The 57,671-nt window shown below is 38.4% G+C and carries 46 protein-coding genes and 1 pseudogene (2 of these 47 cut by a window edge); 37 read left to right on the top strand and 10 right to left on the bottom strand.

Annotated elements, in window-relative coordinates; translation table 11 throughout:
* The 5 genes from IGL42_RS00255 to IGL42_RS00275 form a co-directional block, all read left to right on the top strand.
* Window positions 1-322: the 3' end of a metal ABC transporter permease gene (locus IGL42_RS00255; protein WP_002383493.1), read on the top strand. It extends 518 nt beyond the left edge of the window; the window shows 322 of its 840 coding nt (coding positions 519-840); the start codon falls outside the window, past its left edge; its stop codon occupies window positions 320-322.
* A gap of 143 nt (window positions 323-465) precedes the next feature.
* Window positions 466-1,287, top strand: coding sequence for a pur operon repressor (purR, locus tag IGL42_RS00260; RefSeq protein ID WP_002381336.1), 822 nt, complete (start codon window positions 466-468; stop codon window positions 1,285-1,287).
* 201 nt (window positions 1,288-1,488) lie between these two features.
* A complete protein-coding gene (gene glmU / locus IGL42_RS00265) occupies window positions 1,489-2,874 on the top strand; it encodes a bifunctional UDP-N-acetylglucosamine diphosphorylase/glucosamine-1-phosphate N-acetyltransferase GlmU (RefSeq protein WP_016618502.1) in 1,386 nt (461 codons plus the stop codon).
* Between the two features lie 441 nt (window positions 2,875-3,315).
* Complete coding sequence (locus IGL42_RS00270; protein WP_104842577.1) at window positions 3,316-7,293, top strand: 5'-nucleotidase C-terminal domain-containing protein; 3,978 nt, start codon at window positions 3,316-3,318, stop codon at window positions 7,291-7,293.
* 135 nt (window positions 7,294-7,428) lie between these two features.
* The gene (locus IGL42_RS00275; RefSeq protein WP_002356069.1) at window positions 7,429-9,108 is read left to right on the top strand and encodes a peptide ABC transporter substrate-binding protein; all 1,680 of its coding nucleotides are present in this window, start codon (window positions 7,429-7,431) and stop codon (window positions 9,106-9,108) included.
* Window positions 9,109-9,154: 46 nt separating this feature from the next.
* On the opposite strand, the gene IGL42_RS00280 is transcribed toward IGL42_RS00275, so the two are convergent.
* A complete protein-coding gene (locus IGL42_RS00280; RefSeq protein WP_002356070.1) occupies window positions 9,155-9,379 on the bottom strand; it encodes a DUF896 domain-containing protein in 225 nt (74 codons plus the stop codon).
* Between the two features lie 14 nt (window positions 9,380-9,393).
* The gene (locus tag IGL42_RS00285) at window positions 9,394-10,380 is read right to left on the bottom strand and encodes an LLM class flavin-dependent oxidoreductase (protein ID WP_002356071.1); all 987 of its coding nucleotides are present in this window, start codon (window positions 10,378-10,380) and stop codon (window positions 9,394-9,396) included.
* Between the two features lie 218 nt (window positions 10,381-10,598).
* Here IGL42_RS00285 and ruvA point away from each other — a divergent pair, with 218 nt between their 5' ends.
* The 5 genes from ruvA (at window position 10,599) to IGL42_RS00310 (ending at window position 17,061) form a co-directional block, all read left to right on the top strand.
* The gene (ruvA, locus tag IGL42_RS00290; protein ID WP_002361491.1) at window positions 10,599-11,213 is read left to right on the top strand and encodes a Holliday junction branch migration protein RuvA; all 615 of its coding nucleotides are present in this window, start codon (window positions 10,599-10,601) and stop codon (window positions 11,211-11,213) included.
* A gap of 12 nt (window positions 11,214-11,225) precedes the next feature.
* On the top strand, window positions 11,226-12,242 hold the full coding sequence (gene ruvB / locus IGL42_RS00295) for a Holliday junction branch migration DNA helicase RuvB (RefSeq protein WP_002381340.1): 1,017 nt from the start codon (window positions 11,226-11,228) through the stop codon (window positions 12,240-12,242).
* Window positions 12,243-12,383: 141 nt separating this feature from the next.
* Entirely contained in the window at window positions 12,384-13,082 is a 699-nt protein-coding gene (locus tag IGL42_RS00300; RefSeq protein ID WP_002364575.1) for an N-acetylmannosamine-6-phosphate 2-epimerase, read from the top strand.
* A 178-nt stretch (window positions 13,083-13,260) separates the two neighbouring features.
* The gene (ygjK, locus tag IGL42_RS00305) at window positions 13,261-15,600 is read left to right on the top strand and encodes an alpha-glucosidase (RefSeq protein WP_002401632.1); all 2,340 of its coding nucleotides are present in this window, start codon (window positions 13,261-13,263) and stop codon (window positions 15,598-15,600) included.
* Between the two features lie 543 nt (window positions 15,601-16,143).
* Entirely contained in the window at window positions 16,144-17,061 is a 918-nt protein-coding gene (locus IGL42_RS00310) for a helix-turn-helix domain-containing protein (protein WP_010710962.1), read from the top strand.
* Between the two features lie 42 nt (window positions 17,062-17,103).
* Here the strand turns inward: IGL42_RS00310 and IGL42_RS00315 are convergent, their stop codons facing one another.
* Window positions 17,104-17,757, bottom strand: coding sequence for a Crp/Fnr family transcriptional regulator (locus tag IGL42_RS00315; RefSeq protein ID WP_002356081.1), 654 nt, complete (start codon window positions 17,755-17,757; stop codon window positions 17,104-17,106).
* Between the two features lie 273 nt (window positions 17,758-18,030).
* On the opposite strand from IGL42_RS00315, the gene IGL42_RS00320 reads away from it, so the two are divergent.
* The 8 genes from IGL42_RS00320 to IGL42_RS00355 all read left to right on the top strand — a co-directional run bounded on the left by IGL42_RS00320 (window position 18,031) and on the right by IGL42_RS00355 (window position 22,925).
* The gene (locus IGL42_RS00320) at window positions 18,031-18,924 is read left to right on the top strand and encodes an SDR family oxidoreductase (RefSeq protein ID WP_002396759.1); all 894 of its coding nucleotides are present in this window, start codon (window positions 18,031-18,033) and stop codon (window positions 18,922-18,924) included.
* Window positions 18,925-18,936: 12 nt separating this feature from the next.
* Window positions 18,937-19,509: an alkaline shock response membrane anchor protein AmaP gene (amaP, locus tag IGL42_RS00325; protein WP_002381343.1), complete on the top strand. Its 573-nt coding sequence runs from the start codon at window positions 18,937-18,939 to the stop codon at window positions 19,507-19,509.
* Window positions 19,510-19,521: 12 nt separating this feature from the next.
* Window positions 19,522-19,713, top strand: coding sequence for a DUF2273 domain-containing protein (locus IGL42_RS00330; RefSeq protein WP_002356087.1), 192 nt, complete (start codon window positions 19,522-19,524; stop codon window positions 19,711-19,713).
* 12 nt (window positions 19,714-19,725) lie between these two features.
* The gene (locus tag IGL42_RS00335) at window positions 19,726-20,238 is read left to right on the top strand and encodes an Asp23/Gls24 family envelope stress response protein (protein WP_002396760.1); all 513 of its coding nucleotides are present in this window, start codon (window positions 19,726-19,728) and stop codon (window positions 20,236-20,238) included.
* A 58-nt stretch (window positions 20,239-20,296) separates the two neighbouring features.
* On the top strand, window positions 20,297-20,857 hold the full coding sequence (locus IGL42_RS00340) for an Asp23/Gls24 family envelope stress response protein (protein ID WP_002356090.1): 561 nt from the start codon (window positions 20,297-20,299) through the stop codon (window positions 20,855-20,857).
* A gap of 23 nt (window positions 20,858-20,880) precedes the next feature.
* Entirely contained in the window at window positions 20,881-21,123 is a 243-nt protein-coding gene (locus tag IGL42_RS00345; RefSeq protein WP_002356092.1) for a GlsB/YeaQ/YmgE family stress response membrane protein, read from the top strand.
* 366 nt (window positions 21,124-21,489) lie between these two features.
* Window positions 21,490-22,725 (top strand): MFS transporter, encoded by a 1,236-nt coding sequence (locus IGL42_RS00350; RefSeq protein ID WP_002356101.1) that lies wholly within the window; start codon window positions 21,490-21,492, stop codon window positions 22,723-22,725.
* Between the two features lie 20 nt (window positions 22,726-22,745).
* Complete coding sequence (locus IGL42_RS00355; protein WP_002381345.1) at window positions 22,746-22,925, top strand: hypothetical protein; 180 nt, start codon at window positions 22,746-22,748, stop codon at window positions 22,923-22,925.
* 155 nt (window positions 22,926-23,080) lie between these two features.
* On the opposite strand, the gene IGL42_RS00360 is transcribed toward IGL42_RS00355, so the two are convergent.
* Window positions 23,081-24,565 carry a helix-turn-helix domain-containing protein gene (locus IGL42_RS00360; RefSeq protein WP_002359246.1) on the bottom strand — a complete coding sequence of 495 codons (1,485 nt, stop codon included), beginning with the start codon at window positions 24,563-24,565 and terminating at the stop codon, window positions 23,081-23,083.
* Window positions 24,559-26,046, bottom strand: a complete 1,488-nt coding sequence (locus tag IGL42_RS00365; protein ID WP_002381348.1) for a helix-turn-helix domain-containing protein — start codon at window positions 26,044-26,046, stop codon at window positions 24,559-24,561. Before IGL42_RS00365 ends, IGL42_RS00360 begins: the two co-directional genes overlap by 7 nt.
* A gap of 710 nt (window positions 26,047-26,756) precedes the next feature.
* Here IGL42_RS00365 and fss1 point away from each other — a divergent pair.
* The 7 genes and pseudogenes from fss1 to IGL42_RS00400 all read left to right on the top strand — a co-directional run bounded on the left by fss1 (window position 26,757) and on the right by IGL42_RS00400 (window position 41,268).
* Window positions 26,757-32,855: pseudogene (fss1, locus tag IGL42_RS00370) on the top strand (fibrinogen-binding MSCRAMM adhesin Fss1).
* Window positions 32,856-33,130: 275 nt separating this feature from the next.
* Window positions 33,131-34,045 (top strand): diacylglycerol/lipid kinase family protein, encoded by a 915-nt coding sequence (locus tag IGL42_RS00375; protein ID WP_010710964.1) that lies wholly within the window; start codon window positions 33,131-33,133, stop codon window positions 34,043-34,045.
* A gap of 81 nt (window positions 34,046-34,126) precedes the next feature.
* On the top strand, window positions 34,127-35,632 hold the full coding sequence (locus IGL42_RS00380; protein ID WP_002356114.1) for a helix-turn-helix domain-containing protein: 1,506 nt from the start codon (window positions 34,127-34,129) through the stop codon (window positions 35,630-35,632).
* Between the two features lie 344 nt (window positions 35,633-35,976).
* The gene (locus IGL42_RS00385) at window positions 35,977-36,216 is read left to right on the top strand and encodes a hypothetical protein (protein WP_002356115.1); all 240 of its coding nucleotides are present in this window, start codon (window positions 35,977-35,979) and stop codon (window positions 36,214-36,216) included.
* Entirely contained in the window at window positions 36,213-39,389 is a 3,177-nt protein-coding gene (locus tag IGL42_RS00390; RefSeq protein ID WP_164546524.1) for a glycosyl hydrolase family 28-related protein, read from the top strand. The genes IGL42_RS00385 and IGL42_RS00390 overlap by 4 nt, the downstream gene beginning before the upstream one ends.
* 176 nt (window positions 39,390-39,565) lie before the next feature.
* A complete protein-coding gene (locus IGL42_RS00395; protein WP_002389593.1) occupies window positions 39,566-40,327 on the top strand; it encodes a formate/nitrite transporter family protein in 762 nt (253 codons plus the stop codon).
* 155 nt (window positions 40,328-40,482) lie between these two features.
* On the top strand, window positions 40,483-41,268 hold the full coding sequence (locus IGL42_RS00400) for a lipoprotein (protein WP_002356118.1): 786 nt from the start codon (window positions 40,483-40,485) through the stop codon (window positions 41,266-41,268).
* A 58-nt stretch (window positions 41,269-41,326) separates the two neighbouring features.
* Here IGL42_RS00400 and IGL42_RS00405 read toward each other — a convergent pair whose 3' ends face one another.
* The gene (locus tag IGL42_RS00405) at window positions 41,327-41,947 is read right to left on the bottom strand and encodes a helix-turn-helix transcriptional regulator (RefSeq protein ID WP_002383467.1); all 621 of its coding nucleotides are present in this window, start codon (window positions 41,945-41,947) and stop codon (window positions 41,327-41,329) included.
* 316 nt (window positions 41,948-42,263) lie between these two features.
* Between IGL42_RS00405 and IGL42_RS00410 the strand changes: the two genes are divergently transcribed.
* Genes IGL42_RS00410 through serS form a run of 4 tightly spaced genes read left to right on the top strand, consistent with a single transcriptional unit; the run spans window position 42,264 to window position 46,258 of the window.
* A complete protein-coding gene (locus IGL42_RS00410) occupies window positions 42,264-43,370 on the top strand; it encodes a PTS sugar transporter subunit IIC (protein ID WP_002383466.1) in 1,107 nt (368 codons plus the stop codon).
* The gene (sdaAB, locus tag IGL42_RS00415) at window positions 43,357-44,052 is read left to right on the top strand and encodes an L-serine ammonia-lyase, iron-sulfur-dependent subunit beta (RefSeq protein WP_002387470.1); all 696 of its coding nucleotides are present in this window, start codon (window positions 43,357-43,359) and stop codon (window positions 44,050-44,052) included. Before IGL42_RS00410 ends, sdaAB begins: the two co-directional genes overlap by 14 nt.
* A 14-nt stretch (window positions 44,053-44,066) precedes the next feature.
* Window positions 44,067-44,960, top strand: a complete 894-nt coding sequence (gene sdaAA, locus IGL42_RS00420; RefSeq protein WP_002356122.1) for an L-serine ammonia-lyase, iron-sulfur-dependent, subunit alpha — start codon at window positions 44,067-44,069, stop codon at window positions 44,958-44,960.
* Between the two features lie 26 nt (window positions 44,961-44,986).
* Complete coding sequence (gene serS, locus IGL42_RS00425; protein WP_002356123.1) at window positions 44,987-46,258, top strand: serine--tRNA ligase; 1,272 nt, start codon at window positions 44,987-44,989, stop codon at window positions 46,256-46,258.
* 36 nt (window positions 46,259-46,294) lie between these two features.
* Here serS and IGL42_RS00430 read toward each other — a convergent pair whose 3' ends face one another.
* Window positions 46,295-47,245 (bottom strand): alpha/beta hydrolase, encoded by a 951-nt coding sequence (locus IGL42_RS00430; RefSeq protein ID WP_025191914.1) that lies wholly within the window; start codon window positions 47,243-47,245, stop codon window positions 46,295-46,297.
* A 130-nt stretch (window positions 47,246-47,375) separates the two neighbouring features.
* Complete coding sequence (locus IGL42_RS00435; protein WP_002356125.1) at window positions 47,376-47,855, bottom strand: arginine repressor; 480 nt, start codon at window positions 47,853-47,855, stop codon at window positions 47,376-47,378.
* A 218-nt stretch (window positions 47,856-48,073) separates the two neighbouring features.
* Here IGL42_RS00435 and IGL42_RS00440 point away from each other — a divergent pair, with 218 nt between their 5' ends.
* The 6 genes from IGL42_RS00440 to IGL42_RS00465 all read left to right on the top strand — a co-directional run bounded on the left by IGL42_RS00440 (window position 48,074) and on the right by IGL42_RS00465 (window position 54,411).
* Entirely contained in the window at window positions 48,074-48,586 is a 513-nt protein-coding gene (locus IGL42_RS00440; protein WP_016615126.1) for an arginine repressor, read from the top strand.
* Between the two features lie 296 nt (window positions 48,587-48,882).
* Window positions 48,883-50,109, top strand: coding sequence for an arginine deiminase (gene arcA / locus IGL42_RS00445; protein WP_002356129.1), 1,227 nt, complete (start codon window positions 48,883-48,885; stop codon window positions 50,107-50,109).
* Window positions 50,110-50,134: 25 nt separating this feature from the next.
* A complete protein-coding gene (gene argF, locus IGL42_RS00450) occupies window positions 50,135-51,157 on the top strand; it encodes an ornithine carbamoyltransferase (protein ID WP_160747730.1) in 1,023 nt (340 codons plus the stop codon).
* 105 nt (window positions 51,158-51,262) lie between these two features.
* The gene (gene arcC, locus IGL42_RS00455; protein ID WP_010710969.1) at window positions 51,263-52,195 is read left to right on the top strand and encodes a carbamate kinase; all 933 of its coding nucleotides are present in this window, start codon (window positions 51,263-51,265) and stop codon (window positions 52,193-52,195) included.
* Window positions 52,196-52,219: 24 nt separating this feature from the next.
* Window positions 52,220-52,912: a Crp/Fnr family transcriptional regulator gene (locus IGL42_RS00460; protein WP_002363490.1), complete on the top strand. Its 693-nt coding sequence runs from the start codon at window positions 52,220-52,222 to the stop codon at window positions 52,910-52,912.
* 47 nt (window positions 52,913-52,959) lie between these two features.
* Entirely contained in the window at window positions 52,960-54,411 is a 1,452-nt protein-coding gene (locus tag IGL42_RS00465) for a YfcC family protein (protein WP_002356134.1), read from the top strand.
* A gap of 90 nt (window positions 54,412-54,501) precedes the next feature.
* Here IGL42_RS00465 and IGL42_RS00470 read toward each other — a convergent pair whose 3' ends face one another.
* Both IGL42_RS00470 and IGL42_RS00475 read right to left on the bottom strand, forming a co-directional pair.
* Window positions 54,502-55,182, bottom strand: coding sequence for a type 1 glutamine amidotransferase domain-containing protein (locus tag IGL42_RS00470; protein ID WP_002367611.1), 681 nt, complete (start codon window positions 55,180-55,182; stop codon window positions 54,502-54,504).
* A complete protein-coding gene (locus IGL42_RS00475) occupies window positions 55,179-55,514 on the bottom strand; it encodes an ArsR/SmtB family transcription factor (protein WP_002359261.1) in 336 nt (111 codons plus the stop codon). The genes IGL42_RS00470 and IGL42_RS00475 overlap by 4 nt, the downstream gene beginning before the upstream one ends.
* 187 nt (window positions 55,515-55,701) lie before the next feature.
* On the opposite strand from IGL42_RS00475, the gene IGL42_RS00480 reads away from it, so the two are divergent.
* Both IGL42_RS00480 and IGL42_RS00485 read left to right on the top strand, forming a co-directional pair.
* Window positions 55,702-56,718, top strand: a complete 1,017-nt coding sequence (locus IGL42_RS00480; RefSeq protein WP_010710970.1) for an NADP-dependent oxidoreductase — start codon at window positions 55,702-55,704, stop codon at window positions 56,716-56,718.
* A gap of 210 nt (window positions 56,719-56,928) precedes the next feature.
* On the top strand, window positions 56,929-57,671 hold the 5' portion of the coding sequence (locus IGL42_RS00485; protein WP_010710971.1) for an EndoS/ChiA family endoglycosidase. The gene runs 1,765 nt beyond the window's last position; only the first 743 of its 2,508 coding nucleotides appear in the window; it begins with the start codon at window positions 56,929-56,931; its stop codon lies off the right edge, out of view.

Here is a 57,671-nt window from a genome sequence, read left to right on the forward strand (position 1 = left end):
GATGTCGATGCTTTTTAATGTAATTACTGGTGTGGCGATTGCTGTGATGATTCCGATCGCGGGAGCCTTGTTAATTTCAGCAATTATGGTCTTACCAGCTGCGATAGGTATGCGAATTGGTAAAGGCTTCAACACGGTGATCATCATCAGTGTGTTTATGGGCTTGATTGGCATGCTAACAGGGCTGACTAGCTCGTATTATTTGGAAACACCACCGAGTGCAAGCATTACCCTAATTTTTATTGGTTTATTCTTATTAGTCAATATTTATCGCCGAGTGGTTGTTATGGTCCAACGAAAACAAAAAATGCAAAGAAACTAAGGAGAAAAACGAAAGTTTTTCTCCTTTATTTCTTTTTTTTAAAAGAAATGGCGAACTATTTTCAGTTATTTGAAAAAAATCCTCGAATTTTTCGGTTAAACCCCTTATAATAAGGAACGATAGAATGAAAAGGAGTGACGAATTTGAAAATTCGGAGAAGTGAACGATTAATCGATATGACCCAATATCTTTTAGATCATCCCCATACATTGGTTTCTTTGACATATTTTGCTGACCGATACCAATCTGCCAAGTCTTCCATTAGTGAAGATTTAGCAATTGTTAAAAAAACATTTAAAGAACGTGGAACAGGTATTTTAGAAACGATTCCAGGCGCTGCAGGCGGTGTCCGCTTTATCCCTGAAATTCCTTATGAGGAAGCGGAGCAGTTGATTATGGATTTGTGTGATCGTTTGTCAGAACAAGATCGCTTATTACCTGGGGGTTATGTTTATCTTTCAGATTTACTTGGGGAACCGAATTTATTAAGACAAGTGGGCCGGATTATTGCTTCTAAATATTTAGGCAAACAAATTGATGCGGTAATGACCGTTGCGACCAAAGGAGTGCCAATTGCGCAAGCTGTGTCTTATTACTTAAATGTTCCGTTTGTGATTGTTCGTCGCGATTCTAAGATTACTGAAGGTTCAACGGTGAGCGTGAACTATGTATCAGGGTCTTCAGAACGTATCGAAAAAATGGAACTTTCAAAACGCAGCTTAAAACGCGGATCAAAAGTTTTAGTCGTGGATGACTTCATGAAAGGCGGCGGCACCGTCAATGGTATGAAGAGTATGATTGAAGAATTTGAAGCAGAACTTGTGGGCATTACCGTTTTTGCTGAGTCAAAATTCAATGGCCGTCGTGCAATCGATGACTATACTTCGCTATTGTACGTGGAAGATGTGGATACACAAACAAAAACGATTAGCGTAGTCCCAGGAAACTATTTCACAGAGAAATAATTTGAAAAAGAACCTGAAAATGGTCCATTCCATTTTCAGGTTCTTTTTTTCTGTTTTATTCCTTTAAAAAAAGATGAGAAAATAAATTGGTCTACCTTTTAAATGCCTTATTTTGTTGAAAAAGACAAAAGAGTAAGATAAACTAGAAAAGGTATAATGAAGACGATTTAGAAGAAAATCAAACAATTTAGTTAATTTGAGGTGGCAAACGTGGAAAATAGATACGCAATTATTTTAGCAGCTGGTAAAGGAACACGCATGAAATCTAAACTTTATAAAGTATTGCATCCAGTTGCTGGTAAACCAATGGTCGAACATATTTTAGATCAAGTAGAACAAACAGAACCAACAGAAATCGTGACGATCGTTGGACACGGGGCGGAAATGATTAAAAGCCATTTAGGTGAACGTAGTCAATATGCCTTACAAGCTGAACAATTGGGAACTGGGCATGCAGTCATGCAAGCACAAGAGTTATTAGGTGGTAAACAAGGAACAACATTAGTTATTACAGGGGATACGCCGTTATTAACTGCGGAAACCTTGAAAAACTTATTCGATTATCATCAAGGTAAGAATGCAAGTGCGACTATTTTAACAGCGCATGCGGAAGACCCAACAGGCTATGGTCGAATTATTCGTGACCATGTGGGCATTGTTGAACGAATCGTGGAACAAAAAGATGCCAGTGAAGAAGAAGCACGTGTTCAAGAAATTAATACAGGAACCTTCTGTTTTGATAATGAATCATTGTTTGAAGCGTTAGCGAAAACAGATACAAACAATACACAAGGGGAATACTATTTAACAGATATCATTGAAATTTTGAAAAAAGAAGGCAAAGCTGTCGCTGCTTACCAAATGGCAGACTTTGACGAAGCAATGGGTGTAAATGATCGTGTTGCTTTATCCACTGCTAATAAAATTATGCATCGTCGTTTAAATGAGATGCATATGCGAAATGGTGTTACATTTATTGATCCAGATACAACATATATTGATGAAGGCGTGGTAATTGGTTCAGACACAGTCATTGAAGCGGGAGTCACTATCAAAGGAAAAACAGTGATTGGCGAAGATTGCTTGATTGGCGCACATTCAGAAATCGTTGATAGTCATATCGGCAATCAAGTGGTTGTTAAACAGTCTGTGATTGAAGAAAGTGTGGTTCACGAGGGGGCCGATGTGGGTCCGTATGCACATTTACGTCCTAAAGCAGATGTGGGGGCAAACGTACACATTGGTAACTTCGTGGAAGTAAAAAATGCAACAATCGATGAAGGAACAAAAGTGGGCCATTTAACATACGTTGGTGATGCAACATTAGGCAAAGATATTAATGTCGGTTGCGGCGTTGTTTTTGTTAATTATGATGGCAAAAATAAACACCAAACAGTCGTGGGTGATCACGCGTTTATTGGCTCTGCAACGAACATTGTTGCGCCAGTCACGATTGGTGATCATGCGGTGACTGCTGCTGGTTCAACCATCACAGAAGATGTCCCTTCAGAAGATTTGGCGATTGCCCGGGCACGTCAAGTGAATAAAGAAGGCTATGCTAAAAAGTTACCTTACATGAAGGATTAACCTCAAATAAAAAAGAACGCTCTTTTGCTTAAGCAAAAGAGCGTTCTTTTTCCTCCTTAAAGACTAGACCAATTTCTGCTAATATTTGTTTAGAGGCATTCAAGGACTAGACCAATGCTGTTTATTCGGTATTTTTAGTTATTTTTTTCAAAAAAATAGTTTTTGTTCTGCTTTTCCAATATAAAAAGACTTTCTTTTTTTATAAAGTTCGTGTTTTGGTCAAAATTACTATTTTTTTCACAAACAAATCCGCTGTATTGTCCAAAAATAAAAACAATTTACAGGAAAAACATCTTATTTTAACGGAATTTACTGTTTTTTATTTAACGGATATATTATGATAGGAAAAGAAGAGCAACGTGATGGGGGAAGGCTCTTTTTGTTGTTTGTTACTTTGACAATTGTTTGTTGCAAATGGGTTGAAACACAAGGAGGAAATTTGTGAAAAAGTTGAGCTTTAAAAAAGTGAAGTGGGGCATGCATTTTTTAATGGCTGTTGCGTTGATAGCGCCAAGCGTTACTAGTACGGCATATGCAGTAGAAACAACGAGTCAACAAAGTTCAGAAGCAGTAACAAGTACCACCGATTCAAGTAGAAAACAAGAACCAGTCATTACACAGGAAACAACAGACATCAAACAAGAAGCACCAAATCAGGCTACGAGTGACAGTGTCAAGCAGTCACAAGAAACCACAGCACCAACAGAGACGACGAATTTAGAAACGTCAACCGCTGAAAAAGAAGAAACGAGCACGCCGCAAAAAATAACAATTTTAGGTACGTCAGATGTTCATGGTCAATTATGGAATTGGTCTTATGAAGATGATAAAGAACTACCAGTTGGTTTGTCCCAAGTAAGTACAGTCGTCAACCAAGTCCGGGCGCAAAACCCAGCAGGCACCGTTTTAATTGATAATGGCGACAATATTCAAGGCACTATTTTAACAGATGACTTGTATAATAAAGCGCCTTTAGTGAATGAAAAGACCCATCCAATGATTACCGCCATGAATGTGATGAAGTATGATGCAATGGTTTTGGGAAATCATGAGTTTAATTTTGGTTTACCGTTAATCCAAAAAATTCAACAAGAAGCCACTTTTCCAATCTTGTCTGCGAATACCTACAATAAGGAAGATGGTCGTCGTTTTGTTAAAGGGACTACCACGAAGGAACTTGATTTTAATCAAGATGGGCAGCCAGATTTAAAAGTTGGGATTATCGGCTTAACAATTCCGCACATTCCTTTGTGGGATGGCCCTCGTGTTACTTCGCTTAATTTTTTACCTTTGAAAGAAGAAGCAGAAAAAGCAGTTGCTGAGTTGAAAACTAACGATCAGGCTGACATTATTGTTGCTTCGATTCATGCGGGACAACAAAATAGTGATCCGGCTGCCAGTGCCGACCAAGTAATTGAAAATGTCGCGGGGATTGATGCGTATATTCTAGGTCATGACCACCTTTCTTTTACCAAACAAGGAGCAGCGCCGAATGGAAAAACTGTACCGGTAGGGGGACCGAAAGATACGGGGACAGAAGTTGTCAAAATTGATCTTTCAGTTGCTAAAAATGCCGATAAGTGGGAAGTGCAAGAAGGTACAGCAACGATTGTACCAACAACGAATGTTCCAGCAGATGAAGCAGTTAAGGCAGCGACAAAAGAATACCATGAAAAAACGCGAGCGTTTATTCAGGAGGAGATCGGCACAGCAACAGCTGATTTTTTACCAAAACAAGAAATTAAAGGAATTCCCGAAGCACAATTACAACCAACAGCGATGATTTCTTTAATTAATAACGTTCAAAAAGAAGTAACAGGCGCACAATTAAGTGCGGCAGCGCTGTTTAAATACGACAGTAAATTACCTGCGGGGAAGATTTCCTATGCTACGATTTTTGATATCTACAAATACCCAAATACCTTAGTGAGTGTTCCCATTAACGGTGAAAACTTACTGAAGTATTTAGAAAAACAAGGGGCGTACTATAACCAAACGCAGCCAGATGATTTGACCGTTAGTTTTAATCCAAACATTCGTGTATATAACTATGACATGATTTCTGGAGTGGACTACAAGATTGACATTTCAAAACCAGTGGGTGAACGAATTGTAGATGCGAAAATTGACGGCCAACCGTTGGATCCTGCCAAAGAATATACGATTGCTATGAATAATTATCGTTACGGCGGTTTAGCTAGCCAAGGGATTCAAGTAGGAGAACCTATTAAAAATTCTGATCCAGAAACCTTACGAGGAATGATTGTTGATTATATTAAGAAAAAAGGAACGCTTGATCCAGAACAAGAAATCGAACGAAATTGGTCAATTATTGGGACAAATTTTGATGAAAAATGGCGTGCCAAAGCAATCGAATTAGTGAATGACGGCACTCTTCAAATTCCGACTTCTCCTGATGGACGTACACCAAACGCCGCTGCTATTACGAAACAAGATGTCCGTAATGCGGGCTTTGATTTAGATAATGCATATACCATTATGCACACAAATGACGTTCATGGCCGACTAGAAGCAGGGAAAGGCGAATTAGGTATGGCGCGTCTAAAAACCTTTAAAGACCAAGAAAACCCAACCTTGATGGTGGATGCAGGGGATGTTTTCCAAGGATTACCAATCTCCAATTTCTCCAAAGGCGCGGATATGGCCAAAGCAATGAATGAAGTTGGTTATGATGCCATGGCGGTGGGAAATCACGAGTTTGATTTTGGTTTAGAGATTGCACTAGGTTATAAAGACCAACTGAATTTTCCGATTTTATCTAGTAATACGTATTACAAAGATGGCAGTGGACGGGTTTTTGATCCGTATACAATCGTAGAAAAAGCCGGGAAAAAGTTTGCCATTGTAGGTGTGACGACCCCAGAAACAGCAACGAAAACACACCCGAAAAACGTGGAGAAGGTGACATTTAAAGACCCGATTCCAGAAGTAGAAGCAGTGATTAATGAAATTAAAGAGAAGTACGCGGATATTCAAGCTTTCGTAGTTACTGGGCATTTAGGCGTAGATGAAACGACGCCGCATATCTGGCGTGGTGATACGCTAGCAGAAACCCTTAGTCAAACATATCCTGAGTTAGATATTAATGTGATTGATGGACATTCGCATACAGCCGTCGAAAGCGACAAACGTTATGGCAAAGTGATCTATGCTCAAACAGGTAATTATTTAAATAATGTTGGGATCGTCACAGCACCAGAGAGTGAACCAACTAAGAAAACAGCAAAATTGATTTCAGCAGCAGAGTTGCTAGAATTGCCAGAAAACCCGGCAGTTAAAGCCATCGTTGATGAAGCACGAACGAATTTTAACGCTGAAAATGAAAAAGTAATTGTCGATTATATTCCATTCACATTGGATGGACAACGAGAAAATGTGCGCACACGAGAGACCAACTTAGGGAATTTGATTGGTGATGCGATTATGTCATATGGCCAAGACGCGTTTAGTCAACCTGCTGATTTTGCAGTAACTAATGGTGGCGGCATTCGCGCTGATATTAAACAAGGGCCAATTAAAGTTGGGGATGTCATTGCTGTGTTACCTTTTGGCAATAGCATTGCGCAAATTCAAGTAACCGGCGCTCAAGTTAAAGAAATGTTTGAAATGTCTGTTCGTTCGATTCCACAAAAAGATGAGAATGGCACAATTTTACTAGATGATGCTGGCCAACCAAAACTTGGCGCAAATGGTGGTTTCCTACATGTTTCAAGCTCCATTCGTATCCACTATGATTCCACAAAACCAGGTACTCGCTTGGCTAGTGACGAAGGCAATGAAACAGGACAAACGATTGTCGGTAGTCGCGTATTAGGAATAGAAATTAAAAATCGGCAAACACAAAAGTTTGAACCATTGGATGAGAAGAAACAATACCGGATGGCTACCAATGATTTCTTAGCTGCTGGTGGTGATGGTTACGATATGCTAGGTGGTGAACGAGAAGAAGGGATTTCACTAGATGCTGTCTTAATTGAATACTTAAAAAGTGCAACCAGCTTGCGGTTGTATCGTGCAGCAACGACGATTGATTTAGCACAATATAAAGAACCATTCCCAGGCGAACGAATTGTTTCTATTTCGGAAGAAGCTTACAAAGAGTTAATCGGTGGAGGAGAGACGCCAAAACCAGATCCAAAACCAGATCCAAAACCAGATCCAAAACCAGATCCAAAACCAGACCCGAAACCAACACCAGAAACACCAGTAGCAACCAATAAACAAAACCAAGCGGGAGCAAGACAGAGCAATCCATCCGTAACAGAGAAGAAAAAGTATGGCGGCTTTTTACCTAAAACGGGTACAGAAACAGAAACGCTTGCATTATATGGTTTACTGTTCGTTGGACTTTCTTCTTCTGGCTGGTATATTTATAAACGACGTAACAAAGCTAGTTAGTCATTTTTTAAGAACCGTCCTTCGGGATTGGTTCTTTTTTTATTTTAATGCTTGCCATTTGTTTTTAATTTTAGTATTATAAGAATATTCTAAAAATTAAAAAATGAAGAGTTTTTTCTGTGAAGGGAGAAAGGCATGAAAAGTAAACGTATAAAAGGACTTATCGGGTTAAGTTTAACAACGCTGTTAGTTTTAGCTGCTTGTGGTGGTGATGGGGGAGCTGGCGCCGAAAAAGCAAAGGGCGGATCAGAGAAAACTGCCGCTAAACAAGAATTTAAAGTAGTAGTTCAACAAGAAATGCCTTCTGCAGATTTATCTTTAGGAACAGATACAATTAGTTTTACGGCACTGAATAATGCGTATGAAGGAATTTATCGTTTAGATGATAAAAGCAAGCCGCAACCAGCAGGGGCTAAAGAAAAAGTGCAAGTCAGTGATGATGGTCTGACGTACACAGTGAAACTAAGAGAAGAAGCAAAATGGTCCAATGGTGATCCTGTCACAGCTGCCGATTATGTTTTTAGTTGGCAACGTACAGCAGATCCTCAGACTGGCGCTGAGTATGCTTATTTTCTAGAAATGATTGAAAACGGCGCAGATATTGTAGCTGGTAAGAAACCAGTTTCTGAATTAGGCATTAAAGCAAACGGAGATTACGAGCTAGAAATTAAACTGGCAAAACCAACACCATATTTTGATTATTTACTGGCCTTTCCACTATTTTTCCCGCAACATCAAGCAACCGTAGAGAAATATGGCAAAGATTACGCTGCTTCCAGTGAAAAAGCAGTCTATAATGGTCCGTTTGTCTTAGCTAACTTTGAAGGGGCTGGTTCAGATACCAATTGGACTTTGGAAAAAAATGAAAACTATTGGGATAAAGACAATGTCAAATTAGATAAAATCAATTTTGATGTTGTCAAGGAGGCGCCAACTGCCTTGAACTTATTCCAAGATGGTCAAGCAGACGATGTTATTTTAAGTGGCGAATTGGCCCAGCAAATGGCGAAGGATCCAGAATTGGTTATCGAAAAAGAAGCACGAACCAGCTATTTGGAATTTAATCAGCGAGATAAAAATTCACCGTATAATAATGTGAATTTACGCAAAGCAATTTCAGCAGCGATTGATCGCAACGCATTAGTAGATAAAATTTTAGGCGACGGCTCAGTAGTCGCTACCGGCTTAATTCCAGAAGGGATGTCGTATTCGCCGACAGATGACACAGATTTTGCTGATGAAAATAAAAAAATTGTTGAATATAGCCCAGAAAAAGCAAAAGAATATTGGGCAAAAGCGAAGAAAGAATTGGGCATAACAACACTCAAAATGGATATTGTTGCCGATGATGTCGATTCTACGAAAAAGTTAGCGGAATATATTCAAGGTACGTTAAAGGATACTTTAGAGGGCATTGATGTAACAGTGAGCCCAGTGCCGTTTTCAGTTCGAATTGATCGAGGTAGTCGCGGCGATTTTGAGACAATCTTAGGTGGTTGGGCTGCGGATTACGCAGATCCAAGTAGTTTCTTAGACCTTTTTGTTACTGGTAATAACTATAATCGCGGGCGTTTTTCAAGTAAAGCCTACGATGAGTTGATCGAGGCTTCAGCTACAAGAGATGCTTCAGATCCTGAAAAACGTTGGGAAGACATGGTTAAGGCTGAGAAGTTATTGATTGGTGAAGAGACCGCTTTAGCACCACTTTATCAAAAGGCGACTGCCCATCTACGCAGTAAAGAAGTGAAAGGCGTCGTTGCCCATGGTGCTGGCGCACAATATGATTATAAGTGGACATATGTGACAGAAGAGTAGTTAAAAAGAGACACAGAATAGTCAAATCGACTGTTCTGTGTCTCTTTTAATCAAAATATTTCTGCTGTTCTTCTTTTAATTTTTCTGGGGTTACATCTTCACCAGTAGGATCATAAATAGTGACGCCCATTAATGTTTTATTGAATTGTTCACGAATGGTCCGCAAATATTCTTGTCGCAAATCGACACGAAGAGCTTGTTCTTCAGATGTTAAACCTTGTTCACGCTCTTTTTGTGCAAGCGTATTAATTCTTTTTAAAACCTCTAACATTTCTCATTTCCTTTCTATAATAATTCTTTTGCTAGGCGTTCAAACGATTGAAAGCGCGTTTGTTTGTCATAACCTGGGGTGATTAGCATCGCTTCTGTCAACCCTAGTTCTTCTTGTTGGTGGAAAAACTCCGCAACTTCTTGGCTACTACCAATGACAAAGCGTTGTTTATTTTGTTCTAAAACCAGTTTGTCCATTTCACTGTAAGGGAAAGCTAGGGCTTCTTCTGGCGATAAAAATTTATTAGGAAGCCCGTGTTCGGTGGCAAAGATATAATGCTCGAAACTAGCCGCATGGTATTCTGCTTCTTCTTTCGTGTCGGCGGCGAAAGTGAAATACGCAGCGCTCACTTGAGGCTCTTGTTGTTCAGTTACTGGTCGGAAATGCTTGTAATATGCTGACAATACTTCTTTGGGCAAATGTCCATGAATAAACTGCGCAAAGGAAAAATTAATGCCATATTCACCAGCTGAACGTGCGCTTTCTTTACTAGCACCTAGTAACCAGGGTTGTGGTAATAGAACTTCCCGCGGAACAGCTGAAATTTTAGAATATAAATGATCTTCAGGAAATTCCTCTCTTAAAAAGAGTAAAATTTCAGGTAATTTATCAAATTGGTCTAGCTGTGGTGGCTGACCATTATTTAACGCCAACGTAGTTAAAGGGCTGCCGCCAGGCGAGCGGCCCATGCCTAAATCGATTCGATCAGGATATAAAGCTGCTAATGTTTTAAACGTTTCTGCGACTTTAAATGGCGCATAATGCATGGTCATGATGCCACCCGCGCCAACACGAATTTTTTCGGTGGCGCTAGCAATATGTGCAACTAAAATTTCTGGCGTTGCACTGGCAAAGGCGTCTGAACCGTGATGTTCGGCATACCAAATTCTTGTGTAGCCAAGTTTTTCCGCTAATTGAGCGAGCTCTTTGGCTTCTTGTAATGTGTCGCTTGCTGATTGATTTTTAGGAACCGTTAATTGATCTAAGATACTTAATTTCATGTATGTAGTCTCCTTTTTGGTTATTTTTTTGAAGCTACCGCTATTATCACGCAAGCATGTCAAAAAAAACAGTACGCACTTTTTAATTCCCTAGTGAGCGAAAAGTAACAAATAGATGTAGCCAAGATCGATGATAAAAAATTCTCCGCTATGGCTTTTTGATGCTTTGTGTTAAAATGGAACATATGTACGCAATCAGCAATTGGAAAGGTGACAACATGTACGAATATATTATTGGAAAAGTAACGTTTGTTAGCCCATACTATATTGTCGTTGAAACAAATGGCATTGGCTATCAGATTTCAGTCGATAACCCGTATCGCTATTCAGGAAAAATGGATACGGATATTAAACTATATCTTCACCAAGTCGTGCGGGAAGATGCACAGCTATTATTTGGTTTTGGCAGTTTAGAAGAAAAACAATTGTTCTTAAAATTAATCAGTGTCTCTGGAATTGGACCTAAAAGTGGCTTAGCTATCATGGCTTCTGTGGCTGATCATGGTGGTTTAATCAATGCAATTGAAGGGGAAGATGTTACATATTTAACGAAGTTCCCAGGTGTTGGCAAGAAAACAGCCCAACAAATGATTTTAGATTTAAAAGGAAAACTAGGCGAATTAGAGTCTTCCGAAGCAGCGGTGGCGGCCATGACCGCAACCGAAGTAGTGACAACAAGCAATCAAGCATTGGCAGAAGCGTTAGAAGCATTAAGTGCCCTAGGCTACAGTGACCGAGAGATTAAGCGTATCACTAAGCAATTGGAAGCGTTAGGTGAGACAACGACAGATGTTTATTTGAGCAATGCGTTAAAATTCATGATGAAACGCTAAGGAGGAATAACGATGACAGAAGAAGAACGGTTGCTTTCAGCTGCAAGTCAAGAAGCAGAAGCTTCAATTGAAAAATCGTTACGTCCACAATTTTTAGCACAATATATTGGTCAAGACAAAGTAAAACAAGAACTAACGATTTATATTGAAGCGGCGAAAAATCGGAATGAAGCGTTGGATCATACCCTTCTTTATGGTCCGCCAGGTTTAGGGAAAACGACAATGGCGATGGTCATCGCCAATGAAATGAATGTGAACATTCGTACCACAAGTGGACCAGCCATCGAACGGGCGGGAGATTTAGTCGCTATTTTGAACGAATTAGAGCCTGGTGATGTGTTATTTATCGATGAAATTCATCGTTTGCCGCGAGTTGTGGAAGAAATGCTGTATTCCGCAATGGAAGATTTTTACATTGATATCATGGTCGGTCAAGGAACCACGGCACATCCCGTTCATTTTCCATTACCGCCTTTTACTTTAGTGGGCGCTACCACACGGGCAGGGATGCTTTCAGCGCCATTACGAGATCGTTTTGGGATTATTTCTCACATGGAGTATTATCAAGAGCAGGATTTAAAAGAAATCGTTCTTCGTTCCGCGGATATTTTTCAAACGGAGATTTTTGAGGAAGGTGCCTTTGAAATTGCGCGCCGCTCAAGAGGAACCCCCCGAATTGCTAATCGTTTGTTAAAACGTGTCCGTGATTTTGCCCAAGTCCAATCAGATGGCAAAATCGACCGAGCGATTGCAGACAAAGCGTTAACCTTACTGCAAGTGGACCATCAAGGCTTGGATTATGTCGATCAAAAATTGTTGAAAACAATGATTGATTTATACGGTGGCGGTCCGGTTGGTTTAAGTACCTTGTCTGTAAACATCGGTGAAGAAACCGAAACGGTGGAAGATATGTATGAACCCTATCTTATTCAAAAAGGTTTCATTAAACGAACACCGCGAGGACGAATTGCAACGCCATTTGCGTATGCACATTTTGGGTATGATTATTTAGAGGGTCGTAAAAATTAAAAATAAGTCAAAAGAAAGCAAGCCTTAACCGCTTGCTTTCTTTTGTTTCACGTGAAACGTTTGTTCTTATTTAGAAGAGTGGCATATTTCAGCTGTTGTAGTTATACTGTGTTTGTAATCGCTTTTAAATTGGAGGGATCAATGTTGAATAAAGAAATCAAAGGGGCATTAATTGTTTCTTGCCAAGCGTTGGCAGACGAACCGTTGCATAGTTCTTTTATCATGTCCAAGATGGCTTTGGCCGCTAAACAAGGAGGGGCTAAAGGTATTCGAGCAAATTCTGTGGTAGACATTCGAGCAATCCGGAAAGAGGTTGATTTACCAATCATTGGGATTATTAAACGAGATTATCCTGACGCAGAAGTATATATTACCGCAACTATGCGTGAGATAGATGAATTAATGGCTGTTCAGCCAGAAATTATCGCTCTCGATGCAACCCATTCAAAACGACCAAATGGCGAAACGTTAGCCACATTTTTCAAAAGAATAAAAGAAAAGTATCCTAACCAAGAATGGATGGCGGATTGTTCCACACTGGAAGAGATGATTGAAGCGGCGGAGTTAGGTTTTGATTATATTGGCACAACGTTAGTCGGCTATACGCCGCAAAGTGAAAATCAGCGGATTGAACAAAATGATTTTGAACTGTTAAGAGAAGCAAAGAAGCATTTTACTACACCAATTATTGCAGAAGGAATGATTGATACGCCAGCAAAAGTCCAACGTGTTCTGGAGCTAGGTGCTTATAGCGTGGTGGTGGGATCTGTTATTACACGACCGCAAAAAATTACTGAAAAATTTGTGGAAGCTACGAAAATAAAACAGAATCAAGCATAAACTAAATACACTATCGATACACTCGTTATTTTTTGATCAATACACTTCGATACGGTCGCTTTTTTTCTAGAGAAAGTTGAATCTTTCAATAATAAAAAGGGATACACTCCGTTTGGCATAGTCCTTGCTGATAATAAATCAGTGTATAAAGCGCTATCATTTTTATAGGAGGGGTTTTATGAAGGGTTTATCAAAAAAGAAACGGGTGTCTACTTGGTTAGCGTTAGGAATCACCGTAGTCAGCTGTTTTGCGTTAAGCGGGGAAGTGCAAGCAAGTGTTGAAAGAACAAAAGTTGATGAATTTGCAAATGTTTTAGATGTGAGTGCATCACCAACCGAACGGACGAATGGCGTATACGATACCAATTATTTTAATAATTTTTCTGATTTAGGTGCATGGCATGGCTACTATTTACCTGAAAAAAGCAATAAAGAGCTACTGGGTGGTTTTGCGGGGCCATTGATTATTGCGGAAGAATATCCAGTAAACTTGGCGGCAAGTTTAAACAAATTAACGGTCAAAAATAAAAAAACGGGAGAAACCTATGATTTAAGCCAAAGCAATCGCATGGACCTGTCTTATTATCCTGGGCGCCTAGAGCAAATCTATGAATTAGACGATCTAACGATTCATTTAGCTTTAATTTTTGTCAGCAATCGAACGGCGCTTATCCAAACGACACTTGAAAACACTGGTGAAGAGCCCTTGTCACTTGAAGCAAGCTGGACAGGTGCGGTCTTTGATAAAATTCAAGAGGGAACGGAAACCTTAGATATTGGAACTCGTTTAACTGCTAAAGACAATGACATTCAAGTGAATTTTGGTGAAGTCAGAGAAACGTGGAATTATTTTGCTACGAAAGACACAAAATATACGATTCATCATGCGGATAAAGTTTCAACAAAAATTGATAATCGGAATTATACAGCAACCGCTGAACCAATTGAATTGAAGCCTAAACAAACGTACAACACCTATACGACAGAAAGCTATACTTTTACAAAAGAAGAAGAGGCAAAGGAACAACAACAAGCACCCGAATATACCAAAAATGCGGCGCGCTATTTCAAAGAGAACAAGCAAAGATGGCAAGGATATCTAGATAAAACGTTTGATCAAAAGAAAACAGCAGAATTTCCTGAATATCAAAATGCGCTAGTCAAATCGATTGAAACGATTAATACCAATTGGCGAAGTGCGGCAGGTGCCTTTAAGCATGACGGGATTGTTCCGTCCATGTCTTATAAATGGTTTATTGGTATGTGGGCTTGGGATTCGTGGAAAGCGGATGTAGCAACGGCTGATTTTAATCCTGAGTTAGCTAAAAATAATATGCGGGCCTTGTTTGATTATCAAATTCAAAAAGATGATACCGTACGTCCACAAGATGCAGGAGCGATCATTGATGCTGTCTTTTACAATCAAGACAGTGCGCGTGGTGGTGAAGGTGGCAACTGGAATGAACGAAATTCTAAACCACCATTGGCTGCATGGGCAGTTTGGCATATTTATCAAGAAACCAAAGATAAGGAATTTTTAAAAGAAATGTATCCCAAACTTGTGGCTTATCATAATTGGTGGTATACCAACAGAGACCACAATAAAAATGGGATAGCAGAATATGGAAGCATGGTCAGTGATGCTCACTGGCAAAAAGACGACAAGGATCAAATCATTAAAGATAAAAATGGCCAACCTAAAGTGGACGATGATGCTGTTATTGAAGCAGCCGCGTGGGAAAGTGGCATGGATAACGCTACACGGTTTGACAAAGAAGGTGTGGGCAAAGGCGACGTTGGAGTTAAAGTTTTTGAAAACAAAAATAAAGGAAAAGTAGTGGGGTATTCGATTAATCAAGAATCAGTGGATTTGAATGCGTATCTCTACGCTGAAAAGGGCTATTTAGCTTCGATAGCAGAAGAACTAGGCAAAAAAGAGGACTATAAGAACTATCAAAAAGAAGCGAAGAAACTAAAAAAATATATTCAAGAAAATATGTTTGATGAAAAAACGGGCTTCTTCTATGACTTACAAATAAATGAAGACGGCTCGAAAACAAAATTGTTAGTCAATCGTGGCAAAGGAACAGAAGGCTGGTTGCCGCTCTGGGCAAAAGTAGCGACCAAAGAACAGGCGGCGGCAGTTAAGAAAAACATGATGAATCAAGAAATGTTCAATACCTTTATGCCATTCCCAACAGCATCCAAAGACAATGAAAAATTTGCTGCAACGAAATATTGGCGGGGACCAGTTTGGCTTGATCAAGCCTTGTTTGGCGTAGAAGCTCTTCAAAACTATGACTATACAAAAGAAGCAAAAGAAATGACACAAAAACTCTTCTTACATGCTGAAGGATTGATGGGAGAAGGCCCTATTCATGAAAATTATGATCCACTGACAGGGAAGGGCCTAAGTACGAAAAACTTTAGTTGGTCAGCGGCAGCGTACTATTTACTGTATAAAAACACCTTATTAAGTAATAACCCCACAACGCAAACCGCTTTTGAGATAAAATAGAAAAACAGCTCTTGAGAAAATATCTCTCAAGAGCTGTTTTTTTCTTCACTTGCTACAATCTGTTTCCCTCTGATTCAATTAAATGTAATTTATTTGTTTAAATAAATATATTTCAAATAATTAAATAAAATATCTGAAAATAAACTGTATGTACTTTTATTAAAAATGTTATTTAATAAAAATGAAATAGATATTAAATGGAATTGATTGTACAATGGTTAATGAAGAGTGGGTTTAACGGAACCGAGTAATAAGAAATAAACTAATATTGAAACCAAACATTGCGACACCTCCTACTCTAAGTTATATTGAATTTCATTATAAGACAGATATCTTAGTTTCTTCAAGAACGAATTAGAAAAGTTTTTTTTAATTTGTTGACGTCTAACAATTATAATGTGCGAAAAAATAATTCAAACAAATATATTATTCGACTATTTGATAATATTAAAGTTCGTAGAAATAATTTTTTAGAAAATAGCATATTTTAGTTAATAAAAAAATAATACTTAATATTAACTTATTAATAGAAAGGAGCATATTATGGATGTGTTAGAGGCATTAAAGTATTTTAGAAAAAAGAAAAAAATTGCTCAGAAAGATGTTTTACCAAAAAAAGGGAAACAAACCTATCGAAGAATCGAAATTGGTGAAGCCAAGCTAAGTTACGAGGATTTAATGACAGCATTACAGTCACTTGGGATTACCTTTAATGAATTTTTTCATATGGTCTCTGAAACAAGAAGTACGGCTTCATCTAAAATTATGCATCAAATTGAATGTTGTCAAATGGGGTTGAACAATACAAGTGAAAAAAAGAACCTGATTCATTACTTTTATCAATTAGAGCGCAATCCCCACAAAAACGCAGTAGAGATGTCTATTTATACAGATATTAAGCTAACTTTCAGTAATGATTGGGAGGAAATTCCAGAATTTGATGAAACTGATCGAATAGCAATTCTCGCACTTATCTCTAGCAAAAGCTACTATACATATTACGATTATCAAATGGTGACTAATACAGGGGCGTTATTTTCTGAAAACGAAGTCCTTCAAATTCTTGAGCAGATGTTTCCCGTCAAAGATGCTGAATTACGTGATACCCAAACACTAAATGTTGCCTATGGTTTTTACCTAAATATCATTACTGGGGAACTTTATAAGAAAAATTATGCGAAAGCCCGGGAGTATTTAGCGTTGATGAGTGTTACCACGATTCCTGCCGAAATCTACTATATTCATTTTAACTTACGTTATTTAAAAAATCTTACGTATTATCTGTACACTGGCAAAATGAGATATTATAAAGAAGTAATCACCGTTATTGATATGATTGAAAGTTTTGGGGATGCACGTTTGGCGGAAGGCATGAAAAAAGAAATGCTTCAGCTGACGGCTGGTCGGACATTTAATTTAGATTATGGACAATTTCCTGTGAATATTGTCACTGAAAAATAAAAAGCACCCCCCGCAAGGTCAAACTTGCGGGGGGTGCTGATGTTAAACAATAATGTTATCTCTAATCATATCTAAATCTTTAATCAAAATTTTGCGGTTACGTAGTTCAATTGCCCCTAACTCTTTTAGTTGCTGCATCATCCGGTTAACGCTACTAGCAGAAGTTATCCCACAAAAATGCGCAATTTCTTCATTGGTCACCACGAAATCAATTAAAATACCTTCCTCTGTTTCTACGCCAAATGAATCGTACATTTCATAGATTTGTGTACAAACGGCCCCAAATTTGCCATTCATCAACATTTGCTGCATCTTTTTCATGGAATGCATTAAACGGTCCCGATAGTATTCTTTGACATACATTTGCAAGTCTTTACTATTATTGATATCCCGCCAAAATTGAACACGGTCGATTTGGTAAAGTTCTGCTTGTGGAGATTCGATGCGAATATTAAAAGGTGCATCAATAAATTCTGAATATTCATCACGTAGCAATGAAACAATTTCCAAATTGTTGATATAACGTAAATTAAATTCACGACCGTCTTTGGAAATAACGCTAGTTTTGATGATGCCACTTTTTAAAATATAGGCATAACGATCTTGCAGTCCTTCATAAGTTAAATAATTTTTCTTCTTTTTTACAACGACTCGAAAGGAATGTTCATCTAAGTAGTCTTGTAAAACATTTCTCATTGGCGGTAACTCCTCAATTATCTCTAAATATTTTTGTTTTTGCCTGTTGGGCTTCTTTCTTATTTAAGCGAATTGGACATCATATGTCAATAACAAATGTTGATAAAAAAGGTCAATTAAACGCTATTTTGAAAAATAAAATCAGCTTTTAGATAATTTTGCCAAAAATTTCGCTTAATGAGTATTAAAAATATTTTTTTTATTTTATGTGCTCAAATATTTTTCAAAAAGAAAAAATTGTATTAAGGTAATAGTAGAAAGGGAGGAGATTTAATGACAGAACCAAACTTAAAAGACCCAAGAAAGTTATTTTATAGTGATGGATTTCCGCAACAAGATCAAGAAACTCCCGCATTACAGGACAAAATGGTCCCTAAACCAGATTGTGGGGAAGACAGCTATGTCGGAAATCACAAATTAGAAAATCGTCGGGTATTAATTACAGGCGGTGATTCTGGGATTGGACGAGCGGCGGCGATTGCTTTTGCTCGCGAAGGCGCAGATATCGCCTTACATTTTTTCCCAGGTGAAGAAAAAGACGCCGAAGAAGTGGCGCACTATATACGAGAAGCTGGCCGAAAAGTCGTTCTTTTGCCAGCAGATTTAAGAGATAAACAGGCACCTGAAGAATTGGTTGCACAAGCTCATGAAGCATTAGGCGGCTTGGATACCCTTGTTTTAAATGCAGCCCAACAAATTTCCTGTGTTGCTATTGAAGAATTGCCAATGGAACAAGTGATAGACACTTTCCATGTCAATATTATTGCGATGTTTGGCATTGTCAAAGCAGCAGTGCCTCACTTGCCTACCGGAAGTAGCATTGTGACAACGACTTCCGTCCAAGCCTTTAATCCCAGTGAGCATTTGTTGGATTATGCAGCAACGAAGGCATCAATTGCCAACTTTACCGTTGGTTTAGCAAAACAACTGGCACCAAAAGGCATTCGGGTAAATGGCGTGGCTCCAGGACCAATCTGGACACCGTTACAGTTAGATCATGGACAACCAATTGAAGAGTTGCCAGAATTTGGGCAACATTCTTTACTGGAACGTGCGGGTCAGCCTGCTGAATTAGCCCCTGTTTATGTTTTCTTGGCGTCCAATGATGCAAGTTATGTTACGGCTCAAGTTTATGGCGTAACTGGTGGAGAAGCAATTAATCTTTAGGAGGGATGTTCCGTGAATAAAGTTGTTAAAATACTTTTGCTTCTAGGTTCACTGATTTTAATGGCATTATTTGGCGCGGTGGCCATCACCACTTGGTCAGCCGATACAGCTTGGCAACCACCAGATAATGTCCAATGGTTCTTGCAAGACAACGAGTACGCACGTCAAGCAATCTTTTGGGTAGCGCTGGTTTTACTAGGAATTATGCTCTTTCTATTTTTATTCATTCTTTTATTCCCAAGAAGAAAAGGCACGTTTGAATTAAAAGAAGAGCAAGGAAAGTTAGTGTTACACCGTAAAGCAATCGAAGGATTTGTACGCTCTAGCTTGCAAGACAGTGACTTTCTGGAAGCACCAACCATTCGTGTAAAGGCGACAAAACGACGCATTAAGGTCAATGTTAAAGGCACACTGAAACGAACGGCAGATTTAATTGGACAAACAGAAGCTTGGTCAAAAACAATGGAAGAACGGCTTGCTCGTTTGGTGGGAACTGGTCACAAGATTACGATTGATGTTCATTTTGAAGATATTCAATCAATGAAACGACCACAACAACAGCAAACACAAGCACGTGTGGAGTAGGAGGGATGTACAATGGTTGAATGGATAAAACAATATGCCGTTCCGTTAATTGGTGGCCTAGTCGGCTTGGTTTTTGCAATCTTGTTTCTGTCAATCGGCTTCTTTAAAACATTGTTAGTAGTACTCCTGACAGGACTAGGTATTTGGCTAGGTTTGTATTTGGAACAGACAGGCATTGTCAAAAATTATTTTCATCATAAATAGGAGGTTTTGGCTATGGAAAATGCAAATGTATCGATTGTTAAAGGTGAGTTGACGTTTGAGGATAAAGTAATCCAAAAAATTATTGGCATTGCTTTGGAAGAAGTCGACGGTTTGTTAACTGTGGACGGCGGTTTTTTCTCGAATTTACGAGATAAAATGATTAACAGTGAAGATGTTACAACAGGCATTCACACCGAGGTCGGCAAAAAACAAGTCGCAGTGGATATGGACATTGTAGCCGAATACGGGAAAGATATCGAGACCATTTATGATCAAATGAAAGAGGTTATTACTCGCGAAGTCCAACAAATGACTCACTTGGAAGTAATCGAAGTCAATGTCAACGTAGTAGATATCAAAACACAAGCAGAGTACCAAGAAGAAAGTGAAACGGTCCAAGATAAACTTGGCAACGCCGCTGAAGCGACAGGTAGTTTTATGTCAAAACAAACCAACAAAGCCAAACATGCGGTAACTAAAGGCAAGACAAAAGTCAAAGAAAACACGGTACCTCGTGTTCAATAATGGGTTATTATTTTATTAAAAATAAAGCAATAATAGAAGAAACTAGGAGGAATGAACCATGAGTAACGAAAAATTCAATAATGTACCAAAACCAGCAGGAAACGGACCACACACACCAGAAGATCATGCAATCAAAGGTGAATTAACATTTGAAGATAAAGTCGTTCAAAAAATTATCGGTTTAGCCTTAGAAAATGTCGATGGTCTATTAACAGTCGATGGCGGCTTTTTCTCAAATATTGCTGAAAAATTAGTAAACACAGATAACGTCACAGCGGGTATTGATACCGAAGTTGGTAAAAAACAAGTCGCTGTTGATATGGATATCGTGGTAGAATACGGCAAAGATATTCAAGACATTTACGAAAAAATGAAAGAATTAATCAGCCGTGAAGTGAAAAAAATGACCCACTTAGATGTGATTGAAGTGAATGTTAACGTAGTTGATATCAAATCAAAAGAAGAATACGAAGAAGATAGCGAAACGGTTCAAGATAAAGTCACAGGCGCTGCCAAAAGTACCGGTGAATTTGCTTCTGAACAAACAGAAAAAGCAAAAAAAGCTGTGAATAAAGGAACAGAACAAGTCAAAGAAAATATGGAACCACGTGTAGAATAAACGGTTAAAGGGAGGAAACAATCATGGGCTTTATTTGGGCATTAATTGTCGGTGGTGTCATTGGGGCAATCGCTGGAGCAATTACTAAAAAAGGATCATCGATGGGCATTATTGCCAATATCATTGCAGGGTTAGTTGGTTCAACAATTGGTCAAGCCATTTTAGGCACATGGGGACCAAGCTTAGCTGGGATGGCTATTGTGCCATCGATTATCGGGGCAGTGATTTTAGTTGCCATCGTTTCATGGATTTTAGGACGAAAATAGAGAAAGTTTAAAAAAATAGGGCATAAGTCGTTTCGACTTATGCCCTATTTTTCTTTTTCTATGTATGAGGAAGTTTCGTATGAAAAGTAAATTTTGAGCAATTAGCCAAGAGCTTATTTTAATTAAAATCATTAGTCATTTTGGCTTTTCAACAAAAATCAACAACATTTGTTGAAGTTATTTGTAGATAACGTTTATCATTCACAAATTTACATTTTTTTGTAACGGATATCTCGTATAGTAATAACTGCAAATGAATTTCAGAAAATTTTTTGATAAGTCATCAAAGTGAGGGGATAGCGGTCTTTTATTGAAAAATAGCAACACAAAATAAACAGAACAAAAGAGAGAGGAATTCAAAGAATTATGACAGAACAAACACCAACAAAGCTTTTGAATAAAGGCTTTATCAGTATTACAGTGATTAATTTCATTGTCTATCTTGTTTATTATTTATTAATGGTTATTATTGCGGTGATTGCGCAAGATAGCTTACACGCTACTTTAGGTCAAGCGGGTTTGGCCTCAGGAATTTACATCATCGGGACATTGCTTGCACGACTTTTCATGGGGAAACTCCTTGAACTGATTGGGCGCAAACAAGTCTTACGTTATGGGGCTTTGTTTTATCTTTTAACGACTGTTGCGTATATGTATATGCCAAGTATGGGCATTCTTTATCTGGTCCGTTTTTTAAATGGGTTTGGTTACGGAACCGTTTCGACAGCGACCAACGCAATTGTTACCGCCTATATCCCTAAAAACAAAAAAGGGGAAGGGATCAATTATTATGGTTTGAGTACTAGTTTAGCAGCCGGCATTGGGCCATTTATTGGGATGTTATTGTTAAATGTTTCCAACTTCCATGTCATTATTAACTTTTCAATTATTTTAATTTTGTTAACAACCATTGCTTGCTTCATTTTCCCAGTGAAAAATATTGAGTTAACACCTGAACATCGTGAAGCTTTATCTAAATGGAATTTTGATAGTTTTGTTGAAAAGAAAGTTTTATTTATTACATTTATCGCCTTTTTAATGGGTCTTGCTTATTCAAGTGTCTTATCTTTCTTATCTTCTTATGTCAAAGTAATCGATTTAGTTGACGTCAGCACCTTCTTCTTTATCGTCTATGCGGTCGTGATTACCTTAACACGTCCATCGACAGGTCGGATTTTCGATGTCAAGGGTGAACGCTACGTCATGTATCCGAGCTACATTTTCTTAACACTAGGCTTATTCTTATTAAGTATGACTACGTCTGGTTGGATGTTATTAGTCTCAGGTGGGTTAATTGGCTTAGGTTATGGTACCTTCATGTCAAATGGCCAAGCGGTTTGTCTTCAAGAAAGCCCAAGTCCTCACCGTATCGGGATTGCTTTATCGACTTATTTCATCGGTTTAGACCTTGGATTAGGGGTTGGTCCGTACGTTTTAGGTGAATTACGTAACTTTATGTCATTCCAACAAATGTACTTCTTAGCAGGCTGTATCCCAATCGTTTGTACTATTTTATATATGGTCTTCCACAAAGCTAAAAATGATGCCAAAGATTTGTCTCTTGAAACGATTGAAGAGATTGAACACGGCTCAGAACTATAAATGGACAAGGAGTGATTTCAATGCCTAACGATGAACGGATTTTAAACGTTTTACAACAAACACTAACGGAAATTCAACGCATGAACACGCGTTTAGCTAAAATTGAAACAGAGTTAGCCGATGTCGATCAACATCACGCGACTTTGGATCATTACTTGCAAGAGCTAGAATTGGTGACAGAAAATAACAACGTCATGTAAAGTGAGTAGTTAGTAAATGAATGTTCTACGTTTCGGTATCACTAGAGTGGAACATTGAAAGTTTTCGTAAAAAACGCCAAAAGGTAGCAGTTTTTCTGCTACCTTTTGGCGTTTTTTGTAATTTTTATCACTTAAAATGTTTCACGTGAAAACTTTTAAAAGTGGCGTGGACTTTGTTTGGTGACAATTTGTGTATTTAAATTTTCTAAGCTTTGCGCTAGTTCACCAATGCTAGCAGAAAAATCAACATAATAAGTGGGAACCGTTGATTTGACACTAACTTCTGAAAAGATATCTGTAATAATTACATCGAAAGGCTTTTCTGGTGAAGCGACAAAAATTAATTTTTTATCCACGGCTTTACTTAGCTTTTCATAAAGGGTATCTAAAATTAAATTACTTTGATTGGTCCTTACTAAGACACGAATCGGTGGTAAAGATTTCGTTTTCAATGTACAAAAAAGAATAAACAAGCAGTCAACTAACAATTTTTCATTGCCAATCAATGTCGGAAGCATTTCAATTGTAAGGCGCTTCACATCTTTGTAGAGACTTGGATTTTTTTGAAGTGCTTCTTTTAAAAAGCTTTCTTGCACAAATGGATTGGCAATCGTGACAAAGGTCTTAAAAAAGACACTTAAATTTTGGATAGAAGTATATAGATAAAGATACTCGTGAAATGTCAATTTAATTTGATAAAAAGACGTTAGTTGATAAATGATCTCTTTAATGGGTGAGCCTAATAGCTGGACCATATGCATCCGTGCTGCTGGAATTTCCAAGACATCTTGTGTGGCGTAGCTGACACTAATCGTCAATAAGAAAAAGGCAAAAAGGCCTTCTTTTTGTATAAATTTTGTTGGAACTTGGTGTAAGGCTTCTTCTTTAAAAAACAATTCAAATTCACTCAGATTAACAAAGGGATTAACAATCGCTTCTTCCTCCACGAAAGTTTCTTTGATAAAAAAGCCCTCTTTCCAACGCGCTAAAATCACAGCAGAAAAAATTAAGTCTTTTGTAAAATCTTGTGTTGTATTGAAAGAAACAGAGTGTTTTAAACGTCGAAAGAGACTATGGACTTCTTTTTTAGTAATCGTGTGCAACGGCCAATCGCCTTCAGAGTAATTGTTCCAAAAAAGCATCATAAAGAAAATCCGGATATCTTTTTCTTTGCCCACCAACACATTGGTACGTTTTAAATTGATTTCAATCTGATATTTTTGGAGCCATTGGTTTAATTGTCCAATTTTTCGCGTAAAGGTTGATGAAGAAATTTCTAGGACTTTTTCAAAATGTTTGCTATCAATTGCATTATGGTTAAAGGCATAGGTCAGTACTTGATACGCGAAACTTTTTTTGACAAAGTAGGGCATCAAAAACGACAGTTGGAAATAGGGTGCAAACCAAAATGTGATTTCTTTGGCATTTGCCGACAAAGAAAATAAGTTCTCCCAGCCGTTTTTTTCAATTTCTGTTTGGAGCAAAGCTACAGATTGTAGAATGGTATTTTGTTGCATTTTTAATTGAGTCGCTAAAGTAGAAATCGCCAATGTTTGTTCTTCTGCTTCACGACGTTCGAGTAACTCTTCTAAAAGAGCAAAACTTTTACGATAAGGTACATCAAGTAATCCTGTTAACATCCGATTCCCTCCAAACTGTTTTCCCCACGTAATTTGGCAAAATAAATTTTGCGAACTACTTGTTTTAGGTTATAGTATTCGTCTAAATAAGGAACGGGATGCCAATAAAAAGTTTTACTGGCGTGAAAAAGCGGATTATTTTTGTCAGTAATGACTAAGTCAGGCACTTCTTGAATATGATTAACAAATTTCAAAGGAACATCGCAATAATTATTGATTTCCTTCGCTAACCAATTTTCTTGTATCTGATTAATAGATGAATGAAGTAAAATTTTAACAGGAATTTGTTTATTTAATAAAACGCTCCGAATAATTAAAAAAATGGTTTCTTTAAATAACGCATCTAGTGGATGTTGTTTGTCAAAAGGCAAACGCTTTAAGAAATAGTTGGTTGTTCGTGAAACATTTGGGTATTGTTTTTCATACAAAGAGACATTAGCAACCTCATAGCTCAATTCCTCTTCCACAGGGAAATGAATCAGTCGTTCACTGGCATTGGATAAATTAACCAACAAAAAGACCACTTCTATTGCGCTTAAATCCAACTGTAATTGCGTACATTTTTCAAAAATCCAAGTAGCGTGTGGACTGTTATCCATTCCCATGATCGCTAAGTTGGCAAAGTTGATGGTTTCCATTTGGACCAGAGAGTACATCGTTAATGTGCTGAAGAAATCATAATAAAAATGAATCTCAGCTTGCCAAGTGTCAGGCTCTTTTTGTTCATCAATAAAACAATCATTCACTAATAGTTGGAATTCTGAATAAGGAAAGGCCAAATTAATAGCAGCAACTTCTGGATAATTGGTGATTGTAAAACCGGATTGATAACGGAGTAAACCTATGGACATAATTAATTTTAATTTGCGTAAATCAGTATATGTAAAGTAAGGGTAACGGTTTTTGATGATTTCAATGAAGTTCTGCAATTGTGCTTGATTAGTCTTAGATAGAAATGGTACTAGAGAAGTTCCTGAAATGAAGAATAAGGAATAAAAGAAACTGCGAAAATCTTTCTCGTTACCACAAATTTTTTCTCGTCTTTTTAAGTTTAAATAACAATTAAATCTAGCTAGATGATTATTTAAACGGTCACTGACTTGTTTAAAAATAGAAAAGTTAATAAAGTGCTCTTCACAAAAATCTTTGGCTGATGTGTAGCGTTTTAAAAGTAAATCCAGGGCTAACATATAGGTTAGTGACCCGCGGACAACAGCTTCTTTCATTAACTCAATCGGGATATTTTCATCGGCAACTAATTCTATGGACTGTTGATTATTAATGATGCGAATATGTACATTTTCATGTGTATTGACTCGAGAAATTAACAAAGTTAATTGATTCAATAAATTGTTGATATTGTAATGGGAAAATTCATATTTTCGCCGAAGTACTTGCATGGGGACTTTTTCTTTACTGTCATACAAGTATTCAATTAGGGAAAGTAACTGAATTTCCTGTTTGGTTAATAAGTTATACATAATAACCACCTTTCTAATTGGTTATGATTGTTTGATTTTTCAGATAATACAGATAGGGCATTCTTTTCTAAATGACATTTGACAATTGCCAGTGAAAGAACTAGTTGTTCTTATGCTACTGTATCTATTCTTAAAAATCAAGAAGAACTGAATGTGTCAAATGGAAGAAAACATGGACAAAAAATGATAGAGCAAAAAATTATTAAGAAAAACAACCAGTTTATATAAAACATTTAAATAACAAAAATGATAATTTGAGTCTATTGATTTTTTAGCTTAAATAGCTTATACAAATAGGCTTTTTTGTCTGGTTAGTTCTTATGAAAAAAATTAAAAAAAACGGTATAGTGGAAGAAGGAATAGTAAAAATAAGAAAGGATAAGGACGTGTTTTCATAAAGATGAAAAGGGTTTCTGGGATTTCATCAACTTTTTCTATTTGGAGGAGAAGTTGTTGATAATTTTTGCTGAAAAATCTCGTTATACTCTTCTTATTCTTATAGAAGAGTCTATAGGAAAAAGCAGAAAATGAATCCGCATTCGAAGTAAGAGTGCGTTTTGAGGAGATAAAAAGAAAAGGTGTGTTGGCTGTCTGTTTTAGCAAGGAAGAAAGACAACAGAAGAGCACTCACTTATTTGGTTTAAAATAAAAAATTGGTACGAAGTGAACGTTCTCTTCTATGTGTCGTTAGTAGAGGAAGGATGAAAGAAATGAGAAAGAATGGTCCAATGGTAAACCGTTGGCTCTACGGGTTGATGTGTTTGTTACTTGTTCTAAATTATGGCACACCACTCATGGCTTTGGCGGAAGATGTTAACAGCGATGGCCAGTTAACGTTAGGAGAAGTGAAGCAAACCAGCCAACAAGAAATGACCTTAGCGCTTCAAGGAAAAGCACAACCAGTAACACAAGAGGTTGTAGTGCATTATAGTGCCAATGTGTCAATCAAAGCTGCACATTGGGCAGCGCCCAATAATACGCGCAAGATTCAAGTGGATGACCAGAAGAAACAGATTCAAATTGAATTGAATCAGCAAGCGTTAGCAGATACGTTAGTCTTAACGTTGAACCCTACAGCTACAGAAGATGTGACGTTTTCTTATGGACAACAGCAACGAGCGTTGACGTTAAATACTGGTACTGATCCGACAGAATCAACGGCAATCACGAGTTCGCCAGCCGCATCAGCGAATGAAGGTTCAACAGAAGAAGCATCTACAAACTCCTCTGTTCCTCGTTCGTCCGAAGAAACTGTCGCCAGCACGACAAAAGCGATAGAAAGTAAAACAACCGAGTCTACGACTGTCAAACCGCGCGTAGCAGGACCAACAGATATCAGTGACTATTTTACAGGTGATGAAACAACGATTATCGATAATTTTGAAGATCCGATTTATTTAAATCCTGATGGCACACCAGCAACACCGCCGTATAAAGAAGATGTGACCATTCATTGGAACTTTAACTGGTCGATTCCAGAAGATGTGCGAGAACAAATGAAAGCAGGCGATTACTTCGAGTTTCAATTACCTGGCAATTTGAAACCTAATAAACCAGGTTCAGGTGATTTAGTTGATGCAGAAGGAAATGTCTATGGAACCTACACAATTAGTGAAGATGGTACGGTTCGTTTTACCTTTAATGAGCGAATCACGTCTGAAAGTGACATTCACGGGGACTTTTCTTTAGATACTCATTTGAATGATTCAGATGGGCGGGGCCCAGGAGATTGGTTGATTGATATTCCTACACAAGAAGATTTGCCGCCTGTAGTGATTCCAATTGTCCCAGATACCGAACAACAAATTGATAAACAAGGCCATTTTGATCGAACGCCCAATCCTAGTGCGATTACTTGGACGGTAGATATCAATCAAGCGATGAAAGATCAAACAAATCCAACTGTGACGGAAACATGGCCAACAGGGAATACCTTTAAGTCCGTGAAAGTCTATGAGTTAGTGATGAATCTTGATGGAACAATTAAAGAAGTGGGTCGCGAACTTAGTCCAGATGAATATACCGTTGATAAAAATGGCAATGTGACGATTAAAGGTGACACCAACAAAGCGTATCGTCTTGAGTACCAAACGACGATTGACGAGGCGGTTATTCCAGATGGCGGCGGCGATGTGCCTTTTAAAAATCACGCGACGTTAACAAGTGATAATAATCCAAATGGGTTAGATGCTGAAGCAACTGTTACCGCCACATATGGCAAAATGTTAGACAAGCGCAATATAGATTACGACGAAGCCAATTAAGAATTCACTTGGGAAATTAACTACAACTATGGTGAACAAACCATTCCAAAAGACCAAGCAGTCATTACAGACACAATGGGCGATAATTTAACGTTTGAACCAGATTCTTTACATTTATATTCAGTGACATTTGATGACAAAGGAAATGAAGTCGTTGGAGCAGAACTTGTGGAAGGAAAAGATTACAAAGTGGTAATCAACGGAGACGGTTCCTTTGCAATTGACTTTTTACATGATGTGAATGGCGCAGTCAAGATTGATTATAAAACCAAAGTTGATGGAATTGTCGAAGGCGATGTTGCCGTGAATAATCGTGTGGATGTCGGCACTGGTCAGCATTCAGAAGGTGATGGCACAGCCAGTCAACAAAATATTATTAAAAACACTGGTGCAGTTGATTATCAAAATTCAACGATTGGTTGGACGTTAGCTGTGAATCAAAATAATTATTTGATGGAAAATGCCGTGATTACGGACACATACGAACCAGTTCCTGGCTTAACCATGGTACCCAATTCGTTGGTTGTTAAAGATACAACCACTGGTGCTCAGTTGACGTTAGGTAAAGATTACATGGTAGAAATAACTCGTAATGCAGAAGGTGAAACAGGCTTTAAGTTAAGTTTCATGGGGGCGTATGCCAAAACAAGTGATGCCTTTTACGTAACCTATACTACCTTTTTCGATGTTACCGAGTTAGATGCTAACAATCCTGCATTGGACCATTACCGAAATACCGCTGCCATTGATTGGATGGATGAAGCAGGAAACAATCATCACTCAGAGGATAATAAACCGTTTAAACCTTTACCTGCTTTTGATTTAAATGCGCAAAAAAGCGGTGTTTACAATGCCGTCACCAAAGAAATCACTTGGACGATTGCGGTGAATTTAAGTAATAACCGTTTAGTCGACGCCTTTTTGACGGATCCAATTTTAGCCAATCAAACCTATTTGGCTGGGAGCTTGAAAGTCTATGAAGGCAATACAAAACCAGATGGTTCGGTTGAAAAAGTGAAGCCAACGCAACCGTTGACGGATATCACAATGGAAGAACCAAGCGAGAAAAACCAAAATACTTGGCGTGTTGATTTTCCTAATGATAGTCGTACGTATGTGATTGAATTTAAGACGTCTGTTGATGAAAAAGTTATCGAAGGTTCGGCTAGCTATGACAATACCGCATCTTATACAAACCAAGGTTCTTCACGTGATGTGACAGGAAAAGTTTCCATTCAACATGGTGGCGAATCAGTGAAAAAAGGTGGCGAATACCACAAAGATGATCCAGATCATGTGTACTGGCATGTAATGATCAATGGCGCCCAATCGGTTTTAGACGATGTGGTTATTACTGATACACCCTCACCAAACCAAGTGTTAGATCCCGAGTCATTGGTGATTTACGGTACCAACGTAAAAGAAGACGGAACGATTACGCCAGATAAATCTGTTATTTTAGAAGAAGGAAAAGATTACACACTGGAAGTTACCACCGATAATGAAACAGGACAACAAAAAATTGTCGTTAAAATGGCCCATATTGAAGCACCTTATTATATGGAATATCGTAGTTTAGTGACTTCTTCAGCGGCGGGGAGTACAGACACGGTATCCAACCAAGTGTCAATTACTGGAAATGGTTCAGAAGTCGTTCATGGGGATGACAATGGCGATGTGGTCGTTGACATTGATCACAGTGGCGGGCATGCCACAGGGACTAAAGGCAAAATTCAGCTGAAGAAAACAGCCATGGATGGGACGACTATTTTAGCAGGCGCCCATTTCCAAATTTGGGACCAAGCTAAAACACAAGTCCTACGTGAAGGTACAGTAGACGCCACTGGGGTTATCACATTTGGTGGGTTGCCGCAAGGGCAATACATTTTGGTGGAGACAAAAGCACCAGAAGGCTATACAGTTTCGGACGAATTAGCTAAAGGCCGAGTCATTACTATTGATGAAGAAACTTCAGCCGAAGGAGCACAACCAACCATTATTAAAAACGATGTCAATAAAGTATTTTTAGAAAAAATGGATGAGAAGGGTAAAAAGTTAGTCAATGCTCGCTTTAAATTAGAGCATGCCGTAACCACGCCGTTTACTCATTGGGAAGAAGTTCCCCTTGCGCCGGATCGAACCAACGCGAATGGCCAGTTAGAGGTGGATAGTTTAAAACCAGGGCTTTATCAGTTCACAGAAATCGAAGCACCGACAGGCTATCTTTTAGACACGACACCCAAACGATTCATTGTGACACAAAACACGAGCGGACAAATTCGTGATGTTCATGTTAAAATGCTTAATTACCAAGGTTCTGCTGAACTAATTAAAAAAGACCAAGCAGGCAATCCATTAGCAGGTGCTGAATTTTCAGTCCTTGATACCACAGGACAAGCGGTTCGAGAACACTTAGTTTCGGATGCAAACGGAAAAGTCACAGTGACGGATTTAGCCCCAGGCAAATATCAATTTGTGGAAACCAAAGCGCCAGCAGGGTACCTTTTAAACACTGAACCAAGTGCTTTCACGATTGCAGCAAGCGATCGGGGCAAACCAGCAACAGTTATAGCAACGGCTAACTTTGTTAACTATCAAGGCGCAGCTAAATTAATCAAAAAAGATGTGAATGGACACTTATTAAGTGGTGCGACATTTAAAGTACTTGACGCGAAGGGACAAACGATTCAAACAGGCTTGACGACAAATAATCAAGGGGAAATTGTTGCAGAGCACTTAGCCCCAGGTAAATATCGCTTTGTAGAAACCAAAGCGCCAACAGGCTATTTATTAAATACCACGCCAGTCCCATTTGAAATTGCTGAGAAAAATGCTGGTAAACCAGCGGTCGTTGTTGCTAGTGACAACTTTGTGAATTACAAAGGGGCTTTCCAAATCGTGAAAACGAATAGCGCAGACCAACCATTAGCAGGTGCTGTTTTTGAACTATATGATCACAATAAACAATCATTAGGGATTACAGCAACGAGTGGCAAAGATGGCAAAATTATCTTTAGAGACTTGGCGCCAGGTACCTATTATTATAAAGAAATCAAAGCACCAAAATTACCAGATGGCGCAGATTATATTATTTATCCTGAATTAGTAAAAGTAGAAATTCGTGGTGATTTCAAAGGCGATCCGGAGATCTTCCAATTAGGGGCCTTCGCCAATTTCAAAGGACGCGCCGTCTTTAAGAAAATTGATGCCAATGCGAACCCACTTCCAGGAACGATTTTTAAATTGTATCGAATCGAAAACGGGGAAAAAATCTTTGAAAGAGAAGTAACTGCTGAAAAAGATGGTTCATTGGCTATGGAGGATTTAGGCGCTGGTAGTTATGAATTAGATGAAATGGATGCAACGGATGGCTATATCGTCAATAAACAACCCATTTATTTTGTAGTGAAGAAGAATTCAAATGATAAACAACCACTAGATGAGTTAGAGTTTGTAAATTATCAAGCGGAAGTAACGGGACGTAAAGTCAATGAGCAAGGTCAAACCTTAGCGGGTGCAGTTTTTGCAATTTACAACGCCGATGAGCAGAATCAGCCACAAGGTTCACCAATAACATTCTTGAATCGTGCAGGAGAGAAAGTTTCTGAAATAACAACGGACAAGACTGGCGAAATTTACGCTAAAGGTCTGAATGAAGGGCATTACGTTTTAGTGGAAACGAAAGCACCAACAGGCTATCTGTTAGACACAACGCCACATCCATTTGATGTAACCGCCCAATTAGGAAAAGAGCAGCCAATTGCTTTAGGCGATCTTATCAATTATCAAGGAACTGCTCAATTAACCAAAGAAAACGAAACAGGTGAAGCATTGGCAGGTGCGGTGTTTAAGATCATTGATGAAACAGGGCAAACTGTAGCTGGACAAACCAATCTGATGTCTGACAAGCAAGGCAAAGTCATTGCGAAAAACTTAGCACCGGGAACGTATCGTTTTGTGGAGACACAAGCGCCAACTGGCTATCTTCTTAATGAAACGCCAAGCGCAAGCTTTACGATTGCGAAAGACAACCAAGGCAAACCAGCCACTGTGGTACTTAAAGCACCTTTTATTAATTACCAAGGTGCTGCCAAGCTGGTGAAAATTGACCAGCAAAAGAATGCCTTAGCAGGTGCTGAATTTAAAGTGACAGATGCAGAGACAGGGCAAACTGTCGCTCGTTCATTACGTTCTGACAACCAAGGGTTAGTTCAAGTGAACCACTTACAACCAGGAAAATATACCTTTGTGGAAACAAAAGCACCGGATGGTTACCAACTGTCTAAGCAAGCTGTCGCATTCACTATTGCGGCAACAGCGAAAGACAAACCTGAACTCGTGGATGCGGGCACGTTTGTTAACGAGAAACAACCTGTATCCAAAAAAACAAAACCAAATCAGCCAACAACGAAACAAGCAGCTAGAGAGACAGGTTGGCTTGGTTTACCGAAAACCAACACACAAGTCAATTACTTCTTTGTCTTTATCGGCCTCCTGTTGGTCGGTTTGGCAAGTTGGCTCTTCTATAAAAAGAGCAAGAAATAAGCAAAAACTATAAAAAAACAGGCCATCCGTCCTTTCGACGGATGGCCTATTTTTTTCCATCTTAAGCTAATCAACTGAACAAAAGTAGCTCCTTCTTATTGATATTCTTAGGTAACCCTTCATCTCAGTTTAGCCTTTGAACAGAACTTACTGGGTTCTTGGAGATAACCGCTTGTGCCTAAGCCTTTGTTTTTCGATGCTATCTTTAGGTATTTTGGCTAAAATATTGTACACTTTACATGTGCAAGAAATTTAGTTAGAGATATGAGGATAGAATGATGAAAAAGATGATGGTTTTATACAACGAAACTTCAGGAAGTAGTGAAAGTAAAGAGATTGCAGAACGCTTTAAAAAAGCTGCAGAAGCGAGAGGGGAAGCGGTTATTTTGCAACCTTCCAATCCAGACATTGATCCTGAAGAAATGCGGAAAAATGCCCAAGAAAATCAAGTGGGTGTCTTGGTCGTTATTGGTGGTGACGGGACCATTCATCATGCCGTTCAAAATTTTAAAGACACCATTCGTGACTATCAAATAGGGATTATTCCAGGTGGAACAGTCAATAATTTTGCACGTGTGTTAAGTATTCCTTTGAAAGAAGAAGACGCCTTTGAGACCATTTTGGCAGGACAGACCACGCCAGTTGACTTTGGGATGGTAAATCAAGATGTGATGATTTCGACCTTAACAATTGGACTATTAGCGGACACAGCAGCAAATGTGACCCAACAGGAGAAACAAAAATATGGTCCTTTAGCCTTTACAAAGCAATTTTTCCGCTTATTAATGAAAAAGAAAAAATACAAACTAAAAATTGATGGCGATGAAAGACGTTGGCATGGCAAAGCCCAATTATTAACGATGACCATGACGAATTCTGCTGGCGGCTTTACCAATTTCGATGCCAATGCCACGCCAGATGACGGCGAAGTCCACATTATCATTTTACCTAAGTTAGTTTTTTACAAGTTTGTCTATTATTTACCTAAAATTATCAGAGGACAATTAAATGAAATTCCTGGTGTCGTGTATTTCTCTGGGAGTCAATTTAAAATTAGTGGCGAAAAAGACAAGAAAGTCCAAACACGAACAGATGGCGACCCTACCGATGATTTACCGATTAAAGTAACGGTGGAAGCTGGGGGACTCAACGTGTTTGTTCCTGAAACGTCCACATCTACGAAAGAATAAAAGAAACAACTGTTATTTTTTCGTGGAATAGATTTCTCATTTTGTGTACAATAGAACAGAAGAGAGGCAGTTGAGTGAACAGTGAAATGGGATGAATATGTTGATATATTCGATACAGATGTCGTTTCTAAAATTATTATTTTAAGAAACTTGCCAATTAATGAAGGCTGGATTGACATCAATGAGTTAGCAGAAGAATTACAATTAAACAAAAAATCAGTCAAAAAATACGTAGAACTTCTAAAAGATGACATTACGTATTATGCTGTGGATAATGATGCTTCTTTGGCTTTTGAAAAGGGGCATGGCTATCGCTTGAACTTGGCGTCCAGTCAAGCATTCCAGAAACTTTATACAGCAATTTTTCGGGATAGTTTAACTTATCAAGTAATGGAAGATTTATTCTGGGGTCGATTTAATGGAATTGTGCCAGCGACAGCAAAGTATCATACCAGTGATGCCACGATTCGGCGCTTGCTCAAAGGGTTTACAGAAATTTTAGCGCCATTGGGGTTAGTGATTAATAAAAGCACCTGGAAAATTGAAGGCAATGAAGCGTATTTGCGCCATTTTGCTTACACTATTTTTATGGACTTAATCCGTGATACTTGGCCTTTTGACTATATACAAGAAACGGAAGTCGCACAAACTGTCCAAAAAATGATGGCTTTTTTCAACGTAGAAGTTGCGGAAACGGTGACACGCCGAGTTAAATATATGGTCGCTATCTCAAAAGTCCGGAGTGCGCAAGGCGCCGAATATCGACCTTCAGCCGAGCAAGAAACTTATTTAGAAGGTAATAAACATTACCAAGCCTTTATAGAAGAGATGACAGCTACAACCCTTTTCCTTAACAAAAACGATTTAACTTTTGTGTACTTTTTCTTGTTAGCCAATGACCAATTTTATCAAGATGAAGCCACTGCACAAGCAATTTTAGCGCATTTTGATGAGACTGAAGCGCCTGTTTACATGTTGACTCATTTAGTCCAACATTTCTTATTAGAAGAAATACACATGACGCCGCAATTGGAGAAAATTCGTCCGCAAATTTTTTATTATTTGTTTGCTACACATTTATTTGCCGAACTTTACTATGTCCAAAATGTGAAAATGTATAATGTCTTTTGGAATAAAGTCAAAGAAAAATATCCAGTTCTTTTAGAAGAATTAAGCCAAGGCTTAAATCAACTTTACGAACAAACAGGCAATGAATTATTTACAAATAAAGAATTTTTGGCTTTGCGTTATTCTAGTGTTTTGGCGCTTTCTAATGATTTAATTCATCGTGAACAAAAAATTGTTTTAGGGTTAAAATCAGGCTTGCCAGTACTGGAAGAAGAACGGGTGAAACTTTCGATTGAAAATAATTTTCGTCGGTTTTATGCATTGGAAGTCTTACGATACAGTGAAGCAAGCAAAGAAGAATGGCAAAATATTGATTTACTATTAGTGACTTCTTTGGCAGATGTAGAAACGGGCCATCCAGAGATCTTTTTACTTTCAAGTGAGTTAACGTTTGAGCAATATAATCGTTTGAACCAAAAAATAGTAAAAATTAACGAGAAAAGAACCACGTCACTTTAATAAAAAATCAAAAAAATGGGCTTTTTTGAGGTATATGTCCGATAAATTGTAAAAAAATTTTTCTAAAAAGTAAAAAAAGACAAGAAGAAAACGTCAATAAGTAGGTAATCAACACCTACTTATTGACGTTTTCTCGTTGTTTTTTAATAAATACTGCGTCAATTCTTCTGGAAATTATGTCAAAAAGGTACTTTTTTTGCTTTTTTTATCGTAAATAATAGATGATTAGCTATTGATAGTAAAGGAACTACTACTTTTTTTAACAGTCAGTTAAAAAATATTGAGGGTTCTCACAAGAATTTTTCTATATAATAGAAAGAGCAAGGGAAGGAAGGCGGGATAGAATGAAAAAACGGATGGAACAAATTGAAGAAATCTTAAGTTGTGAAGAAAATAGTGCCGGTGTTCGATTAAAGGAGTTGGTTGAGGCCTTAGAATTAGAAGTCACAAATCAAAACTTGTTAAAGGTAACAAGTATCTTACATATGAATCCAAAATTCAAAAAAATTTATGCATACGAAGACAGTCGTGTTATTACGCTGTATCAACTTTTACAAAATAAGCCGTTGGAAGTAACGGAATGAAAAGAGGAAAACACATGAAGAAAACAATACTTATTCTTCTAATTGGTTTATTGACGGTGGTTGGTCTACCAATGGTGACTGAAGCGGCTGAACCAGTTGATGCAACAGATGCAACAATTTTTGGTGCGCAAGCGATGGTACCTAATAGCACAGAGGATCAAACAGAGAAGTTACAGACATTACTGAGTCAGACAGCAAAGGAAGGACGGGCATTATTTTTACCACAGGGAAGTTATGCTCTGTCAAAAGATATTGCGATTTCTTCAAATTATCAATTAATTGGCGATACAACAGGAGCCACTATTTTACATAATGCTACAGGTACACCGATTCAACTAACAGACACAACGTACGGGACGAAAACCAATGTACGACTTCAAAATATTGCTTTTGACGGCATCAATGTGACCTTAAAATTGACGAATCAATTAACGCTAGCAAACAATATCTTTTATAATCCATTAAAAGGATTCGTGGTCAATTTAAATGCAGATATTGGCGTTAAAATTTCAGGTAATATTTTCATGCGAGACACAGCACATATGCAGCCAGGGATTGATTTTAACCGAGCGATTTACATTGGTGGTTATTCAACACCAAGTCGCTTCCAGTATATGTCAGATGTAGACATCGTGGACAATTTATTTGGGTTAAAAGTGACGGAATTAGATGCGATTAAAAGCACCAGTCGTTCAGACTTAGCAGCAACTATTACACGTTTACAAACAGCCATTGAAGCAGGTGCTATTTCAGTACCTAATGAACAAAATTATCTATCCACCGGGGTTAATTCTTTTAATATGTTGAAGGATGTAACTGTCCAACATAATTTTTTCTATTCACCCTATGACAATGAAAACTTAAACGGCTTAGGTGGCGATCATGCGATTTATTTCCGTGGTGCCCAAAATATCACGGTGGTGGGGAATCACTTACGTGGACTACAAAATGGTCCAGCTGGCGGATTTAAGTTTAAATCAGGCCGTAATATTACGATTATGAATAATTATTTGCGAAATACAGGTCTCATTATGTATGGAACACCAGAGATTGGTTTGGCAGAAACGCAAGCAGAGGGTGCTATCTCAGAACTCTCTAACTGGTTAGTGGCTAATAACATTTTTGATTGGAAGTATTGGAACAATCAATATGCAATTGGAATGGAATACAATCGACATACAGGAAATAACAATGTGTTCAATGGCGTATTTATCAACAATCAGTTTGTTAACTACCACAATATTCCACAAAACCGACGTCGGGAATTGTTAATCGCTAGTGGCGGTGGTTTCCGACCAGAAACGAGTTTTGTGAAAGACAATACTCGAGATGATGGCCTTAAAAACGGCCAATTATTGGTAGAAAATTGGACAGAGGCGGACTATCGCTTAATGCCAGCAACATGGGAATCGTTAATTTCACCAACACTTTATGAGCAATATAAAAATACGCCAATTCCGGTTAGAAATACTTTAGCAACCCCTGTGGCTACAACGATTGTGCAAGGACAATCAATCGATCCGCAGCAACTGGTTGCTAATACAAATGACGCGGATGAAGCAGTCCCAGCCGCTAAAATCGTCAATCCAGAGGTCTTAAATGAAATCGGCCAACAAAAAGTGACTGTTCAATTAACTTATGAAACAGGGTCATTGGTAACAGTGAACGTACCGGTGACGGTAGAGGCCCCTGCAAAAAAGCTTGATTTGTCCCAGCTACAAACCGTTTATGCTTCGATTGGTGAAGCAAACCAATATACAGTTTACTCTTGGCAGCTATTCACTGCCATTGGGCCTAAAACGATTGTTCCTTCCTATTATCAGCAGGCGGCACAATTGTTAGCAGAAGGTCAGGAGAGTCAGGACAAAACCCAAGAACAAGTGGATCAGTTAACAAGTAATTTGCAATCTGCAATGAAAGTATTAGTCAAAAAAGCCGATATCACGCTAGAGCGTGCAGAAGCAGAAACTGAACTTGCAAGCGTCCATAAATTAGATGAATCTGTATATACCACAGACTCTTGGCAAGCCATGCAAGAAGCCTTAATAGATACAACAACTGGCGAAGGAAGCTCTAAGCAGTTACAACAACTGCTTGCTTGGTCAGATGAAGAATTATTAGAGCCAACACTTGGTGGCTTTAAAACGCCTGCAGATGCACAAAAGCGTATTAACCAATTAACACAAACCATAAAAACGGCGTTACTTCTGTTAGTTGAAAAATCAACAGAGACAACTAGTAACACAAGCGAAAGCAGCACCTCAAGCACGACAAGTGAAACCAGTAATACCAGCGAAAGCAGCACGCCAAGTACAACTAGCGAAACCAGTAATACCAGCGAAAGCAGCACCTCAAGCACGACAAGTGAGAGTAGTAATACCAGCGAAAGTAGTACCTCAAGCACGACAAGTGAAAGCAGTAGTACCAGCGAAAGCAGCACGCCAAGCACGACAAGTGAGAGCAGTAGTACCAGCGAAAGCAGCACCTCAAGCACAACCAGTGAAAGCAGTAGTACCAGCGAAAGCAGCACGCCAAGCACGACAAGTGAGAGCAGTAGTACGAGTGAAAGCAGCACGCCAAGCACGACAAGTGAGAGCAGTAGTACGAGTGAAAGCAGCACGCCAAGCACGACAAGTGAGAGCAGTAGTACGAGTGAAAGCAACACGCAAAGCACAACCAGCGAAAGCAGTAGTACCAGCGAAAGTAGTACCTCAAGTGAAACAAGCAATACAAATGAAAGCAACACACCAAGTACAACCAGTAAAACCAGTAGTACCAGCGAAAGCAGTACTTCAAGTACGACCAGCGCAACCAACAATACAAGTGAGAGTAGCACCCCAAGCACTGTAAACGAAAGCAGCCAAAACAAAGGCCAGAATTCTGTCATTTACGCGGTAGAGTCTAATCAAGATCCTAATGACGCTCAAAGTAATTCAAAGCCCTCTGCCAAGGCTAGTCAAACAAAGGAATCAGTAGCAGAAAACCAAGCAACTAAACAGATACAGACAAATAAAGAATCGTCAGGAACAGTCAAAAAAGCGGATAATACGACCAAAATTGCCAAGAAAAAATTCCCCAAAACAGGGGAACAATCTTCAGCAGTTGGGAGCTTCCTAGGCCTGAGCTTTTTATCGTTAGCCATAGCAACCTATTGTTTTAAAGTGAAAAGATAACTCTTTAAAAACGGATAAGTAAACATCCTGAAACAAGAAATAGGACTTGTTTCAGGATGTTTTCATATAAAATTAAAAGAACTACGGTTTTTAGTGAAAAAATACACAAAAGTACTTGAATTTCTGTGATATAAGGGTAAAGTAAAGGAGGACAAAAAACAAAGGAAGTGAAATGTTTGTATACACCAGATGAAATTTTAAGTATTAGTATTGAAAATGGTCAGAAAAAAATTCAAAAGCCTTTGGTAGCAAAACTCATTTTAGGATTTATCGGCGGGGCTATGATTTCCCTCGGCTATTTGGCTTATGTGCGTGTTTCCGCCTCTATTCCAGCAGATTTAGCCAGTGTTCAAGCTTTAGTGGGAGCTGCGGTTTTCCCAATTGGTCTAATTGTTATTTTAATGGCTGGTGGTGAGTTAATCACAGGAAATATGATGGCAGTGAGTACGGCTTGGTTTGCTAAAAAGGTCTCTTTCAGAGAATTACTCGTGAACTGGGTCACAATTACATTGGCAAATATGGTTGGCGCCCTATTTGTTGCCTATTTTTTTGGTCATTATTTAGGTTTAACCAGTAGCGGCGCCTATTTAAATCAGGTTCTTTCTCTTGCAGAACATAAAGTTGCAGCAACTTGGCTTCAAGCAATTATTTCAGGTATTGGCTGTAACTGGTTCGTAGGTCTGGCCTTATGGCTTTGTTATGGTGCGAAAGATGCAGCGGGGAAACTATTAGGCATCTGGTTTCCAGTAATGATTTTTGTTGCAATTGGCTTTCAGCATAGTGTGGCGAATGCATTCATCATTCCAGCCGCAATTTTTGAAGGCGGCGTTCAGTGGGGAGACTTTTTCCGTAATTTTATTTTTGTTTATTTAGGTAATATCATTGGTGGTGCCATTTTTGTTTCTGGCTTTTACTATTTAAGCTATCGCAAACATTAAATCCATTTAGCAGATAAAAACCTACACAAAGGCTAAATGCCTTTGTGCAGGTTTTTTCTTTTTAAACAAAAAGGAAAACGGTTGAAAAATTATTGCTAGATTTTTAAAACAATGTTACATTAATGTTACAAAAAGATTTCTGGAGGTAACGAAAAATGAAAAAAATTGCTTTGTTCAGTATGTTAACGTTCAGTGTATTGTCTTTAAGTCTAGCAGGATGTGGAAACAAAAAAACAGCAAGCACAAATGATTCTAAGCCAAAGCAAGAAACAAAGAAAGCCACGCAGAAATCCTCTAGCCAACAAGAAATGAAAAGTAGTCATTCGTCTGTCACGGGTCAAAATTCTAATGTGACAGGGGAAAATCCGTCAGAAAATGCCACGCAGCCTTCTGCAGGAACTGATGAAACGAATGAAGTCCCTCAAAACCAAGCACCTGATACAAACATTACAATTACCAATGTTGTTTTCAATCCTGAAAGAAATGAAATTAATGGTACTACATTACCTAATGCAACCATTACAGCAACGGTAGTCGGTGATGCTTCTGCACAAGCAGGTGTTTTTTATGCGGATGCCAATGGCAATTTTACAGTAATTAGTCCCAGAGCGGGAGCGACTACTCAATTAATCGCAACCGTTGATCAACGGAATAGTGCACCTGTCCAAATTGATATTCCAAGTTCAGGACAAGAAGCAGCGCTTTCTTTTAGCAATATTACGATTGATCCGAAACAAGGGACAATTTCTGGTAAAACAGCACCGAATGCAACTATTTTAGTGTCACGTGCAGATGATGCGCGGGTGATTTTAGCAAGTTTTACTGCGGATGCCCAAGGAAATTTCACAGCCAGTAATTTAGTTCCCGGCACAAAAAATCGCTTAGACGTTACGTTAAATGGAGAAATAGGGACACCTTACTTGTTTGATTTACCAAATTAAAATAGAAGAGAAGTGATCAAAGCCACCAACGCTAGTTAGCGTTGGTGGCTTTGATGTTTTAAGCTTCTTCTTTTTTATGATTGCGGATATGTAAATAGATGGTATTTTTTGAAATACCTAATCGATCGGCAATCTTTATGACAGAATCTTTGAGATTAAAAATTCCTTGATCATATAAACGAATAACAATTTCTTTATTTTGATTCAAATGTGATACATTTGGATCGCTTTCTACTGCTTGTTTTACTTTTGTCAGTGAAGTAGTGATTAATTCGTCAATATTGTCAGAAAAATGTTCAGAATTTTTAAGCTCTTGGGACATATCATTTTGTTGTCCTGAAGGTAATAAGTCTTGCAAGTAATCAATTAATGGCATTTCTAAATGCATATTGATACAGATCAATCCAATAATACGATCATTTTCACCGATAACTGGAATGGTGGAAGATTTTAAAATAACCCCTTTTTGATTTTTATTGTAGTAGGGTTTCACAGCGTAATCATGTTCCGACTCTACTTGACTTAACATTTTTAACGCCATATCAGTAATGGGGGCACCTTCCTTGCGGTTACTGAAATGGCCATTGATGACTTTGATAGCTGAACTTTCCAAATTTTCTAAACTATGAAGAATGACTTCATGGGTACTACCAAAGAAGTTCCCTAATCCATCAAGCATTAAGGCATGTGAATGTAAGATTTGTTTATCTACTTCACTTAAACGTAAATATGACTCCAAGTGATATCCTCCCCTACACTGAAATTAATTTTAGTGTAATACTTTTTTAATGGAAAAGCAATAAGATTCTTTACGTTAAAAAAATACATTGACTAAACTTTTGTTTAGTCGTATACTCTGAATGTGGAATGAAATTTTTGTTACTCATTGTACTTTAGTTCATCGGAATGCTCGTTCATTCTTTCACTTGTTGAGCAATAAAAATTTTATTCAGGAGTACCATCCGTTATAAAAAAATATAGTTGGAGGCAAAGAAATGAAAACGTTATCAGGAATCTTGATGTTAGTCTTAGTTTTATGTGGCATGTCCCTATTCTCTTTTAAAGCACCGCGAGGGAAAAAATCTTTAAGTGCTTTGTCTGGTGCAGCTTGTGCCACCTTTCTACCAGAGGCGTTTTTGCGGTATGCAGTAGGCGGCGTTTTTCATTTAGATTATGTGTCGCAAATTGGTGAAACTATGGGTAGTCTAGGTGGTTTAGCAGCTGGAGCTCTTGTGCCGCTCGCTTTCGGGATTAGTCCAGTTTTTTCAATTATTTTAGGTCTGTCATTGATTAAAGTCAGCTTGTTACCAGCCTTTATTACCGCATATCTTTTATCTTTTGTTGTTGAGCAGATGCAAAAACGTATTCCAGAAGGGATTGACTTATTAGTCGTTATTTTAGTCATTCCAGTCGCTGCTTCGTTAGTTGCTGGTTTTATTCAACCCGTTGTATTAGGTGTCCTAGAAGTTATTGGGGGCACGATTTTAAGTGCAGTAGATGGCAATCCATATGTGATGGGCGCAATTTTAGGTGCTATTATCCCGATTGTTGGTATGACACCGTTAAGTTCAATGGTTTTAACTGCCTTGATTGGTTTGACTGGTGTACCAATGGCTGTCGGTGCGTTGACTTGTTACGGCAGTTCCATTGTCAATGCGGCGCTATTTAAAAAGTTAAAACTAGGCACAGCTTCAACCCCGTTAGCTGTGGCAATTGAGCCATTAACACAAGTCGATATCATCAGCTCCAATCCAATTCCTATTTACGCAACGAATTTATTTTCAGGAATGGTTAGTGGTATTGTAGTGACTTTCTTTGGCTTAAAAGTACCTGTGACAGGAATGGCAACGCCGTGGGCTGGTTTACTTGTGACATTAGGTAACAATGCCATTCAAACGACTTTACTAGCAGTAGCGATTATCACAGTGGTCAGTCTGATGTTTGGATTTTTAGGTGCGCTGGTCTTTAAACGTTACAGAATTGAAGCGGTGGATAATACACCAGAATTTGAAGGAACGACGGAAGTAACCAGTGAAAAAGAAAAAGAAGCAGTAAAAACCAAAGGAGGAGTTACGTATGAACACAGCTATGGCCATCAATAAACCTAAAAAAGTGAACAAAGTAATGAACTACAAAAGTTGTTTTGACATTATCGGTCCTATTATGATTGGTCCTTCTAGTTCGCATACAGCTGGGGCCTTAGCGATTGGCTTAGCGGCAAGAAAGTTATTCGGCGGAACGCCAGAAAAAATTGTGATTAAATACTATGAATCTTTTGCAGACACGCATAAAGGACATGGAACTGATTTTGCAATTATTGGCGGAATTCTTGGACTAGCAGCAGATGATGCCAACGTAACACAATCCATTGAACTTGCGGAAGAACAAGGAATCGAGATTCAATTTTTAGAAATGAGTGAAGAAAGTCCAGTGAAGCATGCTAATACAGCATGTGTGACACTCAGTGATGCAACGCACGAAATTCATTTAACAGGAATTTCTGTAGGTGGCGGCACTATCGAGGTGAAATACATTGAATTAGACGGTTTCAATGTCCAACTACATGGTCCTTTACCTATTTTGTTAGTCATTAATCAAGAAGAGCAGGCGATGCAAGCTTTTAAAGATACGTTACAAAAAAATAATATTCAAGTGAATGCGGTGTCTCGTTATGTGGAAGGGAATCAAATTTTATTCATCTTTGACTTAGATTCGGCACCAATTTCCTCGGTGAAAGAACAACTGTTTTCACTAGATGACACATCGAAAATAATCTTATTATGATAGGAGTTTGACATATGTATCTTTCGATTGAAGAATTTATCGATAAAGCTGAAAAAACAGGAAAAAAAATCTCTGATTTAATGATTGAGCAAGAAATGGAACGTAGCCAAAAAAGCTATGAAGAAATTTGGACACAGATGGGTCAAAATTTGGATGTCATGGATGCTGCTGTCAAACGCTCGCAAGAAGGAGCAGGCGTTTTTTCTCCTACTGGTTTAACGGGCGGTGATGCAGCGCGTTTAAAAAAATACCGCGCAGCTGGCAAAACGTTATCAGGTGATTTAATGATGTCTGCAGTTCAAGCCGCACTAGGTACTAATGAAGTCAATGCAGCAATGGGCGTTGTTTGCGCAACGCCAACTGCTGGTGCAAGTGGCACCTTACCAGGGGTTTTAACAGCGATTAAAAATACCTTGAATTTAACGCGTGATCAACAAATTCGTTTCTTGTTTACCAGTTCTTTATTTGGGATGGTCACAGCCAACAATGCGATGATTGCTGGTGCTGTTGGTGGATGTCAAGCCGAAGTAGGCAGTGCTTCAGCGATGGCCGCCGCTGCAGCTGTTGAAGCGGCTGGCGGAACACCACGCCAATCTTCTGAAGCTTTTGCTATGGCTTTAGGGAATTTATTAGGTTTAGTTTGTGACCCAGTGGCTGGGTTAGTCGAAATTCCTTGTGTCAAACGAAATACAGTAGGTGCAGGCAATGCGTTAATCGCTGCAGATATGGCTTTAGCTGGAATTGTAAATAAAATACCAGCAGATGAAGTGGTGGAAGCCATGAATAAAGTCGGCCGTCAATTACCACGAGAATTGAGAGAAACGGGTTTAGGTGGCTTAGCTGGCACAGCGACTGGCCAACGAATGAAGAATGAGATTTTTGAAAAAGTAAAATTCACCATTGTTTAAAATTTAATCATGAAGAGGGAAATAAGATGCTGGATATGAAAAAAATTCGCCAAAATGTAGAAGTGGTACAGAAAAAGTTAAAAACACGTGGTGTGGACGAGGAAGTTTTATTACGCTTTTTGGCTTTAGATGAAGAACGGAGAGCGTTACTTGTTAAAGTTGAAGAACTGAAAAAACACCGTAATCAGGTATCAGGAGAAATTGCACAATTAAAGCGTGCACAAAAAGATGCTTCACAACAATTACTAAATATGCAAGAAGTTAGCGAGCAAATTAAAGTTTTAGACCAAGAAGTTGTTCATTTGCAAGAACAATGCACAGCAATTGCAGAACGTCTGCCTAACTTACCTCATGAGAGCGTACCTGTTGGCGCAGACGAAGCCGCCAACGTAGAAGTTCGGCGGTGGAGTACGCCGAAAACTTTTTCATTTGAACCGAAACCACATTGGGAAATCGGTGAAGCCTTAGGAATTTTAGATTTTGAAAGAGGCGCGAAAGTATCTGGTAGCCGTTTTCTTTATTACAAAGGCTTAGGGGCTCGTTTAGAACGAGCGGTCTATAATTTTATGTTAGATCAACATGTTAATGAACATGGTTATACCGAGGTGATTCCTCCTTATTTGGTCAATAGCAAAGCAATGTTTGGCACTGGTCAGTTTCCTAAGTTCAAAGAAGATGTCTTCCAAGTTGCAGAAAGTGATTTGACGCTGATCCCCACAGCGGAAGTCCCATTAACTAACTACTATAATAATGAAATTTTAGATGCGCAAGAGTTACCGATTTATTTCACTGCTTTAAGTCCTTCTTTTCGCTCGGAAGCGGGTAGTGCAGGTCGTGATACCCGAGGATTAATTCGTTTACACCAGTTCCATAAAGTAGAAATGGTTAAATTTAGTGATGCAGAACACTCCTATGAAGAATTAGAAAAAATGACCAACAATGCTGGAGACATTTTAGAAAAATTGGGCCTCCCTTATCGAGTGATTACTCTTTCGACAGGTGACATGGGCTTCTCGGCAGCGAAAACCTATGATTTAGAAGTTTGGATTCCGGCACAGAAAACGTATCGAGAAATTAGTTCTTGTTCAAACTGTGAAGACTTCCAAGCACGTCGGGCGTTGATTCGTTATCGTGATAAAACGGGTCATGTTCAATATGCCCATACTCTTAATGGATCAGGACTTGCTGTTGGTCGAACAGTGGCTGCCATTTTGGAAAATTATCAAAATGAAGATGGTACCGTAACGATTCCAGAAGTTCTACGTCCTTATATGGGTGGTTTAACGAAAATAGATTAAAAAAGAAGGTTGATGTCACAACATCAACCTTCTTTTTTAATTCGTTAAATCCGTTAACCAATGCCCAATTTCTTGAAAAACTGTAGCTTTTTCCGTTTCTAATAAAATTTCATGACGCAATGTGGGAAATAGTCGTAACGTCACGTGCTGAAAACCTGCATGCTTTAATTGCTTTTGAATTTTCGCTGGCCCCTTGCTGAAATCACCAACTGGGTCTTCAGCGCCACTAATGATTAAAATAGGCAATTCTTTTGGGATCGCTTGGTACCAATTCCTTTGATTGGCTCGTTTAACAAGCGAAAAAAGGGTAGCAAAACCATTATTGGTAAATACGAAGCCCATTAATGGGTCATTTTCATAGTCAGCGACATTGGCTTGATTTTTAGAAAGCCAATTAAAGGAACTTGCTTCAGGAAATTTTTTGCTAAAAGAACCAAATGCCAGCTTATCAATGAACGGAGCTGGTTTTTTCGGCTGTTTCTCGGCCATTTTTTTAATAAAAGGCAATGCTGCGGTTAAAGGTAACGGACTTGTTCCAGTGCCCATGAAAATGACTCCTTGCACAGTCACAGGATAGTCTTGCAGATAGTTCCGCAAGGCGAAAGACCCCATGCTGTGACCCATCATAAAATAGGGCAATTGTGGATAGCGATTCACAGCCCATTGTTTCACTTGATGAATATCTGTAACGACATTTTCAGGCCCTTGTTCTCCAAAAAAACCATAGATCGGTGCGTTTGGTTGTACAGATTCGCCATGACCTAGATGATCATGACCAATTACGGCAAACCCTAATTGATTTAAAAAACGAGCAAATTCATCATAACGTTGGATATGCTCTGCCATGCCGTGAATCAATTGAACTACGGCTTTGGGTGAAGGGCAGGGCCAATGACGTACATTGAGCTGAGTTTGTTGATCGTTTGAAGTGAGTATGAATTGTTCAGTCATAAGAAACCCTTTCTTTGCTTTTTGATTATTATACAAAAAAAAGACGGTGTTCAAAAGAAAAACTCATGAGAAAACGCCTCAGCTTTCACTGAGACGCCTTTTTTTATTTATCTTTAATAAAAATAGCAATGATGTCAAAAAATAGTCGATTTTACTAAGTGATGAATTATGGGTGGTACAAATACTGCTGGAAATAGTTGTTAACTTCAAGGGCATCTTCTTTATTTTTTGAAAGAATTAAGATGGTATCATCCCCAGCGATGCAGCCCAAGATATGAGGGTTGTGGATACGTATGCGATCAATTAAAACCCCAATGGCTTGCCCGTTGCCAGGTAAGACGGTTAAAAGATTTGTGAACTCTATTTGTGTTAAAGAAACACCAGTTTCAATAATAATGTCAACAAGACGTTCTTCATCTGTTTTATATTTTGGACGAAGGGCAGAATTATTCAAGATACGATAATAGGCTTCTCCTTGACCATTGTCTACTTTGTTTAAATTCAGCTCACGAATGTCACGAGAAATAGTTGCTTGTGTGGTGTGAATATTTTCTTTTTCCAATAATGCTAGTAATTCACTTTGTGTATGGATTTCATTTTCTGTGACCAATCGCTTAATCATCGTTTGGCGTTTTAATCGGTTCATTACTTTCCTCCAGTTCAGTTAATCATGCAAAAAAACATCATTGCTGTTATTTAAAACGGTGCCAGTAATTCCCTAAAATCACTGTACAACGTTTTACTAAATTGTGCAAGTCTCACTTTTTTAAATGCGAAATATCCGACAAAATCAATGAGAACCTTTTAGCTAAACGACCCTTTTTCTATTCTAATTAGAGAGATTCTGCTAGTATTGCTTTGTAAATGTCTGTAGGAAGGGTGTTATTTGTGAATAAGCAAACACGCCAAAGTTTGATTAAAAAAATCATTCAAACAACTGTAATTCATAGTCAAAATGAGTTGTTAAGAGAATTAAAAAAGCGCGAGATAAATGTCGCACAAGCAACGATTTCACGGGATTTATGGGAATTAAAAGTCGTCAAAGCATTGGATGAGTCTGGCGAGATGCGGTTAACGATTTTTGAACAATTCACTTCTTTAGAAGAACGAAAAAAAGAACAGTTGATACAAGCAATTCGTGAGGTAGTGACCAAAGTTGAACGTGTCGCCTTTTTACTAGTGGTTCATACATTACCAGACAACGCAACATTGTTTTCAGCTGTACTTGATGAAGTGTCTTTGTGTGAAAAGAAATGTTCTGTCGCTGGCTTTGACACTGTTATTATTGTTTCATCATCCGAGGAAAAAGCACAAGAACTAGAGCAGTATTTTCAACAATTTATTCAGCCAACACTTTTGTCAAAAAGTAACGCATAAAAGGAAGGGAGCCAGAAGTCGTTTTGACTTCTGGCTCCCTTCCTTTTATCTCTATAAGATTATAACTTTATGAAGTGTATGGAGAAATAATTTTTTTTGAATAAATGCATTTTTTTTTATTTAATTATGCATTATTTTTTTAGAATATCTATGAAAGCGCATTCTTTTAGGCTGGAAATATGCATAAGAAAGAATACCGTTGTATATTTGGTATTTTGTTTGGCAAATGGCTCACGTCCTAGGTTAATCAGGTCTGTTATTCTGTGTTTGTAATTAAGTTGAGGAGGTTATTTCACATGAGTCATCCAATTAATGTATTTTCTGAAATCGGGAAATTGAAAACAGTGATGTTACATCGTCCAGGTAAGGAATTAGAAAATTTAATGCCAGATTATCTGGAGAGACTGTTGTTTGATGATATTCCGTTTTTAGAAAAAGCACAAGCAGAACATGATGCATTTGCAGAGTTGTTACGATCAAAAGATATCGAAGTGGTCTATTTAGAGGACTTAGCTGCTGAAGCGTTGATTAATGAAGAGGTCCGCCGACAATTTATTGACCAATTCTTAGAAGAAGCCAATATTCGCAGTGAATCAGCAAAAGAAAAAGTTAGAGAGTTAATGTTAGAAATTGACGACAACGAAGAACTTATTCAAAAAGCGATTGCTGGCATTCAAAAACAAGAATTACCTAAATATGAGCAAGAATTTTTAACAGATATGGTTGAAGCGGATTATCCATTCATTATTGATCCAATGCCTAACTTATACTTCACACGTGATAACTTTGCGACAATGGGCCACGGGATTTCTTTAAATCATATGTATTCAGTAACTCGACAACGGGAAACCATTTTTGGGCAATACATTTTTGATTATCATCCTCGTTTTGCTGGAAAAGAGGTTCCTAGAGTCTATGATCGTTCAGAATCAACCAGAATTGAAGGTGGCGATGAATTAATTCTTTCAAAAGAAGTGGTGGCCATTGGGATTTCTCAAAGAACGGACGCCGCGTCAATTGAAAAAATTGCGAGAAATATTTTTGAACAAAAATTAGGATTCAAAAATATCTTGGCTTTTGATATCGGTGAACATCGTAAATTCATGCATTTAGATACCGTTTTTACCATGATTGACTATGATAAATTTACGATTCATCCAGAAATCGAAGGCGGCTTGGTTGTTTACTCGATCACTGAAAAAGCAGATGGAGACATCCAAATTACAAAAGAAAAAGATACATTAGATAACATTTTATGCAAATACTTGCATTTAGACAATGTTCAACTAATCCGTTGCGGCGCTGGAAATTTAACAGCAGCAGCCCGTGAACAATGGAACGACGGTTCAAATACATTAGCAATTGCCCCTGGGGAAGTTGTTGTTTACGATCGGAATACGATTACGAATAAAGCGCTAGAAGAAGCAGGCGTGAAATTGAATTACATTCCAGGAAGTGAACTAGTACGTGGCCGTGGTGGCCCTCGTTGTATGAGTATGCCACTTTACCGTGAAGATCTTTAAAAAACACCCAAAAATAGGAGGAATCATCATGAATTCAGTATTTCAAGGACGTAGTTTATTAGCAGAAAAAGATTTTACAAGAGCAGAATTAGAGTATTTGGTAGACTTCAGTATTCACTTAAAAGAATTGAAGAAAAAAGGGATTCCACATCACTATTTAGAAGGAAAAAATATCGCTCTTTTATTTGAAAAAACTTCGACACGGACACGCTCTGCGTTTACGACAGCAGCGATTGATTTAGGGGCACATCCTGAGTATCTAGGCGCCAACGATATTCAATTAGGTAAAAAAGAATCTGTTGAAGATACAGCGATTGTTTTAGGTAGTATGTTTGACGGGATTGAGTTCCGTGGGTTTAGTCAAGAAGTAGTGGAAGATTTAGCGAAATATTCTGGTGTTCCTGTTTGGAATGGTTTAACGGATCAATGGCATCCAACACAAATGATTGCGGACTTTATGACAGTGAAAGAAAACTTTGGTCGTTTAGAAGGAATCACTTTAGTATATGTCGGCGATGGCCGTAACAACATGGCAAACAGCTTGTTAGTGACAGGTGCTATTTTAGGCGTAAATGTTCGCATTTGTGCACCAAAAGAATTGTTCCCTTCTGATGAAGTCGTTAATTATGCAAAAGAATTTGCGAAAGAATCTGGTGCAGAATTAATGATTACAGACGACGTTGCTAAAGGTGTTAAAGGAGCCAACGTGTTATATACAGACGTTTGGGTGTCCATGGGTGAAGAAGATAAATTTGAAGAACGTGTCAATCTGTTGAAACCTTATCAAATTAATATGGCTATGTTAGAAAAAACCGAAAACATGGATGGCGATTTAATCGTATTACACTGTTTGCCAGCCTTTCATGATACGAAAACACAATACGGAGAAATGGTTGCTGAAAAATTCGGCATTACTGAAATGGAAATCACGGATGAAGTCTTCCGCAGTAAATATGGTCGTCAATTTGAAGAAGCAGAAAACAGAATGCATTCCATTAAAGCAATCATGGCAGCTACTTTAGGCAACTTATTCATTCCTCGTGTGTAGGAAGCAACTGAAAAAACATTGAAAAAAGAATAGTTGTTTCGCCCTTTAAGAGTTTCTTTTGAAGGGCGGCCTATTCTTTATTATGATAGGAAAGAAGGATTTGTAATGGGGAAAAAAATGGTCGTTGCACTAGGCGGAAATGCCATCCTTTCAAATGATGCTAGCGCACATGCACAACAGCAAGCATTAGTTCAAACATCTGCCTATTTAGTTCATTTAATTAAACAAGGGCATCGGTTGATTGTTTCACATGGCAATGGTCCACAAGTCGGTAATCTATTATTGCAACAACAAGCAGCTGATTCTGAAAAAAATCCAGCGATGCCGCTAGATACGTGTGTTGCTATGACACAAGGAAGTATCGGCTACTGGTTGTCCAATGCGCTTAATCAAGAATTAAACAAAGCAGGAATCAAGAAACAAGTGGCTACTGTTTTAACACAGGTGGTCGTAGATCCAGCAGATGAGGCATTCAAAAATCCAACAAAACCGATCGGTCCATTTTTAACAGAAGCTGAAGCCAAAGAAGCAATGCAAGCAGGTGCTATTTTTAAAGAAGATGCAGGACGTGGCTGGCGCAAAGTCGTTCCAAGTCCTAAGCCAATTGACATCCACGAGGCTGAGACTATTAATACCTTAATAAAAAATGATATAATTACCATTTCATGTGGTGGTGGCGGCATCCCTGTCGTAGGACAAGAATTAAAAGGTGTCGAAGCAGTAATCGATAAAGATTTTGCTTCTGAAAAACTAGCAGAATTAGTGGATGCGGATGCACTAGTTATTTTAACTGGCGTGGATTATGTGTACATTAATTATGGCAAACCAGATGAAAAACAATTAACCAATGTCACTGTAGCAGAGTTGGAAGAATACAAACAAGCGGGTCATTTTGCACCAGGTAGTATGTTACCGAAAATTGAAGCCGCCATTCAGTTTGTAGAAAGCCATCCCAATAAACAAGCAATTATCACTTCTTTGGAAAACTTAGGAAGTATGAGCGGCGATGAAATCGTAGGAACGGTTGTGACAAAATAAAGTATAGTATTTAGGAGAATTAAGATGATGATAGAGAAAATAATCACTAAAAATAATCAAGATTTTCAATACTTTTCTGAATCAGAACTAACAGAATTGCGCAACGAGAGTTTCGTTCGCTCCTATAAAAAAGGCCAAGTCCTTTTTTATCCAGGTGATCCGAGAAATCATTTGATTTTACTGGTTTCAGGTGTCATTAAAATTGAAAAAAATGATCGCAGTGGTAATTTTTCCTATCTGCATTTTATGAAAAAGCAGGCTCTTTTTCCGAGAATCGGACTGTTTCAAGATGAGGTTCATTACGACTCCGCGATTGCCTATACGGATATTGAGGTTGTGTTTGTGCCAGTTAAACTGTTTGAGCGTTTTCTCCAAAATAATCCCCAGCAATTGATTCATTGGATTCAAGAACAATCGGTCCTTTTAAAAGAAAGCATGATCAAAATCCAAAAAGGAACAACCAATGATGCATGTGAACGGATTGTGACATCACTGGCGATGTTATTAAATGATTTAGGAGAACGAATTGACAACAGAGAGCGCGTTGCAATTGCTTGTCCAATTACCATTAATGACATTGCACGGATGAGTGGAACTACGCGGGAAACAGCAAGCAGTGTTATGAAAAAATTAGTCCAAATGAACCGTATTAGCTACAGTCATAAATTCTTAACTTTTCTAGATACGCCATTCTTTATTGATCGATTGAGTAATTAATCATAGAGAAGGGAGATACAGGAAAGTAGGTTCCTGTATAAAAGGATATGGCAGAAAAAAAGAAGAAAAACAAAAAACAGCTTTCGTCTTTTAGTATTTTATTTATTATTTTAATTGTTTTAGGTATCGTAACGGTCTTGCTAAATGGCCAGCCATTTACCCCAAGAGAAATTGATGGCAAAATGGTTGACCACGTGGTAGGGGCCAAATTATCGGATATTATCATGGCTCCATTCAATGGGTTTAAAGATGCCATTGAAATTAATATTTTTATTTTAGTACTCGGTGGCTTTTTAAATATTGTGACGCAAACTGGGGCTCTTGAAGCAGGGATTCAATCAGTCGTTAAAAAGTTAAAAGGGAACGAATTGAAAATCATTCCGATTTTAATGATTTTATTTTCTATTGGTGGTTCGACTTATGGAATGGCAGAAGAAACAATTCCTTTTTATGGTTTATTGAGTGCCACCATGGTCGCCGCTGGTTTTGATACGTTTGTCGCAGTGGGTACTGTGCTATTGGGTGCAGGATCAGGTGTTATCGGTTCAACGGTTAACCCTTTCTCCACAGGGGTAGCGATGGATGCGTTGCGAGGTATTGGCATTCAGCCGAATACAGGAATTATTTTAATTGTCGGTGCTATTTTGTGGGCGGCCTCTACTAGCTATTCTATTTTCATTGTGATGCGTTATGCGAAAAAAGTGAAGGCTGACAAAGGTTCAACAATTTTATCTTTACAAGAACAAGAGGATATGGAAAAAACGTATGGACAAGCAGCGTCGAAAGAAATGCCATTTACGAATCGTCATAAAAAAATCTTAATGGTATTCGCTTTCTGTTTTGTCATTATGATTGTTTCCTTAATTCCATGGAACGACTTTGGAGTGACGATTTTCAAAGGCTGGACGTCTGTTTTAACAGGCAACAGTTTCGGTGACTGGTACTTTGGCGACTTAGCGATGTGGTTCTTCCTTTTAGGGATCATTGCTGCCTTGATTGGTCGCTTTACTGAAAAAGAAACCATTGAAGCATTTATCGACGGTGCCAAAGATATGTTATCCGTTGTTTTAATTATCGTAGTTGCTCGCGGGGCATCTGTTTTGATGTCTAAAACGTATTTAGATTCATTTATCCTTGATAAAGCGGCAGGCTTATTACAAGGACTCTCCCCAGTCTTATTTGTCATCGGTGCCTTTGTTTTATACTTAGGTTTATCTTTCCTAATTCCTTCAACTTCTGGTTTAGCGTACGTTTCTATTCCTGTAATGGGTGCGTTAGCTAAAAACATTGGTTTAAGTCCAGAAGTGATGGTTATGATTTTTGCTTCAGGTTGTGGCTTGATTAATTTGATCACGCCAACATCTGGTGTCGTAATGGGTGGTTTGGAAATTTCCAAAGTTCAATATGCCACTTGGACAAAATTCATGGCCAAACCAATGATTGTCTTAGGCTTAATTAACCTAATTATCTTAATTGGCGCGATGTTACTCTTTAGCTAATCAAAAATTTTTTATGTTAGGGCTTCGGCTTTCGGAAAAAAGAAGAAGCAATGAAACAACAGCGACTACCTAAAAGTAGTCGCTGTTGTTTCATTTTGATAGTTGTTGAATTAACAATCTTGCGACAGCGCGGACAGAAAAAGGATTTTGCCCAGTGATTATACGGCCATCTTGATACGCAAATTCTTTATAGGGACGCTTTTTCGCAAAAGTAGCACCATGTTCTTTGGCAATTGTTTCGTTTAAGAAAGGAACAACTGCTTTTTTCATGGCTAAAATTTCTTCTGCAGTAGTGAAGCCAGTAATGGTTTTATCTGCAATCAAATAATTTCCTGACGCATCTTTGACATTTAAAAGACCAGCAATTCCGTGACAAACAGAAGTTAGGTACTTGCCCTGTTCGTAAAGGCTACGAGTGATTGCTTGCAACTGAGGATTATCAGGGAAGTCCCACATAACGCCATGGCCTCCTGTAAAGTAAATCGCTGCGTATTCATCTGGATCAATTTCTTCAAGAGAGAGGGAATGCGCTAGCGCTCGTTCTTGAAAATCGGCACTTTCATAAACCGCCATAATGGATGAATCTACATATTTCATACTCCGGGGATCCAAAGGGACATAGCCTCCTTGGGGACTAACATAGTCAACTGAAAATCCTGCTTTGGTTACTTCTTCCACGAACTCCGTGGCTTCACCTAGCCAGAGGCCCGTTGGTTCTTCGGTGCCGTGATAACGGGAGACGTTTGTGAGGACCACGAGAATTTTTTTCATGCTTGCTTCCTCCCTGGCATAATCGACGTAATGTGGGTCAATAGTTGTTGGAGTTGCTCAATTTTGGTGGTATCGTGAGAAAGTGAGTAATAATTTTTAGTTCCTTCACTGCGACAATCAATTAATTTGGCTTGTTTCAAAATTTTTAAGTGGTGAGAAACAGCGGGACGTGAGAGTTGTGTCGCCTCTGTTAACTCAGTGACACGACGGCCAACACAGGCCTGGTCTTCTAACAGTGCAATAATAATTGCTTGGCGTTTTTCATCACCCAATGCGATTAAAAAATCACTAAGCGCAGTAAATTCTGTTTGAATTCCTTCTAATTCTTTCATATTCTTTCGCCTCTTTGGTTCGTATTTTTAAACGATTAAACCATTTTTCGTGTTTTTTGTCAATAAAATACGCTGAGGGCTGAAACTTGACGTGGATCCCATTTTTCGTTAAGATACTAATTGATTAAAGGTTTAAACTTTTAAACTTTTAAACCAATAAAAGGGATAGAAAGAGAGGAAAGATTCAATGATGAAAGCCGCTTTAATTCATAAATACGGACAAAAAGAATTAGCAATCGAGGAGGTGCCCTTACCCACCATTCATGACAATGATGTTTTGGTCAAAATTATCGCTGCCAGTATCAACCCGATTGATTTAAAAACAAAAGATGGCAAAGTAAAGATGCTTTTAAATTATCAAATGCCACTGATTTTAGGCAGTGATTTTGCTGGGATTGTTGTTTCTGTTGGAAAAAATGTTCAAAATTTTAGGCTGGGCGATGCAGTTTACGGGCGAGTACCCAAAAATCGCGTGGGAACTTTTGCTGAATATATTGCAGTGGATCAAGCGGCTGTAGCTATGAAGCCGAAAAATTTAACGTTTGAAGAAGCTGCGGCCATTCCGTTAGTCGGTTTGACAAGTTATCAAGCGCTACATGATATTATGAATGTACAGCCAGGCCAGAAAGTCCTGATTCAAGCAGGTTCAGGAGGGATTGGAACCATTGCGATTCAATTAGCAAAACTAGCAGGCGCTTACGTTGCCACCACAACGAGTAGTAAAAATAAAGAATGGGTTCAAGCGTTGGGAGCAGATGAAGTGATTGACTATCGGACACAAAATTTTGAAGAAGTTTTATCCGACTATGATTATGTGTTTGATACAATGGGGGGGACAATCTTAGAAAAAGCTTTTTCAGTGGTTAAACCTCAGGGAAAAGTTGTTACATTGTCAGGCATTCCCAACGAACGTTTTGCTAAAGAGTATGGCTTGCCGCTTTGGAAACAATGGGCCTTTAAAATAGCTACCCGCAAGATTCATCGATTGGAGCAAGCCACAGATGTTAGTTATCATTTTTTGTTTATGCGTCCAGATGGCGAGCAATTAGCTTTACTCACTGAGCTCATTGAACAGGGAAAATTACAGCCGATAATTGACCGAGTCGTACCTTTTAGCCAAATTCAAGAAGCAGTGGACTATTCACTGACAGGGCGAGCACAAGGGAAAATTGTTGTGAAAATCGCCGATGTTGATCACGACTAAGTAAAGGAGACTTGCAAGAAAAACAGGCCTATTTTTCTTGCAAGTCTCAAAGTTTACCATTTAAACGCCGTCTAACAAAAGTGATTTTAGGCGGGAAAAGATTTTTATAGAAAATCCTCATTTTTCCAGTTTCTATTTTGCAAATTCGTTATTTTTTGTTATTCTATTGATGGTTGTGTATGCGCTTTCTTTTTAGGTGGATACACAAAAATGAACGGAGTGCAGAAAGGAATGGTGTTCAAAGTGGGGAACAATTTATCGACAAGAAAAGGAGAAAACAGAGAAACAATTGTCAGTTGGCTGGGTCTTTCGTTATTGGTTGGCTTGGCGTTTATCTTATTTAGTCTGTTTCATCAACCAATGATCAGCCAAGCCAATGAGCCGACCCAAGAGAAACATTTTATGGTTTATTATCGGGCCTGGCGTGACAAAACGATGCAAGGAGTTAATACAACATTGCCAGATGAAAATTGGCTAACGATGCACGATATTCCTTATGGTATTGACATTGTGAATGTCTTTAGTTATGTGCCAAAAGGACAAGAAGCACTTGCACAGCCATTTTATGATACGTTAAAAAATGAGTATGCGCCAGCACTGCATGCACGAGGTGTTCGTTTAGTTCGTGGGATTGATTACAGCGAGCTATTAAAAGTTCCTTACGCAGGAACAACGCCTACAGAAGCAGAATTTGATGCTTATGCGAAAGAGTTGTTAACCAAATTTGTCGATGATTTAGGAATTGATGGGTTAGATATTGACATGGAAACTCGTCCAAGTGAAAAAGATATTGTTCTATCTAATGGGGTCATTCGTGCATTATCAAAATACATTGGACCGAAGTCGGGAACGGATCGTCCATTTTTGTATGATACCAATGCAGAATATTTACCACCTTTACAAGATGTCAGTGACTGTTTCGATTTTCTCGCGTATCAACAGTATGGCAGCGA

This window comes from Enterococcus sp. DIV0712 (genome assembly GCF_050554855.1).
Classification (GTDB): Bacteria; Bacillota; Bacilli; order Lactobacillales; family Enterococcaceae; genus Enterococcus; species Enterococcus faecalis.

Coding starts and splice junctions, on each gene's coding strand:
- IGL42_RS00275 (WP_002356069.1), top strand. CDS start 7,429: ATGAAAAGTAAACGTATAAAAGGACTTATCGGGTTAAGTTTAACAACG.
- IGL42_RS00280 (WP_002356070.1), bottom strand. CDS start 9,379: ATGTTAGAGGTTTTAAAAAGAATTAATACGCTTGCACAAAAAGAGCGT.
- IGL42_RS00285 (WP_002356071.1), bottom strand. CDS start 10,380: ATGAAATTAAGTATCTTAGATCAATTAACGGTTCCTAAAAATCAATCA.
- ruvA (WP_002361491.1), top strand. CDS start 10,599: ATGTACGAATATATTATTGGAAAAGTAACGTTTGTTAGCCCATACTAT.
- ruvB (WP_002381340.1), top strand. CDS start 11,226: ATGACAGAAGAAGAACGGTTGCTTTCAGCTGCAAGTCAAGAAGCAGAA.
- IGL42_RS00300 (WP_002364575.1), top strand. CDS start 12,384: ATGTTGAATAAAGAAATCAAAGGGGCATTAATTGTTTCTTGCCAAGCG.
- ygjK (WP_002401632.1), top strand. CDS start 13,261: ATGAAGGGTTTATCAAAAAAGAAACGGGTGTCTACTTGGTTAGCGTTA.
- IGL42_RS00310 (WP_010710962.1), top strand. CDS start 16,144: ATGGATGTGTTAGAGGCATTAAAGTATTTTAGAAAAAAGAAAAAAATT.
- IGL42_RS00315 (WP_002356081.1), bottom strand. CDS start 17,757: ATGAGAAATGTTTTACAAGACTACTTAGATGAACATTCCTTTCGAGTC.
- IGL42_RS00320 (WP_002396759.1), top strand. CDS start 18,031: ATGACAGAACCAAACTTAAAAGACCCAAGAAAGTTATTTTATAGTGAT.
- IGL42_RS00330 (WP_002356087.1), top strand. CDS start 19,522: ATGGTTGAATGGATAAAACAATATGCCGTTCCGTTAATTGGTGGCCTA.
- IGL42_RS00335 (WP_002396760.1), top strand. CDS start 19,726: ATGGAAAATGCAAATGTATCGATTGTTAAAGGTGAGTTGACGTTTGAG.
- IGL42_RS00340 (WP_002356090.1), top strand. CDS start 20,297: ATGAGTAACGAAAAATTCAATAATGTACCAAAACCAGCAGGAAACGGA.
- IGL42_RS00345 (WP_002356092.1), top strand. CDS start 20,881: ATGGGCTTTATTTGGGCATTAATTGTCGGTGGTGTCATTGGGGCAATC.
- IGL42_RS00350 (WP_002356101.1), top strand. CDS start 21,490: ATGACAGAACAAACACCAACAAAGCTTTTGAATAAAGGCTTTATCAGT.
- IGL42_RS00355 (WP_002381345.1), top strand. CDS start 22,746: ATGCCTAACGATGAACGGATTTTAAACGTTTTACAACAAACACTAACG.
- IGL42_RS00360 (WP_002359246.1), bottom strand. CDS start 24,565: ATGTTAACAGGATTACTTGATGTACCTTATCGTAAAAGTTTTGCTCTT.
- IGL42_RS00365 (WP_002381348.1), bottom strand. CDS start 26,046: ATGTATAACTTATTAACCAAACAGGAAATTCAGTTACTTTCCCTAATT.
- IGL42_RS00375 (WP_010710964.1), top strand. CDS start 33,131: ATGATGAAAAAGATGATGGTTTTATACAACGAAACTTCAGGAAGTAGT.
- IGL42_RS00385 (WP_002356115.1), top strand. CDS start 35,977: ATGAAAAAACGGATGGAACAAATTGAAGAAATCTTAAGTTGTGAAGAA.
- IGL42_RS00390 (WP_164546524.1), top strand. CDS start 36,213: ATGAAAAGAGGAAAACACATGAAGAAAACAATACTTATTCTTCTAATT.
- IGL42_RS00400 (WP_002356118.1), top strand. CDS start 40,483: ATGAAAAAAATTGCTTTGTTCAGTATGTTAACGTTCAGTGTATTGTCT.
- IGL42_RS00405 (WP_002383467.1), bottom strand. CDS start 41,947: ATGCTTGATGGATTAGGGAACTTCTTTGGTAGTACCCATGAAGTCATT.
- IGL42_RS00410 (WP_002383466.1), top strand. CDS start 42,264: ATGAAAACGTTATCAGGAATCTTGATGTTAGTCTTAGTTTTATGTGGC.
- sdaAB (WP_002387470.1), top strand. CDS start 43,357: ATGGCCATCAATAAACCTAAAAAAGTGAACAAAGTAATGAACTACAAA.
- sdaAA (WP_002356122.1), top strand. CDS start 44,067: ATGTATCTTTCGATTGAAGAATTTATCGATAAAGCTGAAAAAACAGGA.
- serS (WP_002356123.1), top strand. CDS start 44,987: ATGCTGGATATGAAAAAAATTCGCCAAAATGTAGAAGTGGTACAGAAA.
- IGL42_RS00435 (WP_002356125.1), bottom strand. CDS start 47,855: ATGAACCGATTAAAACGCCAAACGATGATTAAGCGATTGGTCACAGAA.
- IGL42_RS00440 (WP_016615126.1), top strand. CDS start 48,074: ATGTCTGTAGGAAGGGTGTTATTTGTGAATAAGCAAACACGCCAAAGT.
- arcA (WP_002356129.1), top strand. CDS start 48,883: ATGAGTCATCCAATTAATGTATTTTCTGAAATCGGGAAATTGAAAACA.
- arcC (WP_010710969.1), top strand. CDS start 51,263: ATGGGGAAAAAAATGGTCGTTGCACTAGGCGGAAATGCCATCCTTTCA.
- IGL42_RS00460 (WP_002363490.1), top strand. CDS start 52,220: ATGATGATAGAGAAAATAATCACTAAAAATAATCAAGATTTTCAATAC.
- IGL42_RS00465 (WP_002356134.1), top strand. CDS start 52,960: ATGGCAGAAAAAAAGAAGAAAAACAAAAAACAGCTTTCGTCTTTTAGT.
- IGL42_RS00470 (WP_002367611.1), bottom strand. CDS start 55,182: ATGAAAAAAATTCTCGTGGTCCTCACAAACGTCTCCCGTTATCACGGC.
- IGL42_RS00475 (WP_002359261.1), bottom strand. CDS start 55,514: ATGAAAGAATTAGAAGGAATTCAAACAGAATTTACTGCGCTTAGTGAT.
- IGL42_RS00480 (WP_010710970.1), top strand. CDS start 55,702: ATGATGAAAGCCGCTTTAATTCATAAATACGGACAAAAAGAATTAGCA.